50 protein-coding genes (1 of these 50 cut by a window edge) are annotated in these 57671 nt (G+C 66.5%); 25 read left to right on the forward strand and 25 right to left on the reverse strand.

All coding sequences use genetic code 11. The features are described from left to right. Positions 1-477: 477 nt before the first annotated feature. Positions 478-1662 (forward strand): WecB/TagA/CpsF family glycosyltransferase, encoded by a 1185-nt coding sequence (locus ACFQUV_RS04530; RefSeq protein WP_165363860.1) that lies wholly within the window; start codon positions 478-480, stop codon positions 1660-1662. A gap of 81 nt (positions 1663-1743) precedes the next feature. Here ACFQUV_RS04530 and ACFQUV_RS04535 read toward each other — a convergent pair whose 3' ends face one another. Beyond that, a complete protein-coding gene (locus ACFQUV_RS04535) occupies positions 1744-3084 on the reverse strand; it encodes an oligosaccharide flippase family protein (RefSeq protein WP_129608852.1) in 1341 nt (446 codons plus the stop codon). Positions 3085-3397: 313 nt separating this feature from the next. On the opposite strand from ACFQUV_RS04535, the gene ACFQUV_RS04540 reads away from it, so the two are divergent. Both ACFQUV_RS04540 and ACFQUV_RS04545 read left to right on the forward strand, forming a co-directional pair. Further along, a complete protein-coding gene (locus tag ACFQUV_RS04540) occupies positions 3398-4744 on the forward strand; it encodes an O-antigen ligase (protein WP_129608851.1) in 1347 nt (448 codons plus the stop codon). A 43-nt stretch (positions 4745-4787) separates the two neighbouring features. After that, positions 4788-5525: a bifunctional 2-polyprenyl-6-hydroxyphenol methylase/3-demethylubiquinol 3-O-methyltransferase UbiG gene (locus tag ACFQUV_RS04545; RefSeq protein WP_129608850.1), complete on the forward strand. Its 738-nt coding sequence runs from the start codon at positions 4788-4790 to the stop codon at positions 5523-5525. Positions 5526-6507: 982 nt separating this feature from the next. On the opposite strand, the gene ACFQUV_RS04550 is transcribed toward ACFQUV_RS04545, so the two are convergent. After that, the gene (locus ACFQUV_RS04550) at positions 6508-7083 is read right to left on the reverse strand and encodes a hypothetical protein (RefSeq protein ID WP_129608849.1); all 576 of its coding nucleotides are present in this window, start codon (positions 7081-7083) and stop codon (positions 6508-6510) included. Between the two features lie 193 nt (positions 7084-7276). Further along, positions 7277-9841 carry a glycoside hydrolase family 9 protein gene (locus ACFQUV_RS04555; RefSeq protein WP_129608848.1) on the reverse strand — a complete coding sequence of 855 codons (2565 nt, stop codon included), beginning with the start codon at positions 9839-9841 and terminating at the stop codon, positions 7277-7279. Positions 9842-9931: 90 nt separating this feature from the next. Between ACFQUV_RS04555 and ACFQUV_RS04560 the strand changes: the two genes are divergently transcribed. The 8 genes from ACFQUV_RS04560 (at position 9932) to ACFQUV_RS04595 (ending at position 20571) form a co-directional block, all read left to right on the forward strand. Continuing rightward, positions 9932-10963 (forward strand): glycosyltransferase family 2 protein, encoded by a 1032-nt coding sequence (locus ACFQUV_RS04560; RefSeq protein ID WP_244601556.1) that lies wholly within the window; start codon positions 9932-9934, stop codon positions 10961-10963. Then, positions 10960-13278: a Gfo/Idh/MocA family oxidoreductase gene (locus ACFQUV_RS04565; RefSeq protein WP_129608847.1), complete on the forward strand. Its 2319-nt coding sequence runs from the start codon at positions 10960-10962 to the stop codon at positions 13276-13278. The genes ACFQUV_RS04560 and ACFQUV_RS04565 overlap by 4 nt, the downstream gene beginning before the upstream one ends. A 175-nt stretch (positions 13279-13453) precedes the next feature. Continuing rightward, positions 13454-14620, forward strand: a complete 1167-nt coding sequence (locus tag ACFQUV_RS04570) for a glycosyltransferase (protein WP_165363858.1) — start codon at positions 13454-13456, stop codon at positions 14618-14620. 67 nt (positions 14621-14687) lie between these two features. Further along, positions 14688-15971, forward strand: a complete 1284-nt coding sequence (locus tag ACFQUV_RS04575) for a glycosyltransferase (RefSeq protein ID WP_129608845.1) — start codon at positions 14688-14690, stop codon at positions 15969-15971. 171 nt (positions 15972-16142) lie between these two features. Continuing rightward, the gene (locus ACFQUV_RS04580; RefSeq protein WP_129608844.1) at positions 16143-17423 is read left to right on the forward strand and encodes a glycosyltransferase family 2 protein; all 1281 of its coding nucleotides are present in this window, start codon (positions 16143-16145) and stop codon (positions 17421-17423) included. 523 nt (positions 17424-17946) lie between these two features. Continuing rightward, positions 17947-18426, forward strand: coding sequence for a transcriptional activator RfaH (locus tag ACFQUV_RS04585; protein ID WP_378394256.1), 480 nt, complete (start codon positions 17947-17949; stop codon positions 18424-18426). 90 nt (positions 18427-18516) lie between these two features. Beyond that, positions 18517-19983: a hypothetical protein gene (locus ACFQUV_RS04590; protein WP_129608842.1), complete on the forward strand. Its 1467-nt coding sequence runs from the start codon at positions 18517-18519 to the stop codon at positions 19981-19983. Between the two features lie 252 nt (positions 19984-20235). Further along, positions 20236-20571: a hypothetical protein gene (locus tag ACFQUV_RS04595; RefSeq protein WP_129608841.1), complete on the forward strand. Its 336-nt coding sequence runs from the start codon at positions 20236-20238 to the stop codon at positions 20569-20571. Positions 20572-20614: 43 nt separating this feature from the next. Here the strand turns inward: ACFQUV_RS04595 and ACFQUV_RS04600 are convergent, their stop codons facing one another. Both ACFQUV_RS04600 and ACFQUV_RS04605 read right to left on the reverse strand, forming a co-directional pair. Continuing rightward, positions 20615-20881 carry a hypothetical protein gene (locus ACFQUV_RS04600; protein ID WP_165363857.1) on the reverse strand — a complete coding sequence of 89 codons (267 nt, stop codon included), beginning with the start codon at positions 20879-20881 and terminating at the stop codon, positions 20615-20617. Positions 20882-21053: 172 nt separating this feature from the next. Next, complete coding sequence (locus tag ACFQUV_RS04605) at positions 21054-21608, reverse strand: hypothetical protein (RefSeq protein ID WP_165363856.1); 555 nt, start codon at positions 21606-21608, stop codon at positions 21054-21056. A 249-nt stretch (positions 21609-21857) separates the two neighbouring features. Here ACFQUV_RS04605 and dusA point away from each other — a divergent pair, with 249 nt between their 5' ends. Together dusA and ACFQUV_RS04615 are read left to right on the forward strand one after the other, a co-directional pair. Then, positions 21858-22862 (forward strand): tRNA dihydrouridine(20/20a) synthase DusA, encoded by a 1005-nt coding sequence (dusA, locus tag ACFQUV_RS04610; protein WP_129608838.1) that lies wholly within the window; start codon positions 21858-21860, stop codon positions 22860-22862. 462 nt (positions 22863-23324) lie between these two features. Next, complete coding sequence (locus tag ACFQUV_RS04615; RefSeq protein ID WP_129608837.1) at positions 23325-24155, forward strand: sulfite exporter TauE/SafE family protein; 831 nt, start codon at positions 23325-23327, stop codon at positions 24153-24155. Positions 24156-24254: 99 nt separating this feature from the next. On the opposite strand, the gene rnk is transcribed toward ACFQUV_RS04615, so the two are convergent. Both rnk and ACFQUV_RS04625 read right to left on the reverse strand, forming a co-directional pair. After that, positions 24255-24683, reverse strand: coding sequence for a nucleoside diphosphate kinase regulator (rnk, locus tag ACFQUV_RS04620; protein WP_111385410.1), 429 nt, complete (start codon positions 24681-24683; stop codon positions 24255-24257). 28 nt (positions 24684-24711) lie between these two features. Then, the gene (locus ACFQUV_RS04625; RefSeq protein ID WP_129608836.1) at positions 24712-25188 is read right to left on the reverse strand and encodes a GreA/GreB family elongation factor; all 477 of its coding nucleotides are present in this window, start codon (positions 25186-25188) and stop codon (positions 24712-24714) included. Positions 25189-26168: 980 nt separating this feature from the next. Between ACFQUV_RS04625 and ACFQUV_RS04630 the strand changes: the two genes are divergently transcribed. Beyond that, entirely contained in the window at positions 26169-26624 is a 456-nt protein-coding gene (locus tag ACFQUV_RS04630) for a hypothetical protein (protein WP_111385413.1), read from the forward strand. A gap of 626 nt (positions 26625-27250) precedes the next feature. Then, the gene (gene miaA, locus ACFQUV_RS04635) at positions 27251-28180 is read left to right on the forward strand and encodes a tRNA (adenosine(37)-N6)-dimethylallyltransferase MiaA (RefSeq protein WP_129608835.1); all 930 of its coding nucleotides are present in this window, start codon (positions 27251-27253) and stop codon (positions 28178-28180) included. Here miaA and ACFQUV_RS04640 read toward each other — a convergent pair. Further along, the gene (locus tag ACFQUV_RS04640) at positions 28119-28988 is read right to left on the reverse strand and encodes a sulfite oxidase heme-binding subunit YedZ (protein ID WP_129608834.1); all 870 of its coding nucleotides are present in this window, start codon (positions 28986-28988) and stop codon (positions 28119-28121) included. The two genes, miaA and ACFQUV_RS04640, sit on opposite strands and share 62 nt — an antisense overlap. A 415-nt stretch (positions 28989-29403) precedes the next feature. On the opposite strand from ACFQUV_RS04640, the gene ACFQUV_RS04645 reads away from it, so the two are divergent. The 6 genes from ACFQUV_RS04645 (at position 29404) to ACFQUV_RS04670 (ending at position 35496) form a co-directional block, all read left to right on the forward strand. Beyond that, on the forward strand, positions 29404-31164 hold the full coding sequence (locus ACFQUV_RS04645) for an acetolactate synthase 3 large subunit (RefSeq protein WP_129608833.1): 1761 nt from the start codon (positions 29404-29406) through the stop codon (positions 31162-31164). A 93-nt stretch (positions 31165-31257) separates the two neighbouring features. Then, entirely contained in the window at positions 31258-31824 is a 567-nt protein-coding gene (ilvN, locus tag ACFQUV_RS04650; RefSeq protein WP_207211447.1) for an acetolactate synthase small subunit, read from the forward strand. 246 nt (positions 31825-32070) lie between these two features. Then, positions 32071-32406, forward strand: coding sequence for an AbrB/MazE/SpoVT family DNA-binding domain-containing protein (locus ACFQUV_RS04655; RefSeq protein ID WP_129608832.1), 336 nt, complete (start codon positions 32071-32073; stop codon positions 32404-32406). Beyond that, a complete protein-coding gene (locus ACFQUV_RS04660) occupies positions 32387-32749 on the forward strand; it encodes a type II toxin-antitoxin system PemK/MazF family toxin (RefSeq protein WP_129608831.1) in 363 nt (120 codons plus the stop codon). Before ACFQUV_RS04655 ends, ACFQUV_RS04660 begins: the two co-directional genes overlap by 20 nt. A 151-nt stretch (positions 32750-32900) precedes the next feature. Next, complete coding sequence (gene ilvC, locus ACFQUV_RS04665) at positions 32901-33920, forward strand: ketol-acid reductoisomerase (protein ID WP_129608830.1); 1020 nt, start codon at positions 32901-32903, stop codon at positions 33918-33920. A 538-nt stretch (positions 33921-34458) separates the two neighbouring features. Then, a complete protein-coding gene (locus ACFQUV_RS04670) occupies positions 34459-35496 on the forward strand; it encodes an ABC transporter substrate-binding protein (protein WP_129608829.1) in 1038 nt (345 codons plus the stop codon). A 192-nt stretch (positions 35497-35688) separates the two neighbouring features. On the opposite strand, the gene ACFQUV_RS04675 is transcribed toward ACFQUV_RS04670, so the two are convergent. From ACFQUV_RS04675 to ACFQUV_RS04750, 16 genes are all read right to left on the reverse strand, one after another. Further along, a complete protein-coding gene (locus ACFQUV_RS04675; RefSeq protein WP_111385212.1) occupies positions 35689-37254 on the reverse strand; it encodes a 2-isopropylmalate synthase in 1566 nt (521 codons plus the stop codon). A 330-nt stretch (positions 37255-37584) separates the two neighbouring features. Continuing rightward, positions 37585-38334 carry an NUDIX hydrolase gene (locus ACFQUV_RS04680; RefSeq protein WP_129608828.1) on the reverse strand — a complete coding sequence of 250 codons (750 nt, stop codon included), beginning with the start codon at positions 38332-38334 and terminating at the stop codon, positions 37585-37587. Positions 38335-38377: 43 nt separating this feature from the next. After that, positions 38378-40000 (reverse strand): ABC-F family ATP-binding cassette domain-containing protein, encoded by a 1623-nt coding sequence (locus tag ACFQUV_RS04685; protein ID WP_129608827.1) that lies wholly within the window; start codon positions 39998-40000, stop codon positions 38378-38380. Positions 40001-40080: 80 nt separating this feature from the next. Further along, a complete protein-coding gene (gene pdxY, locus ACFQUV_RS04690; RefSeq protein WP_129608826.1) occupies positions 40081-40929 on the reverse strand; it encodes a pyridoxal kinase PdxY in 849 nt (282 codons plus the stop codon). Positions 40930-41065: 136 nt separating this feature from the next. Then, positions 41066-41620, reverse strand: coding sequence for a GNAT family N-acetyltransferase (locus ACFQUV_RS04695; protein WP_129608825.1), 555 nt, complete (start codon positions 41618-41620; stop codon positions 41066-41068). Between the two features lie 180 nt (positions 41621-41800). Further along, positions 41801-42073 carry a cell division topological specificity factor MinE gene (gene minE, locus ACFQUV_RS04700; RefSeq protein WP_111385217.1) on the reverse strand — a complete coding sequence of 91 codons (273 nt, stop codon included), beginning with the start codon at positions 42071-42073 and terminating at the stop codon, positions 41801-41803. After that, complete coding sequence (gene minD, locus ACFQUV_RS04705) at positions 42070-42885, reverse strand: septum site-determining protein MinD (RefSeq protein WP_111385218.1); 816 nt, start codon at positions 42883-42885, stop codon at positions 42070-42072. Before minD ends, minE begins: the two co-directional genes overlap by 4 nt. 22 nt (positions 42886-42907) lie before the next feature. After that, the gene (gene minC, locus ACFQUV_RS04710; protein WP_129608824.1) at positions 42908-43669 is read right to left on the reverse strand and encodes a septum site-determining protein MinC; all 762 of its coding nucleotides are present in this window, start codon (positions 43667-43669) and stop codon (positions 42908-42910) included. Between the two features lie 133 nt (positions 43670-43802). Further along, entirely contained in the window at positions 43803-45170 is a 1368-nt protein-coding gene (locus ACFQUV_RS04715) for a sigma-54-dependent Fis family transcriptional regulator (protein ID WP_111385220.1), read from the reverse strand. 81 nt (positions 45171-45251) lie between these two features. Then, on the reverse strand, positions 45252-45599 hold the full coding sequence (gene fliN, locus ACFQUV_RS04720) for a flagellar motor switch protein FliN (RefSeq protein ID WP_111385221.1): 348 nt from the start codon (positions 45597-45599) through the stop codon (positions 45252-45254). 31 nt (positions 45600-45630) lie between these two features. Continuing rightward, a complete protein-coding gene (locus tag ACFQUV_RS04725; RefSeq protein ID WP_111385222.1) occupies positions 45631-46257 on the reverse strand; it encodes a FliH/SctL family protein in 627 nt (208 codons plus the stop codon). A gap of 7 nt (positions 46258-46264) precedes the next feature. Then, positions 46265-47335, reverse strand: a complete 1071-nt coding sequence (fliG, locus tag ACFQUV_RS04730) for a flagellar motor switch protein FliG (protein ID WP_111385223.1) — start codon at positions 47333-47335, stop codon at positions 46265-46267. 16 nt (positions 47336-47351) lie between these two features. Next, a complete protein-coding gene (gene fliF, locus ACFQUV_RS04735) occupies positions 47352-48986 on the reverse strand; it encodes a flagellar basal-body MS-ring/collar protein FliF (RefSeq protein ID WP_111385224.1) in 1635 nt (544 codons plus the stop codon). 536 nt (positions 48987-49522) lie between these two features. After that, positions 49523-49798, reverse strand: a complete 276-nt coding sequence (locus ACFQUV_RS04740) for a DUF1153 domain-containing protein (RefSeq protein ID WP_008383176.1) — start codon at positions 49796-49798, stop codon at positions 49523-49525. A 320-nt stretch (positions 49799-50118) separates the two neighbouring features. Next, positions 50119-50838 carry a flagellar hook assembly protein FlgD gene (locus ACFQUV_RS04745; protein ID WP_129611379.1) on the reverse strand — a complete coding sequence of 240 codons (720 nt, stop codon included), beginning with the start codon at positions 50836-50838 and terminating at the stop codon, positions 50119-50121. 30 nt (positions 50839-50868) lie between these two features. Further along, complete coding sequence (locus ACFQUV_RS04750; protein ID WP_129611380.1) at positions 50869-52458, reverse strand: flagellar hook-length control protein FliK; 1590 nt, start codon at positions 52456-52458, stop codon at positions 50869-50871. 318 nt (positions 52459-52776) lie between these two features. On the opposite strand from ACFQUV_RS04750, the gene mnmA reads away from it, so the two are divergent. The 4 genes from mnmA to treZ all read left to right on the forward strand — a co-directional run bounded on the left by mnmA (position 52777) and on the right by treZ (position 57353). After that, entirely contained in the window at positions 52777-54009 is a 1233-nt protein-coding gene (gene mnmA / locus ACFQUV_RS04755; protein WP_129611381.1) for a tRNA 2-thiouridine(34) synthase MnmA, read from the forward strand. Between the two features lie 25 nt (positions 54010-54034). Further along, positions 54035-54706, forward strand: coding sequence for a class I SAM-dependent methyltransferase (locus ACFQUV_RS04760; protein ID WP_129611382.1), 672 nt, complete (start codon positions 54035-54037; stop codon positions 54704-54706). A 186-nt stretch (positions 54707-54892) separates the two neighbouring features. Next, positions 54893-55354, forward strand: coding sequence for a DUF6496 domain-containing protein (locus ACFQUV_RS04765; protein WP_244601751.1), 462 nt, complete (start codon positions 54893-54895; stop codon positions 55352-55354). A gap of 163 nt (positions 55355-55517) precedes the next feature. Further along, the gene (treZ, locus tag ACFQUV_RS04770; protein ID WP_129611383.1) at positions 55518-57353 is read left to right on the forward strand and encodes a malto-oligosyltrehalose trehalohydrolase; all 1836 of its coding nucleotides are present in this window, start codon (positions 55518-55520) and stop codon (positions 57351-57353) included. Positions 57354-57422: 69 nt separating this feature from the next. Here the strand turns inward: treZ and ACFQUV_RS04775 are convergent, their stop codons facing one another. Continuing rightward, a protein-coding gene (locus ACFQUV_RS04775; RefSeq protein WP_129611384.1) for a methyl-accepting chemotaxis protein crosses the window boundary here: on the reverse strand, positions 57423-57671 show its end. It continues 1461 nt past the right edge of the window; 249 of the gene's 1710 nt are visible here — the last part of the coding sequence; its start codon lies beyond the right edge, outside the window — the gene reads right to left on this strand; it ends in the stop codon at positions 57423-57425.

Here is a 57671-nt window from a genome sequence, read left to right on the forward strand (position 1 = left end):
CGATGCTACCGATGGTGTTGTGTCGTGCTGACTCCGGATCGTTTCACCCGGAGTGCGGTAGCGTGGCCGAGATGCGTCGAACGACACCGTACTCGCAATGGTATGGGGCAGGGGGACGAGGCCGGCGAAATTCGTGACGGGGCCGGCGCTCCCGCACGATGCCACATCAGCGGCGTCGCCGAATGTCCTTGCAGATGTTTCGGCCCCTTTTCGACTCTCGAACAGGTATTCGGGCGGCTTATCGCTGCCGCGAGGGTTCAGCGCATAAGTGCCGCCATTCCGCTAATCCGGGTTTATAGAAATTGTATATCCCCGTGAGCGCAGGAACTTGAGGTATTTCAGTTAAAGAAATCGTTAGGTGTTAAAATGAACTTTTCCAGCCCTCATAATTCAACAGTCAATCATAGACGTGGGGACGACGTAATCGTCCCGACTGTTGGATGTTCATCAACTGTTGGGGGCGGTTCTGATGGCATCTTGCCTGTCCATTTCTCCGTTCAAGGAAAAAGCCTGTCCCGCGAAGTATATGGTGTCTTAGGGATTCCGATCGATTGTGTCGGTGTCACAACAATTCTAAGCTCATTCGAATCGGCAATACAGCATGGCCGCCCTTTTCTCATTTCCACGCCTAATCTCAATTTTCTGACCACGGCCTGGGTCGACCCCGAATTTCGCGAATCGCTCCTGATGAGCGACTTATGCCCGCCCGATGGAGTCTCGGTTCTGTGGGTTGCCCGCCTGCTTGGTCTTCCAATCCGCAAACGAATTGCCGGGTCCGATTTATTCGAGACGATCAAGGACGCGCGACGGCGAGACCCGCCCATGAAAGTGTATTTGTTCGGTGGGGCGGAGGATGTGGCGGCGTTGGCGGGCCAGAAGCTCAATGCTTCTAAGGGCGGAATCGTGTGCGCTGGCTCGTCCAGTCCACCGTTCTGCTCGGTCGAGGAGATGAGCACCGAATCCTATATCGAGGCGATCAATACATCCGGTGCGGATTTCCTGGTGCTGGCGCTGGGCGCGAAGAAGGGGCAGCTTTGGCTCCGGCGCAATCATCATAAGGTGCGCGTCCCCGTTCGATCGCATCTGGGCGCGGTCATCAATTTTCAGGCTGGGACGGTTAAAAGAGCACCTGCGGTATTCAGAAGATGCGGGCTGGAGTGGCTCTGGAGAATCAAGGAAGAGCCTCAGCTGTGGAAGCGGTATTTCGATGACGGACTGTCGCTGATCGTTCTTGTTTCGACCCACATCGTTCCAACCATGGTCGCGCACTGGCGGCATCGGCTGATGTGGAGGCGACAGAACCTTCAGGTTGCACTCCACCAGCAGAACGAGATCCTGGCGGTGACGTTGCACGGCGATGCGTGTGCCCGCCATGTCAATCAGGCCACCGGCTATTTCCAGCGTGCTTTGGCTTTCGAGAAACCCGTCGTCATCGATCTGAAGGGCGTTCGCTTCATTGATGCGCGATTCTTCGGGCTCCTTCTCATGCTCAGGAAGGAACTCAGGGAGCGCGGTCGCGACGTTCGGTTTCTCCGATGTCCTCCGAAGATCGCGAGGCTCTTCCGGCTCAACGGGTTCGACTACCTCATTGCTCAACCGATAACGGGTCGAACGTCGGTGATCGAAGACAAGATTGGTCAGGGCGCGATCTCTTCCGGTTGATTGCAGGGAAGACGAGGACTTCTGGCTCCGCCGGATTGGGCATCGCCTGTCGGCGCCCGCCCCGAGCCGCATGGGCAACCGTCAAGTCGTCGGTATCGCCCCGACAGACAGGCCATACCCGAGGAGCCAGCGGAGCCACTCCCAGAACGCGACCAACCCGAAGAAGGCGATGGTCGCTGCGAGATCCTGGGTGCCGAACGTGAAGCCGGCGCGGAGCTGGCCGACCAGGATCGGGATGTAGCGAATAGCGTCGCCGGCGGCTACGGCAGCAATCGCGCCCGCTGGCCCATAGGCCGCGAAGCCGAGCGGCAGGCCGATCAGCAGGGAGCCGAACTTGAGGCAGTTGGCGACCGCGCCGTAGGACGGCCTACCCAGTCCCATCAAGGTGGCGTCGTTGAGATCGCAGAGGATCGCGAACCAGGCGGCGACGAGCAGGATCGGGAGCATCCAGGCCGCGTCGTTGTAGCGGGAGTCGAATAGGACGCCCACGATGATGTCGGCGCCGGCGGCGATCAGCGATAGGCCGGCGGCGACGGCGAGCAGCAGCATCAGACGGATCGGGGCGAGGGTCGATCGCAGGCTCGAGGGCGACGCGCGGGATGATGCGACTAGCGGGAACACGATGACGTGGATCAACTGCCCGACCAATTGGCCGACAGGCTCGGCCAGCGACCGGGATACTCCGTAAACTCCGAGCAGGCTGAGTGGAAAGGCTTTAGCCAAATATAAGCGATCGAAATTCATTGCCAGAAAAGACACAATCGAAGAGAAAAAGATCCATTTTCCGAACGAGATGATCTGGCGAAGGTAGCGAATCGAAAGGCGTAGGTGGTGGCGCACGCTCGGAAGCAGCCAATAGCTCGCGATCATTCGAGTGCCGGATGCGAGCACCAGTCCCAAAGCAAGAGCCCAAATCGTTGGTGAAAGGAGGGCGAGCAAGATTGTTCCAGCATAGCCGACGAGATCCATTACAAGGTTAAAGACGTTCAATCGCTTGTACAACATGCGCCGTTGCGCCAACGTCGGTGCAAGAGATGTAAGGCCGACGAGCACGAAGGTCAGCCCGCCGATTGGAAAGATCAACGATAACGCATCAATTCGGTAATAACTTGCGAGTGGCTGCGCGATCGCCACGCAGACGAGCCAGAGAAGCACACACCGGATCAGATTGATCGTCCACGCCGTGTCGTAGAACTCCGGTGTGTCGGCGTTCTTGTTGACGACGAGGCTTTGTCCAATTCCGACATCTGAAATCAGCGTGACGCCAGTCCGGAAGGTGTTCACAACGACCATGATGCCGAACAATTCCGGCGCGAGCAGACGGGTGAGAACGATGTTGGTGCCGAGCCGGAGTGCTTGCCGCATTCCGAAGGCGGCGATGGTCCAACTGCCGGCGCGAACAATCAGTTTGATGAAATCCACGTTCGACCTGTCACGTCTGGTTGGCGAGCGGCGTCAACTCGGTCATAGGGCGGCTTGCCGAGCTAGTCAGTATCAGATGGAGGGGTGAGTTGGTCCATCCGTGAGTTGACGCTCGTTTGACAAACTGCGTCGCCTGCCAACTTAATCGTTTAAAAATGCTCATATCCATGTCGACAGCTATATCGAATATATCGAAGGCAGGCCTTGAGGGTGAATCGAGGGGTGCTGTGCAAATGCGGCCATCGGCGACACGGCGCGCGCCCCGTACTCCAACGAAGGTCGGAGACACGGCGCGACCAGCGAAAAGTACGTCATGAAATGGACCGTTCTCGTCTGCGCCCTGATCTGTCTCGTTCCATTCGCGGACTTCATTCACCGTCATCCGCGGTACGTGCCGGCCGTATGGGTCGTCATGGGGCTGCTACCGTTCGCCCAGTCCGCCGTGCCGTTCTTCGACATCGCATTGATCTCGTGGAATTTGTGGCCGGGCTATGTGAAGGGGCTCGAGATCTCGGCCCTGGATCTCTTCGCGATTGCGGCCTGGTTGACGCTGCCGCGCACGACCCGTCGGCTACCGTTCCGGCTGCCGATGGCCTTGTATCTCGCCGCGGTCCTGCTCTCGGCGTTTCAGGCGCAGGTTCCCGAGGCGGCGCTGTTCTATGCCTGGCAGCTTTTGCGGATGTTCTTTGTCTACCTGGTGGTCGCCAGGGCGTGTGCCGACGAGCGGAATGTCCGCGCGTTGCTGGCCGGCATGGCGGCGGGCATCTGCATCCAGGCGATCGTTGTCGTCTGGCAAAAATTCGGGCTCGGCATCGGCCAGCCGAGCGGCACGTTTGGGCATCAAAACACGCTCGGGATGGTGGCGCATTTCATCACGATCCCGTGCTTTGCGCTGCTGCTCGCGCGTGATCGGAGCTGGCCGTCCTATCTGGCGCCGGTGTCGGGATGGATCGTCGCGGCACTGTCGGGGTCCCGCGCCGCACTCGGGCTCGCCGCATTCGGCGCCGCGCTGCTTCTCGTCGTCTCGATGGCCCGCCGCCTGACGTCGTGGAAAGCGAAGGTGGGGACAGTCTTGGCGATCGTCGCCGTGGCATCGCTGCCGGTTTTCGCATCGCTTCAGACCCGAACCGTTGCCGAGTACGCGTCAAGCAATCTGGATCGCGCTGCTCACGACGCGGCCGCCGCCGCGATCGTTGCGGACCACCCGTTAGGCATCGGCGCGAACAACTACTCCTTCTTCTCCATCTCGCAAGCTTACACGCAACGCGCGGGGGTCTTGAGCGGCGCGATCGAGATTTCCTCTCACGTTCACGATGTCTATCGAGTGACGGCCGCAGAGCTGGGCTGGCAGGGTCTGTTCGCGTTCTCGTTGCTTCTGCTTTGGCCCGTGGCGACGGCTGCCGATTGCGCTTGGCGGGAGCGGGAGCAGCCTCGCGGAGAGATCGCGCTCGGATTAGGCGCCGCATTGTGCACGGTGTATCTGCACGCCTTCTACGAGTGGATTTTTCTGACCGCACAAGTTCAGTATCTTTTTGCCATGTGCATGGGGATGGTTGCTGGCCTTGCGGGACAGCTCGGTCATCCGCAAAAAGTGCGCCCCAATCGATTGTTTAGTAATGAAAAAGGACAGCCGAGTTGGACAACACTGAACTCGGTGTAAGCATAGACCACACACATTTATAAGCGGGGAGGTAGATCCGACTATGGCAGTCCAGGACGATGGCGCTCCAGAAGGGGTTCGATCTCTCCGATGCGTGCATGAGTACATCATCCGTCATGTCGGGAATTCGAAAGCAAGAATATACGAGGCTGGGGGAGGATCTTGCTCGTTCCTTCCTCTTGCGGAACTGAATAGCCCGGACGTGCTGGTCGTCGATATCGATGCTGATCAGTTATCGAGAAATCAGTACGCAAAACGAAAAGTTCTGGGTGACATTCAGAACTTTCCGGTCGAGCCGGCATCGTTCGATATCGTCGTCTGCTACAACGTCATAGAACATCTCGCCGCCCCGGACGCTGCAATACGCTCTTTCTTTGACGCGCTTGCCCCGGGAGGACTGCTGTTTTTGGCAGCGCCGGGTCCGCATTCGCTCACTGGAATGATAACAAAATATACACCACACTTTGTGCATGTGCTCGCTTATAAGTATATTCTCGGGAGGGTGACTGCGGGGCAGCCCGGTCGCCCCCCATTCAGAACAGTCTATCATCCACTGATTTCTCCGGTACGACTGCTTCGGTTCTGCCGGAACCTCGGCTTTGAAACTGTTTATTGGTGCGAATACGAGTCTCCTCATTACGCATGGGTGGTGGCATCACGGCCAATCATCGGGCGAGCGCTGCGGTTGACGGCGGCCGTTCTCAATCTTCTTTGGTTTGGAAAAAGAGACTTTACAAAAGGGGACTACCATCTTCTGGTCAAGAAGCCGGATGGTATATAGGCAATTGTAACTGTTCTATGGGATGTCGTTTTGCGGCGAGCTCCCGAAAATCTTATAGATGGCAAGGCGCGTCTCTGTCAAGAGTTTAATATAATAGCTTATTTTTTATTATGCGAGCAAAGCTAACCGCCGGCCGAATAAACGTCAGTCGATCCCAGAGACGCAAGTCGGCAATGTCGCTGCGGGAACTCTTCTGACGAGCAAGGTTGGGTACAGCCAAGTACACACGAATGTCGGGAGAAATGAGGCGGATGTGATTATAGGCCCCGTCTCGCCCCATCGGTCCGCCATCAGGATGGCCCACGGGCCGCATCTCGCATTGGTCCATGTATTCTCTCATTCGAGAGATAAATGGCCCGTTGACGGCGTAGAAGTGACCTCCGATGGTCAGGGGAGGATCTTTAAACAAAGGGCCTGAAAGGCCGCGGTCGGAAGGCGATAAATATCCAAAATACACAATGTCCCACTCGACTTCTGACAAGGCGGAGAGAATGCGATCGACCTCGCCCTCGGCAGGAGGGCGAAAGAAAACATCGTCCTCGAAGACGAGAACGTTTTTTAGTCGCTGTTTTTCTGCTTCTCGCAGAACTGATCGGTGGGAGCAGAATGAGCCTCTCGCGCCTATTGCATAAACCCCTCTCCTCTCGCTCGGCCTTTCGCCGTAATGGAGTCGAACCCTGTCGCTTGGAAATTCAACACCGATCTTGGCAAACTCGCGCTTTGCGCTCCTCAGTCGATCTGTCCGATCTGGGAGATTTATTAGATAAGCGCGATCAAAATACTCAATTAGCCGTTGCATGGACGAGTTTCTCGATACTGTTAATGCTTGCCACTTGATGGACATTTGCAATCGAACGCTTGAGCGGTGACTAATGAAGCGTGCCGTAAGAGCGTGCGCCAGAGTTCGGATTACTGTACGATAACTGTGGCGCAGTTTCTTTGCTTACGCAATAAAAATTACAGATATCCGCGCGGTTATCAGTCATCGCGGCCTTTTGCGGAAGGCGACCAAATCGTTTGCTCTGTCGATCGGCTCCAAGTACCGCTCAACAACATGGTACTCTGGCCGCGACACGTAATCGTGGATTAAAAGTATCGTGCTTGGTCCGACGCGCGATATGGCGGCCTGGGCGCACTCTACGCGGAATCTCCCGTCGATCAGGATCAGGTCGGGGAGGCAGTTAAACGTCGACCAAACGCCATCGAAATAGCTTGGGTAATAATCTCTTCTTGAGTTGTCGACCGGGATGCCCCAGTTGCCGACCGGCCCAATGTCTATCGTGCGGAACGAAAGGCAGCCTGAGGCAACAGCAACGGAAATGATCGGATCCTTCTGCAAGCGCTTTACCCACTTGGGATCTGACTCAACGGAGATAATGCGAGGAACGCCAAAGCGAATCGCAGAAAGAGTGCTGCCGCCGCAGCCGAACTCAAGAAGAAAACGACATTTTAAGAGGTAGCGACGCAGTAGCCACCGTTCACGTCGGCTCATTGCTGGATTGCCGTGCTCAAAACCACGGCGTCCGAAGAAATAGTTTATAGACGGGACTAGCTGCATTTTTCTTCTCCATGGCAACGATAAGCGTAGCTTGCTAGTAGTGAAACGAATTTGCGAAGTATCGCTTTGCGACAATTTCTTCCAACGGTCTATGTGCAGACGTTCAGTCCGCTGTTCTTCGGGATTGCCTCGCGACAACAATGAGGGAACCTCTTACGAAGTAAGCGTATTTGCAGAACCGTTCTTTGGTAATTTATTGCCGCCATCGCCCGTGCAGATAAGCCCACACCGCTGCTGTAGTCGCGATCGTCTGGTGGACGGTGTATTCCGCCGACATGCTCACGGAGGGATACTCGATCAGAGCCTCGTAAAGCGGGAGTGATGCAAGCGGCGGTTCGATCCGCCGGGTCGGGACCTCCCCCGAGAGCGCCGCCCATTTCGGTCCGAACACCCAGCCGTACTGGGCCGCGGCCTGGCCCGGCGACGCCCAGCCGTAGATGGTAATGCCGGCCGGCGGGGCTACCCCGGCTGCGCGCGAGTCTTCGTGCAGCGGGGCGACGGGCCAGCGCCGGCCGAGTCCGACCGTGAAGCTCATGCCGATCTGGTTGGCGCCCAGAATATGCGCCGATCCGTCCAGCATCGCGCGCACGAACGCGTCGTCGCCGGTAATCCGATGGGCGCGGATCAGGGCGGCGGCTTCCAGATGGGCCGGGGCGAGCCCTTCGCCCCATCCGATCGGGGCGTAGCGATGCTTCATGGTCCGGTAGGAGATCGGTCCCTGCTGCGGGCGGGCGATATCGTCGCGGGCGAGCGCGACGATGTCGCGGCGGGCCTTGTCCTGGACGGACGGATCGGTATCGGGCCATTGCGCTAGCGCGTAGTCCCAGGCGGCGTCCATGGTGCCGAGGCGAGGTCGGCCCTTCAGCGCCTCGCGGGCGACGGCGTTGAAGCGCTCCTCGCCGGTCAGCCGGAACAGGGCGGCGGCGGCCCAGGCGCGGAGGTCGCGGGTGCGGTCGAGGATCGGCGCAAGTTGGCGGTCGTAGGTCACGTCGTCCAGACGGATCAGTTGCCGGATTTCGCCGTAGCCGTGCGCGGGCTCGGCGCTGGCGCGGTCGGCCCAACTCCAAGCGCGGATCGCGCTGTCCCGGAACAGGTCGGCGAGCGCCGCCTCGCCGAGCCCGCCGAGGACGATAGCCGCCTTGGCGGCGCCGGCCGCATAGGTGAAGGTCGAAATCGGATCGGGTGCATAGGCGAACACGGTCTGCGACTCGAGCCAGCTCGGCTCGAGTCGGCGCGGCGTCCGGGCCGATTCGATGCCTCCTCGCACCGCGCCGTCCGGCCGCTGCAGGCGGCGGTAGAAATCGAGATTCCAGATCGCCTCGTCGACCAGATCCGGAAAATCCTTGCCGCGGTAGAGGGGATGGTTCAGCACCTCGCTGCTGGGCGGCAGCCCGAATGCCATCGCGCGGGACGCCGGCGGAAGCTGATCGAAGACGTCGAGCAGAAGAGAAGTCGCGTGGAGGTGAACGATTCTGCGGTCCCAGTCGCCGGCGTCGTGATATCCGCCCCAGGCGTCGGGGACAGTCTCGTCGGTGATCCACGGTGGCTTCACGGCGTCGGAGAACTCGACCAAACCTTGATCGCCGCCCTCCCGGCTGAAGGCGAGCGGCAACCTGCTCTGACGCACGACGATCCCGCTTGACTCGGTGAAACCCTCAGGCCGGCGATAGCCGAAGCGCCCGTCGAGCGCCGTGCCGCTGCGCTGATGATAAAGCCCGGCCATCGAGGTCCGCGCGGCCTGATGCCAGACGTCGTCGCCGATCTCGAACGGATCGGAGACGCCGAGGCCGGGGACGCGTAGACGATAGCGGCCGGGCGACGCGCCGCGCCACGCGCTGTAGTCGAGGCCGAACACGTAAGTGCCGGCGCGGTTCGCCTCGTAGGTGGTTCCGTCGGGCCGCGTATAGGTGAGGATATCGCCCTTCACGCCGCTGCCGGGCTCCTTGTCCCTCGGTCCGACCCGCAGCACGATCGGCCCGCTGAAGACCTCCGTGCCGCGGTCGTCGATCACCTGAAAGCGGTCCAGCCCATAGGCGCGGAAATCGACGGCGCCGTCGTCCGGCCCGCCCGGCAACCACAGCGCCAGATAGGCGGATTTCGCGGGGTCGTCCGCCCGGTGGCCGAGCTGCGTGGCGCGGATCGAGGAGCTGCGGGTGGCTTTCGGGTCGAAATCGAAGTCGGTGGGCGGCAACACATCAGCCGGCCAGCGTATCGTGTGGCGCCCGGGCGGCAGCGGGCCGTCGAGCCGAATATGGACGAAGTGCTTGAAGCTGACGATCGGCGTCCCGCCATGCGCCACGCCGGAACTCCAGGGGACCGATTTGCGATAGACCGCTGAGACTCGCCGCGGCCCGAGCGGACCGTAGCGCGCCGCGTCGTCCACCGTGGGGCGGGACAGCGGTGCAGCGTTGGTGGTGTCCGCCGTGCGAACATGGTCTCGCCGCGGCCCGATCACGATGCCGCGGAGGCCGCCGTCGGCCTCGATCCAAGATCCGTTGGGCGCATTCGATGGGGCCGGCAACGGCACAATGCGTCCGCGGATCACCGGCGCCTCGCGGACTTCGACCCGAACGATGTCCGGCGCCGCCATCGTGATCTCGTGCACGACCGGGCGCTCGGCGGCAATGGCTGCGTCGCTGTGGAGGCACACAATCATTATAATGATAATGAATGACAGCATGACGCTCTCTTTCGCCATGTTCCCGCTTGTCGTTATCGGCAATGATTCGATATGAATGATGCCGAATCGTTGCGTCAAGAATCTCCAGAGTTATAACGTTTGTGTACAGGCGTCTGTAATATCATTCTGTCTTCGATGCGATCAAATTACCGCGGGGAGCGGACGCGCGTGGGCGAAAGCGGCGCAAGTGCGGCAGAACAGCCGTATTTTGAAATCAGGCCACACAATATGAAGAAATATGCTGCCGTCGTGATCGGGCGCAACGAAGGCGAGCGCCTCAAGCGATGTCTCGCGTCGCTTTCGACGGCCGATCGCATCGTCTACGTGGATTCTGGTTCCAGCGATGGATCTGTCCAATGGGCTCGCAACAACGATGTGGACGTTGTAGAATTGGACATGAGCGCGCCCTTCACAGCAGCGCGTGCCCGCAATGCAGGCTATCGGCGCCTCCAGGAAGTAACTAACGGAATTCCTTACGTCCAATTCGTCGACGGTGATTGTGAGATCATAGCCGACTGGCCCAGTCGCGCCATTATGTTTCTATCGTCGAATGCTGAGGTGGGCGTCGTGTGTGGCCACTTACGCGAGCTATTTCCGGAACGCTCGGTCTACAACTGGATGTGCCAGGAGGAGTGGAACGGACCGGTCGGGGCCGTGCGGGCTTGCGGCGGCAACATGATGGTCCGGGCAAGCGCTTTTGAGGCAGTCGGCGGGTATCGGGACAAAGTCATTGCGGCCGAGGACGACGAATTGTGCCTGCGATTGCGCGTGGCCGGGTGGCTGATCTGGCGCCTTGACGCCGAGATGGCGGGGCATGATGCAGCGATGCTGCATTTCGGCCAGTGGTGGCGGCGCGCGCTGAGATGCGGTTATGCGTATGCCCAGGGTGCGCATCTGCATGGAGCGGGTCCGGAGCGGCATTTCGTCTGGGAATCGCGTCGCGCCTTGATCTGGGGACTCTATCTTCCTTTGACCTGCCTTGCTGCCGGTCTCGTGTTCGGACCTCCCGGCTGGCTGGCGTTCTCGATCTATCCCCTGCAGGTGACGCGACAGGTCGTGCGGAATTCCGGCTCGCTGCGGCGTCGAACGACATTGGCGCTGTTCGAACTCATTGGCCGTTTTCCGGAAGCCCTCGGCCAGCTGAAGTTTCAACGTGATCTCAGGCTGGCGCATGCACCGCAGTTGATCGAGTACAAATGAAGTTGCGTCCGGGCCAGCAGCCACCAGCGAACGCTTCGTTGATATCTCTGGATATGGAGCGATCCAACCGCCGGCTGGTCTCCGCGGCGACCGGGTCGCGCCGCAGTCATAAAGAGCTTTCAGGAATGTCCACGAACTCCCCGCCAGGTTTGTTCCGCGCCACCCAGTCGGGTGTGGACCGGCCCCCGGTTCGCGTGGCGCTCGTCGGGACCGGTTATATCGCCGAGTTCCACGCACTCGCCCTTCGCTCCATCCCGGGCGTGGAACTCGTGGCGGTTTGCGACACCAGTGAACGCCGAGCCCAGTCGTTCGCGGCCGAGTGGGGGTCAGCCGCAGTCTTCAGTTCATTGGAAGCGGTCGTCGACCGATCCTGTGTGGACGCGATCCATGTTCTGACGCCGCCCGACTCGCATTTCTCATTGACGAAGCTCGCGCTACGATCGGGCCTGAACGTGCTCCTCGAAAAGCCAATCTGCGCATCGGTCGAAGAAGCCGACGAGATGCTGGAGATCGCGCGCGTAAGAGGCTTGCATGTCGGTGTGAGCCACAACTTCCTGTTTTGCGGCGCCTACCGGACGCTGAGAGACGCGATCAAATCGGGCGGGTTGGGGCCGCTGGACTACATCGGGATCAACTATTTCTTCGAGCTGAAGCAAATCCGTTTCGGCCCATTCGATTCCTGGATGCTGCGGTCGCCCGAAAACACGGTGCTGGAGATCGGACCGCATCTCCTGTCGATCGTGGGTGATCTCGTGGGCCTACCGGAGGAGGTTTCAGTCGAGGTGGACCGCAAGATCGATCTGCCGGGGGGAGGTCGTACGTTCCTTCGCTGGCGGATCAGGGCAACCGTCGGTCGCGTCGCGGTGGACATCAACATCAACCTCGCCCCGGGATTCGACCAGCGCACCATTCACGTGCGCGGCCTTTTCGGGGCGAGTACGGCCGACATCGACGCCAACACTTGCACGCTCGACCGGCGCACGCCTTCCGGTATCGATTTCGACCGCTTCCGACGCAGCCGCTCCCAGGCACGGCAGCTCCGGTCGCAGGCGGTTTCGACGCTCGGCGACTACGTCCTCACCAAGCTGAAGCTGCGGCAGCGCGGCAATCCTTATCAGCTCTCGATCATCGACAGTGTCGCCGCGTTCTATCGCGCTCTGCGGGCAGGTGAGCCACTCGACGCTCGGATTGACGGTGCGTTTGGGCGCGATGTCATCGCCGCCTGTCTTAAAGTAGCGCGCGCCGGCCGAAGCGAGGTGCCGCCCGAACGCGTAGTGTCGCGGCAGATCAGGATTGCTCCGGCGAAGCCACCCACCGTCCTCGTGATCGGGGCGGGAGGGTTCATCGGTCGCGAGCTTGTCGGACAACTCCTGAAGGGCGGCTATTCCGTACGCGCGATGGCACGCCACTCGATCTCGGCTCTCGAACACCTTGAGGCCGAAGGATTGGAAATCGTTCGTGCCGACGTCCGCAGCGCCGACGACATCGCGAGATCGATGAGCGGCATCCGGCACGTGTTTCATCTGGCCACGGCCGAGACGAAGACCTGGCCGATGGCCATCGAGAACGTGGTCGAGCCGGCACGCCTGGTCGGCAATGCCTGCCTTGCGGCAGGCGTCGAGCGGCTCGTCTACACGGGAACGATCGATTCGTACTACGCTGGTTCAAGAGCGGGCATCATCACCGAGCAAACGCCGTTCGAGTGTAACATGGAACGCCGGAATTACTATGCGCGCGCGAAGGCCGCCGCCGAAGCCGTGCTGGTCGAGATGCATCGCAGCAGAGGTCTGCCGCTGGTGATTTTCCGGCCGGGAATCGTGATCGGGCGAGGCGGGAATCCGTTCCATTGGGGGGTGGGCAGGTTCTCCGAAAACGTCTGCGAGGTGTGGGGCGAGGGGACCATCATGCTGCCTTTCGTTCTTGTGGCCGACGTTGCGGCGGGACTCATACGGGGCATTCAGGTGCCTGGAATCGAGGGGCGTTCCTTTAACCTCGTCGACCGTCCGCTGCTCACGGCGCGCGACTACTTGCAGCAGATTGAAAGACTTGCGGGCATTCGGTTGGATGTGATCCACCGCCCGATCTGGCAGTATTTTCTCTCCGATCTAGCGAAGTGGACCATCAAGCTCGGGGTCGGCCATCCAGATCGCATCCGCATTCCGAGCTATCGCGATTGGGAATCGCGCACGCAAAGTGCCACGTTCGACTGTTCGCGCGCCCGAACAGAGCTAGGCTGGACGCCTGCGGCCGATCGGAGCCGGCTGATCAAGGAAGGAATCGGCGACGCTGTGGAGGGGTGGGCGGCGACGATCTGAACATTTCGATGTAAGTGCGGGTCATCGAATCAATCATGCGGCAGGTTTGGTTACGTCCTCTGGTGGTTGAGACAAATCAATGGAAATCTCCGCCAAGACTATGCTGTCAAACGAAATCGTCCCGAGTAGTTTGCTTCTTGTCACGCCCGTGAGTCTCCAACAGCGGGACGGCAGCGTGTGGATCGACGACCAGACCGGTGCGGGCCTCGTTCGTTGGCTCGAATCTTTCGACCAAGTGTCCTATTTTGGTGTGGCTGCCGACGAGAACGACCGATCCGCTTCGTCGGTTACCTGGGTGGATGTTCGGCAGTTGTCCGGTGCTTCGCGGTTGAGGGCAATTCCTCTCCCTCGTGCCTACCGAATAGAATTGGCTGTCCTGCGGACGGCCTCGATGCGAAGGCAGTTGGCCGAAGAGATACGGCGTCACCAGTATCTGTCTTTCGTTGTGGGAGGCTTATTCGGCGATTGGGGTGCTCTCGCAGCTTTGGAAGCGATCCATCAAGGACGGAAGTATGCGTGCTGCTTGGATGCGCCGGCGACAGAGCAGCTCAGGCGAGTGCTTCCAGAGATGCGGTACCGAAGGCGTATCAAGGAGGCAGTTGTTTTGCCCGTTGCGGATAAGCTTACGCGATGGTTGGTGAAGCGCAGCGCTGTTGGCTTGCTTCAAGGATCCGACACCTACAATTACTACAAATCGTTTAGTGCAAATCCGACGCTCATTTATGATACTCATACGAGCAGGGCGGACGCGATTAGTGTTCAGAATATAAAAACTAAGACTGAACAAGTGCTTAATGATGAAGCTGTCAGAATTTGTTACGTTGGTCGAGCCATATCGATCAAAGGTCCACTGGAGTGGATCGAGACCCTCGGCCTCCTGGATCGCAGCGGGGTGGAATTCGAGGCGGTATGGCTTGGAGACGGGCCCATGCTTCCGGCCATGAAAGAGGCAGCGCAGGAGCGTGGATTAGCAGACAGGGTGTCTTTTCGTGGATTTATCGGCGATCGGAAAGCAGTGCTCGAGGAGATGCGGAGAAGCCACATATTCCTGTTTTGTCACAAGGTGCCCGAATCGCCGCGATGCCTCGTCGAGGCGCTTGTCTCAGGCTGCCCGATCGTCGGATTCGAATGCGATTACGCGTCTGAGCTTGTGCGCGAACAGGGGGGCGGGGAGTTCGTGCCGGTGGGTGACAGCAAGGCGCTTGCCAGTTCGATTGCACGGCTCGTCAGGGATCGCAAGCGTCTCGCCGATCTGATCACGAGCGCTGCTCAGACAGGCCGCAAGTTCGACGAGGAAAGCGTTTACCGCCATCGGGCAGATACGATTAAGCGGTTTAGTTAAGAGAATTGTGTCCAGAATAATAATGTCTGCTTGATTTCATGAAAAAAGATTTGCTGCGGGGGGTGGTATGATTTCGGGAGAATTTCGCAACGGGGAGCGTATCGCCTACTTCACCAACAGCTACCCGGCGGTCAGCCATACCTTCATCCGCCGCGAAATCAGGGCGCTGGAGGGGCTCGGGCTCACGGTGGTGCGCTATGCGCTCCGCTCGGAACCGGACGAGCTGATCGACCCCGACGACATTACCGAACTCGACAAGACTCACTATGTGCTCCGCGTCGGTGCGTCCGACCTTATCAGCGCGCTACGTGCGATCGTGGTCGAGCGCGGCTCGGCGCTCGTGCCGATGCTTGCGCTCGCGCTGCGCATCGGCTGGCGGTCGGACCGCGGCCTCATCCGCCATGTCGCCTATGCGGCGGAAGCAATCGTGCTCGCGGCCTGGTGTCGTCGCGACGGTGTCGCGCATCTGCATGCGCATTTCGGCACCAACGCGGCCGCGATCGCCCTGCTGGCGAGCCGCCTCGCCGGCATTCCCTACAGCTTTACGGCGCACGGGCCGGACGAGTTCGAGCGGGCGCCCTACCTGGCGCTCGACCGCAAGTTGCGCCTTGCTGCCTTCGCGGTGTGCGTGAGTTCGTACGGACGAAGCCAGCTCATGCGCTGGTCGACCGCCGACCAGTGGAGCAAAATCGCGCTCGTGCGCTGCGGGCTAGACAATAGCTTCCTGGATGTTCAGCCGTCGAACCCGCCGACGAGGCCCCGGTTCGTGTGCGTGGGACGCCTCGTCGAGGCGAAGGCGCAGCTCCTGCTGGTCGACGCGGTGCGGCGGCTGACGGAGCTTGGTCGCGAAGTCGAGCTCGTTCTCGCCGGCGACGGCCCGATGCGCGCCGAGATCGAGCGGGCAGTCGCCGATGCCGGCTTGGAGCAGCGCGTCACGATCACGGGGTGGGTTCCGGCCGAACGTGTTCGTGCCGAGATTGGCGCCGCCCAAGTCTTGGTGTTGCCGAGCTTCGCCGAGAATCTCCCGGTGGTGATCATGGAAGCCATGGCTCTCGGACGTCCGGTGATCTCGACGTACATCGCCGGAATCCCGGAGCTCGTCGAGCCCGGCAAGAGCGGCTGGCTCATCCCTGCCGGCGACGGCATCGCCCTGTTCGAGGCGATGCAGGAGGCCTTGGCGGCGCCGAGCGAGCGGCTGAATGCGATGGGCGCCGCCGGTCGTGCCCGCGTCGTTGCTCAGCACGATGTGATGACGGAGGCGAAAAAGCTCGAGCGCCTGTTCGCAAACGCAGTAGGGACTGCTGAAGACCGCGATCCGGCACCGTCGTCGATTGGCCAAGCCGCCGATTGAGTCGTGAGATCGAGTCGAGGGGGCGGGTGAGCGGCTTGATGTGCGTCTCCGACCTGCTGCGCCCCATCCTCTGAGCCGGGAGTCGATTGGTCCATGCGACGGGGCCCGGTCCGTTGCGGCGCGGATCCACAGTGCAACACGGTCAACGCGAGCTGATGGGAGAGAGCGAGGTTGGATACCGTCATCTTCGCCCTGCTGTCGTGCCTGGCAGCTGTCGTCGCGATCCCGGTCGTCATCTTTCTGCTCGAGGTCGCAGTCGGTGTCGCCGCGCTGCATTTCGGTGATCATGATTCTCGGGCGGCATCGCGGATCAGGTCGCGCACAATGCCGGACGCCCGAGACATTCGTGTTGCTGTCCTCGTACCTGCTCACGACGAAGGAGCGAACCTGGTTCCGACGATCGAGGACATCAAAAGGCAACTGCGGACGGGCGACCGTCTGCTGGTCGTGGCCGACAACTGCAGCGATGACACCGCGTTGATCGCCTCGAGTGCCGGAGCCGAGGTCATCGAACGTATTGACGTTGCGAGGCGTGGAAAAGGCTGGGCGCTGGACTTTGGCGTCCGGTATTTGAAGCTGGATCCGCCCGACATCGTCATCATGGTCGATGCGGACTGTCGCCTCACAGCCGGCACGATCGACCAGCTGTCTGCAACGTGTGTAGCAACGCGCCGGCCTGTGCAAGCGCTCGATATCATGAACATGCCAGAGCCTGCTACGATAAGTCATCGCGTGGCCGCGTTTGCTTGGATTGTCAAAAACTGGCTTCGTCCGCTCGGCCTTCACTCTCTGGGCTTCCCGTGCCAGCTCATGGGCACCGGAATGGCGTTTCCTTGGAATACGATTCAGTCGGCTGATCTCGCGAACGGGTGGATCGTCGAGGATCTGAAGCTCGGGCTCGACTTGGCTGCGGCGGGCCATCCACCATTATTCTGCCCAGCTGCACGGGTGACGAGCACGTTCCCGTCCACCCCGGCCGCCACGACCAGCCAGCGCACTCGATGGGAGCATGGGCACATTGCGACGATCTTATATGTCGCTCCTAGTCTGGTTGTCCGAGCGGTCCGACGAGGGCACTGGCCGGTACTCGCGCTCACATTGGATCTCGCGGTGCCGCCACTCTCGCTTCTGGCCCTTGCAGTGACGGGATTGTTCGTCTTGGCGTGCATATCGGCGATGGTGGGGCTCTCCATCATACCGGCGGTGGTGAGCGGTGCCCTTCTACTCTCGTTCGTCTTTGCGGTGGCAATCGCCTGGATCTACGCCGGACGCGACATTCTGCCGTTTCGGGATATCTGGTCGATCGCACCGTATGTGGCCGCCAAGCTGGGCCTGTATGTCGGCATTTGCACGGGCAACCGAGTTTCGCATTGGGTGAGGACCGAAAGGGATGCCGGTGCCCACGACGCAAGTGATCGGAAGTCACGGGAGTGGCGGTCGAAGCAAGGGTGATTGGAGGCTTGGAGCCGGTCAAGGCAGCGCTTCAATCCAGCCCGGCGCCATCGACTACAACGCGGAACGGGCGCCGACGGGTACAACGGTCGCCGGAGCACAGGTGGCAGCCACCACCGCGGCAATGTCGATGCGGATCATCATGGGCCCGACCCAAACATGAGAACCGTAGACCCAGAGCGGCTGGAACCCAGCCGCGCACCCGCCGACCATGGCGCAACCTGAAATCCTCTTGAACCAACGCCAGTTGCGCCCCCGCGCACGGATCTCTCGAGCGTCAAGTGAACTAGGAACATAACAAGAACATATGCGTAGTTGGCACTTTTGTATCTGCAGGGCAGGGGCTTGCGGTTAACACAGACGAGAGCCCTTGCCGGAGTACGAGCGACCATCCTTGATCTCATTGAGTAATGTGATATCCGTTATAACGGTTGGTGTGTGGAGCTTCGTTCGGATGGTAGACACAACCTCCAGGATCGATGCGGCGTCGCTATTGTCGAGTGGCGGTCTATCGACTTGGATCGTGGTCAACACGCATCCTCACAAAGAGAGGTTTGCAGTAGAGAATCTCACGAACCAGGCATTCACAAGTTACTGTCCGATCATCAGGGCCCGGGTTCGCCACGCCCGCAAAACGATGGAGGTGAGCCGACCTTTATTCCCGGGCTACCTGTTCGTAGCGTTGGATCCGATCCGGGAGCGATGGCGACCCATTCTGTCGACCTTGGGCATTCGAACGATCATTCGAAACGGTGACCTGCCGAGCCGGGTGGACGGGCGGTTCATCTCCAGCCTCAAGGCCCGCGAGGTTAACGGGGCCATCGTCAAGCCGACGCAGCCCTACATAATCGGACAGGCTGTCAGGATCGCCGGTGGGGCATTTGACGGCTTGGCCGCGAAAGTCATTGCGATGAACGAGAAAGACAGGGTTGTCGTTCTCTTGGATTTATTGAATCGCACCGTGAAGGCGCATCTGACGATCGATCAACTTCGGTCGGTGTGAAGGCCGGGATTGTTCAACCCCTGACGGGGTGATGGTGAAGCGGGAGCTTTTAAGTCAGAGCCCACGACGGGGCAGGACCGCGAACTAGGCTTGATCGGGGGTTTTATTAAAGAAATTTCTTATAAAGGCTTTTTTTGCTGTCGGGCGATCGTCGAGAGTGTTTCGTTGATCCTGCGGGGGGCGATTGAAAATGAACAAGCTGAGCCGGACAGGTACCGCGCGATGAGAAGCCGCCTCGCCCAAGGCGCCACAGTCCATACATCAAAATCGAGAAACATAATTATAGTATCCGCTGCGATTGTCATTGCGGGTGGATGTTTGTATAGTATAAATCTCGGCTTAGCTATAGATTTTTGGGACGAAAAGGAGTACTTGGAGATTGCGCGCTCTCTGGCGGGAGGGTGGCTGTTCAGCAGGGATTCTGTCAATCCGACCGCATTTCGCCCCCCAGCCTATCCTGCGATGATGGCGCTGTTTGTGGAATTCGATTATGAAGTTGTTGTTTTAAGAATATTGAACTATGTGATTCTCGCCTGCACTCTGGTGGTCGCGGCGAAGGTTGCTTCCGAGATTGCGTCATCTCGAATGGCCGGCGGCCTCGCCGCCGGCTTCTTTTTCCTTTATCCTGTTTTATTTTATACAGCCGGGCGACTCTATCCACAAACTCTGGCTGCGTTCTTTCTGTTAGGTGCTTTATATCTTCTGAGAAATATTGACGACAACAATTTGCGTATTGGATTGTCAAGGAGTGTTCTCAGAAGTGTAGCTTGCGGAATTGTGTTTGGTTTGTTGATCCTCACGGTGCCGACATTCATATTCTCACTGCTTGTTTGCGTAATTTGGCTGGTTCTCAAGTTTGATAAAAAATCACTCTTGAGTGGCTGTGTGATTTTGGTGGTTGCGATTGGTGTAGTTCTGGTGTGGTCGGCAAGAAACTATTATGTATTCAATAGTTTTATATTTGTGTCGACAAATTCAGGACTCAATTTATTGCTCGGGAACTCAAAGAATACTTTACCGAATTCGGGTGTGGATGTGGATCTGTCCAGCTATGAGCCGCGTGAACCACTCGGTGAGGTTGAGTTAGATAGATATTATCGACGGGAGGCGATTCAGTTTATAGTCTCGAATCCAGAGCGGGCAGCATTTTTATATTTAAGGAAGCTTGTTAACTATTTTAACTACAAGGTGGGTCAGGTTTCGAAAGTCCGGACGGTCGGGATGCAAGACATTATAATGTTTGCTTCATATAATTTTCTGCTGGCTATTTTGGTTGTGCGGTTGATTTTTTCAAGAAGATATTTGATAGGACGTTATGAGGCGTTGTTGTTGGCCATATATTTCGGCAACGCTTTGTTCTCGGCGATATTTTTTACAAGAGTGCGGTTTCGATTGCCGTTCGACTGGCTCCTCATTGTGGTTGCGGCGTCGTTTTTGGCGAGTGTCTTCGAAAGGAAGTTTGTCGAGAGCAACGGAGGCGCGACTAGGGTCGGGCCACAGGCCAGTGGCGACGACCGCGACGAGAAGGACGGCGGCTCGCCGCTGCGGTCGCGATAATGATCGCGACAAAATTCTCGCTGTTCGCGTGTCGGCCAGACAGGGGCGGCCTGACGCTCCGGTTTCGGACGCGTCCGGGCTGGGACGGCACTGCGGGTCGAGAATGGCACTGTGGTGTGATAGATTCACATGCACCATGGGACGTGCGTTCCGCCGGTACGGTATCGCACCTTAGTCTCCGTGTTGGCCGCGCGTAACAGAATCTGAACCGGCACCTGGCACGTTTCGCGGATACGCCGCGGAGATGCCCCCATGCCACAGATCTGGCTGACCTACGACGAACTCGGTGCTCTCCTCGGCTGCGATGCCGCGGCCGCTCGCGAGGCTTCGGCCGCGCGTCCGTTGGACCGGCGTCGCTGCCACGACGGCCGCACCCGTGCCAAACTCGATCTGGTGTTGACCGAGCAATGGCTCGACAGGCTCGTCCGCCATTGGGCCGAGCGCCAGCTTGCCGCCTGTGTCGACGATCTCGACCGCGTGCGTCGGTTGATGGCGGCGCCGTCCTCCGGCGCCGTGGACGAGGTCGCGACGACGGCCCATAACATCGTCGCAGATCCGGGACCATCCACACGGACGCTCAGCGCCTGACAGGAAATCGTTCGCCGGCTATGATGATCGGTTTCGAAGCGCTTCACTGCTTCGGTCTGATGACTCTCTGCCGCGGGCGATAGGGCCGATAATCCGGAGGCGGGGGCGGGTACACGCTGCCAAGTTCGCCCATCCACGGGCGCGGGCCGGTCGGTACCGCAGTCGGTCGTCTCGGCTCGGGCGACGGCACGACATAGATGGTCGATCCCGGCGGCGGAGCTCCGGTGATCATCCGTTCGTTGACGCCCTGCGCCTGCGTCGTCGCCAGTCCGATCAGCAATCCAATCGACAGTCCGAGCAGCGCCGTCATGGTCCGATATTCCATGCGTCGTCCCTTCTCGGTCCCGGGTTCTCTCAACAGCCGTCAGGAATCAATACGCGACGAACGGGGATGGTTCGACGGTTCGGCGTGTCGCATCACCGGATGCAAGGTCTCGCGCGCCGCCCGTGCACCCGGATGCATGCCTCGCCGGCGGAACGCCTCACAGCCGGCACGTCTCACCGTGGAGCGTGACGCGGATGCCGAGGCCGGAGGTGGTGGTCGTCGCATCGATCGCGAGCAGGGCGGTCGGGGCTTGCGGCGTCAGAACCTTGCGCACGACGATCTCGTCCGTGGGCATGCGGCGCCCGCGCTGACGGACCAGGGCAGCCACCGGCGCCACATCGCTGCGGCCGTCGAGGGAGACGACGCCAACTTTCGGCGTCCCGCGCTCGCGATGACAGCGCGCCGCCTCCCACACGATCGTCTCGGACGTGCCCGTCCGCCGATCGACATCGGTCCATGTCTTGGCGACGATCCCGTAGAAGCGCAAGTCCGGGGCATGGTCGGAGATCTGAATTCGGAGCGTCAGCGACGACAACCGGGTTGCCGTGTCGCCCGGCTCATCCGCTGTGGAGCGGGCCGGATGCACGGATGCCGTGACCCAGTGCCGTACTCCGACCATCGGAGCGCTCGGTCCGGAGCCGCCCGTCGCGCCGGCCGGGGGGCCGATGTGGTGATCCTGTGCGATGGCGGCGAGGCCGGTCAGGAGCAGCAACGCCGGGGCGGCCAAGGGGCGCCCGGCGTCTCGACGGCGGAGAAATGTCTCGTTGACATACGTTCCCTTCCGTCGGACTTGAGCCCGCCAGGAGCTGGACTTCAGCCTCGTGAAGGTCGCCAAGGCGTGTGCGCTCCGTGTGCGCCGGGACTTCGACAACCGGAAAGTCGACACCCGGAAATGCGTCGCGCCGTGGCGTCGAATCGCGTGCACACGGAGCCCTACGCGCTTCAGTGTATATAAATAACGATGAAAAATCAAATACATAGATTCTCTGTCGCGCCGATGATGGATTGGACCGATCGTCACTGTCGGGCCTTTCATCGGGTGCTGACGCGGCGGGCGCGGCTCTATACCGAGATGGTGACCACCGGCGCGGTGCTGCGGGGCGACCGCGCCCGGCTGCTGCGCTTCGACCCGTGCGAGCATCCGGTGGCGGTGCAGCTCGGCGGCAGCGACCCGGCGGCGCTGGCGGCCGCCGCCCGCATCTGCGCCGACCTGGGCTACGACGAGGTGAACCTCAATGTCGGCTGCCCGTCCGACCGGGTGCAGGAGGGCCGCTTCGGCGCCTGCCTGATGGCCGAGCCGGGGCTCGTCGGCGACTGCGTCGCCACCATGAAGGCGGCGGTCGCGGTGCCGGTGACGGTGAAGTGCCGCATCGGCATCGACGACCAGGACCCCGAGGCGGCGCTCGACATCCTCGCCGACACCGTGGTGGCGGCCGGCGCCGATGCATTGATCGTCCATGCCCGCAAGGCGTGGCTGCAAGGCTTGTCGCCGCGGGAGAACCGCGAGGTGCCGCCGCTCGACTACGGTCGCGTCCATCGCCTCAAGGCGCGGCTGCCCGCCGTGCCGGTGGCGATCAATGGCGGCATCGGCACGATCGCGGCGGCGGCCGGCCAGCTCGCCCATGTGGACGGCGTGATGATGGGGCGTGCCGCCTATCAGGAGCCGTGGCGGCTGCTCGCCGTCGATCCTGAGCTGTTCGGCGAGCCGGCGCCGGCCGCCTCGGCCCGCGCGGCGGCCGAGCGGTTCCTGCCCTACATGGCGCGCGAGCTCGCTGCCGGCGAGCGGCTCTACGCCATGGTCCGCCACATGCTCGGCCTGTTCCACGGCGTGCCGGGGGCGCGCGCCTTCCGCCGCCACCTCGCCACCGAGGCGGTCAAGCCGGGGGCGGGGCTCGACGTGTTCACGACGGCGCTCGCCCTGGTGCGGGAGAGGGAGGCGCGGGAGGACGCCATCCTGCCGTCATAGCCGGGAAGAGCGCGGCGACCCGAAGGGTCGCCCGAGAGCCGGGGCGTGGCGGCCTCGGATTGCGCGGCGAGACCCTCCCGGATTTCGCTTCGCTCGATCCGGGCTACGGGGGTCTCCAGCGGCGACGGGCGCGAGGCATGCGCGGCCGCGTCCCTGGTTCCGCGACGCGACGCCTTGGCGGGCCCGCCCGGCGTGCTACTCTCCGGCGTCGCACCGGCCCGCCCGCGGGCCGGTATCGCGCCGCTGTCCGGCCGCGTCGCCGTCCTGCCCGTCGGCCGTCCTGCCTGTCGGCCGAGCGCCGGCCGGGCTCTGCTCCGCCCCGCAGGTCTCCCGCTTTCGCCGCCTGGCTGTCCGGGATACTCCCGGCATCCGGGCTGGCCCCGGTGCGGCGCGGGCCTGGGCGGCGGAGACGACGACGAGCGCCGGCCGCGAGGGGCTGCCGGCCAGACGGAGAGTTGCGGAATGATGGACGTGCCGGTCGGTGAGCTCGTGGTGCTGGCGGTCGCGATCGGGGCCGGCGGCGTGGTGACCGGAATTCTCGCCGGCCTGTTCGGCATCGGCGGCGGCGCCGTGCTGGTGCCGGTGCTGTTCGAGGTGTTCCGCCTGATCGGCGTCGACGACGAGGTGCGCATGCAGCTCTGCGTCGGCACCTCGCTGGCCATCATCGTGCCGACGGCGTTCCGCTCCTACCGCACCCACAAGGCGAAGGGCTTCGCGTTGCAGGAGGTGGTGCGGCTGTGGACCGTGCCGGTGGTGATCGGCGTGGCGATCGGCTCCGGCCTCGCCGTGGTGGCGCCCTCGGCGGTGTTCAAGCTGGTGTTCGCCGGCATCTCGCTCATCATCGCCGCCAAGATGCTGTTCGCCAGCGACCGCTGGTTCATTGCCGAGGAGCTGCCGGGCCCGGCGGTGATGCGGGTCTACGGCCTGATCGTCGGTCTTCTGTCGTCGCTGATGGGGGTGGGCGGCGGCTCGCTCTCCAACATGATCCTGACGCTCTATAAGAAGCCGATCCACAACGCAGTGGCGACGTCGGCGGGGCTCGGCGTGCCGATCGCCGTCACCGGCACGATCGGCTACATGCTGGCCGGCATCGTCCACATGGACGAGCTGCCGCCGCTGTCGATCGGCTTCGTATCGTTCGCCGGCTTCGTGCTGATGGCGCCGATCTCGAGCTACACGGCGCGCTTCGGGGCGCTGATCGCCCATCGGCTGGCGCGCCGCCAGCTGGAGATCGCCTTCGGGGTGTTCCTGATCGTGGTGTCGGCCCGCATCCTGTGGAGCATGCTCGACTGACACCCGGGGGCCTGGAGACTCGGCACCTCCGGAGGCCGGGCGCGCGAAGCCGCGCGCCGTCGGACCCGGCATCGGCGCCCGCTCGGGCGCCGCGCCGATTCAGGCGCCCGAAAGGGCGGCGGCCTGCTGCTGCGGGGCCGCCTCGTCGCCCACCGCCACGACGGTGAGCGAGCGGTCCTCGCCGGACGGCGTCTGCCACACGATCGACTGGCCTTTGGAGAGGCCCACCAGCGCGGCCCCGATCGGGGTCAGCACCGAGATGCGGCCGGCCGACACGTCGGCCTGATCGGGATAGACCAGCATGACGTGGCGGACCCGGCCGGTCGCCTCGTCGCGAAACGCCACCCACGAATCCATGGTGACGAAGCGGCTCGCGTCCTCGTCCGGCGCCAGCACGCGGGCGCGCTCGACCTCGCGGGACAGGTAGTCGGCGGTCTCCGGCACGCGCGTCAGGTTGGCCTGGGCGAGCTGCTCCAGGCGCTCGCGGTCGGCGGGGCGGAGGGTGATGGGCGGCAGCGGTTCGGTCATGTCTCGTCTCCTTCGAGGTCGTTCGGGGTCAGGCGGCGCTCGGTCCGGGGTCGTAGGGGTCGTGTTCGGCGGTCCGGGGTGCCGGGCGTCGCCACTGGGTCAGGCTGGTGACCTTGGGTTCGGGGTCGACACTCAGCGCCGTCACCACGCGCGGAACGCCCTCGATGGTGGCGAACGGCATCGGCTCGCCGACCGGGATGCCGACCAGGGCGGCGCCGACCGGCGACAGCACCGAGAGCTGTCGTCGCGCGTCCACATAGGCCTCGGGATGCACCAGGATGTGGCTCGCGATCGGCCCGTCGTCGATCCGATAGGTGACCCAGCGGTCGAGCACGACGACGTCGCCCTGCTCCGCCGCATCGTCGACCACCCGGGCGCGGTCCACCTCGGCGAGCAGGAACGCCGCCACCGGATGGTCGTCGCGAGACGCCAGCCGGGCGAGCTGAAGAAGACGGCCATGGTCGGCCCGTGGCAGGCGGACCGCCGGAATGACGGACTTGCGCATGGTTCCTCCCCGCCGGCTCGCCGCGCCGGTCGATGTGCCGGACCGCCGCTGCCGGCCTCGCCGGGCAAACGTTCAGCCGTGTCGGCGACCCGACGACGAATCGGGGGATCGGCCGGCGGCGTGCGACGGATGATCGTTCAGTCCAGCGGCTGGACGGTCTCGATTCGGGCGGCCTCGATCAGACGGCCTTCATTCAGACAGTCCTGCTCCGGACGGCTCGACTCTCGAGGTGGATGGTCGGGTCCGGCGCGGCGCCGCTCGCGCCCGTGGACGCCGTCACGCCCGGACGGGCGTACGAACGGCCGTCCGGGTCAGTCGCCCGTTTGGAGGCGACCCGCGCGAAACTGCTGGCGCTGTGCATGCATACCCATTCCACGAAGTTAGTGTCGGGCCGGCCGTTGTCAACCCGCCCGGGCCGCGCCGCGACGCCGCGCCAGGGCCCGTGCCGCCGTCCGGGCGGCATGCCGAACCAATGTTGTTGCATCGATATTGTTGCAATGCAGCAGAGGGGTGCGACCACGGCAGCCTAACCGTTCACGAAAAAATAGGGGCCGGCAATATCGCCGCCAACCACACCCCGGTGTAGTCTCGATTCGCGGGTCCTGGATTTCGAGGCCCGCTGTCGTGGCCGGAGTTTCGATGGCCCGCCTGTATTCTGTGACGAGGGACCCGAATCGCGTCCGGCCGCGCCAGGCGGCCGCGATGGTGATGACGGAGACGATCGGAGCAGGGAGCGGCGCGGGCCGGAGCCGCGTGGACGTCCGACCCTCGGCGTCCGCCGGCCGGAGCATCCGGGCGTCGGCGCAGCAACACGTCGGCGCGGGAGTCGGAGCAGGAATCGGAGCAGCCGGTCATCAGAGCCGCCGGAGCTCGAACCAACCGGAGCTCGAAGCAACCGGAGTCGCAAGGACCTGGACTGACGCAAGCTGACAGCAACATTCGCGGATTAGTTCCGTCGACAAGGTCAAGAGGTTGATCAGATGCCGTATTGGATTCTCGCATTCGCGGTCGCGCTCGTCGTCGTGATCGGCACCGCGGCCGGCCCGTTCGGCGCCGTCGTCGCGCTCATCGCGTTCTCGGTCGCCCTGTTCCTCCTGTGGGCCCAGAAGCTCGGCTACATGGGTGCGTGGACGACCTTCGGCCTCGATCGGTTCGCGGCGCCCTTCCTGGACGACGCCAACCGCGAGCGCTTCTCTGGAATCTTCTCCGACATGGAGAAGGTCGGCAAGGCATGCACCATCGCGGTGGTGCTGATCGCGCTGTCGCTGCTCCTGCCCGGCTATCAGGTCGGCATCCTGGTGATCGCGCTGGCGGCCTGGTGGCTCTACCAGATCCGGCTGGCCAATCGTCCGGCCAGCAAGGTCATCGAGGGGCCGCTCGGCGAGAAAGTGGTGTTCCCGCGGGCCGAGAGCCGCGACGCGGCGCGGGTGAACTGAGCCGTTCGGCGGGCGACCGGGCGCGCTGCGGAGCCGGCCTCCGCCGCGCCCGGCCGACTGCGCCGAGGGCTGGTGACGCTCTGCGACGAGTGACGGCGGGAGGCCGCTCCGCGCGGTGCGGCCTCGCGTGATCAGCCTCGCGTGATCAGTGTCGCGCGATTTGGTTCGCGTGATTTGGTGTTGCGCGGTCTGGTTTACGGGGTGCGATGTTGCCCGGTGCGGCGTCGGGGTCCGGCGTCGCGCACGACGGATGTCGTCGGGCGTTTTGGTATTTCGCCGGACGTTTTGCCGGCGGCTTTTTGCCGGAACGCTTTTGCAGGACATGGATGAAGGGCGCCGGTCGGCGCCTGCACTCGACGCCGCGGGGCTCGCCACGCCGCGGCGGGCCAGTCGCCCGCGATCGAGGGGCTGGTCCTCGCGTGGGGTCCTCGAGGCTGCTCATTCAGGCTGGTCCCTCGAAGCCGGACTCACGGGCGATATCGAGTGCCGATGTCGGGGCTGGTATCAGCGATGGTATCAAACTGGTAGAAGGCGGCGCCGCGCCGCCGCTTCGGCGCGGCCTCGCCCGATCTGCCTGCCTCGTCATGTCTGCCTCGTCATGCCTGCCTCGTCGGTTGTCGCCGTCCATGCCTTCCGTTGACGCCGTCCTGATCGCCGGACCGACCGCCAGCGGCAAGTCGGCGCTGGCGCTTGCGCTGGCCGAGCAGCTCGGCGGCGTGGTGATCAACGCGGATTCGATGCAGGTCTATGGCGACCTGCGGATCATCACGGCGCGGCCGACGCCGGGCGAGGAGGCGCGGGTGCCGCACCGCCTCTACGGCCATGTCGACGCCGCCGTGAACTATTCAGTCGGCCACTATGTGGCCGATGTCCGCGCCGTGCTCGCGGAAGCGACGGCGCGGCGATGGGTGCCGATCGTCTGCGGCGGCACCGGGCTCTACTTCAAGGCGTTGACGCAGGGGCTCTCCCGCGTGCCGCCGGTGCCCGACGCGGTCCGCGCCGCCGTGCGGGCCGATCTCGACCGGCTCGGGCCGGAGGGCCTGCACGCCGTTCTGGCCGAACGCGACCCCGCGGCGGCGGCCCGCCTCGCCCCGCGCGACCGCCTGCGCGTCGCCCGCGCCCTCGAGGTGCTGACCGCGACCGGCCGGCCGCTCGCCGCCTGGCAGGCCGAGAGCGAGCCGGCGGTGCTGGCCGGCGCCCGCGTGGTGCCGGTGTTCCTCGCCCCTGACCGCGCCGATCTCTATGCCCGCATCAATGCCCGCTTCGTCCGCATGATCGAGGCCGGGGCGCTCGACGAGGTGCGGGTGCTCGGCGCCCGCGGGCTCGATCCGCTGCTCCCGGCCATGCGGGCGCACGGGGTGCCGGGCTTGCTGCAATACCTCGCCGGCACGGCATCGCTGGAGCAGGCGATCACCAAAGGACAGGCCGACACCCGCCACTACGCCAAGCGGCAGCACACCTGGTTCCGCCACCAGCTTCCGGACTGGCCATGGGTCACGCCCGCGCGGGCGCTCGACGACGTGCTGGCCCGCGTCGGCGCTCTCGCAGCGTCCTGACCCCGCCCCACAGCGCCGCCGCCAGCGCCACGCCGAGGCCGACGACGAGCACCCAGGCGGCCGGCCGCAGCCCGAACGCCACGTCGAGATTGGCGGCGAGAACCAGCGTGGCGTCGACCCCGGTGGTCACGCCGTACCACGCCGCCTCGCCGAGCGCCGTCGCGGTGGCGGCCACCGCCGCGAGCAGCGCCAGGCGCCATGGCCCGAGATCGCCGGCGAGGGCGTAGGCGAGCCGGTAGAGCAGCAGCCAGGCCAGGAAGCCCGCCACCATGATCGACTCGGAGACGTCGAGCTTGGTCTGCATCAGGAAGTGCAGGACGGCGAGGCCCGCGATCGGATAGGCGAGCCGGTGCAGCGCCTGCCAGCGCGGGCCGCCGAGGCGGCGCACCATGCCGTCCGTCGAGGTGACGGCGAGGGCGGTGAGCCCGAGCAGAGCCACGAAGCCGATCGTCAGGTAGATGCGCTGCGCGATCTCGCTCGCGACCTTGACGAGATCGAGCTTCTGGTCGGCCACATAGAGGCCGAGATGGAGCGCCGCATAGGCGAACGCCGCCACCCCGACGATGCGCCGGGCGAGGATCAGCTTCGGCGCCCCGAACAGCCGCCGCGCCGGCGTGACGGCGAGCGAGGCCACCAGCAGCCGCACCGCCCACGATCCGGCCTGATGGATCGCCTCGTTGAGCGGCCGCGCCCCGAGCCCGCCGGTGACGGCCAGCCAGGCCAGCCACAGCGCCGGTAGCGACACCAGGGCGAAGGCGACGATCTTGGGCGGCGACCAGCGGCCGGAGCGTTCACGCAGAAAAGGCATCGGGACCTCGGTGGCGGGCCAACCTAATAGCGTCGGGTGGCCAGGACGAGCTTCGGCCGGGGCGGCGCGCCTTCACGGACGGTCACGATCGCCGGAGCGGCGCGCCGGCGCGGTACCGCGACACGGCACGGCTTCCCCGCGTCATTCGGGCGCCCGAAATGCCTTGTTACGTTCTTGACCACGAATCTCGGCTCCTCTATATAGCCGGCAACTTTTGACGCGAAACTGTGAGCCCATGCGTAATTTTATTTCGCTGCTCATCGTAGGAGAGCACGCCATCCGGGGATCGTGACGATCTCCCCCGGGGTGGCGTGCTGTGCAAAAGGGCCCAAGGAGGCCCTTTTTTCTTTTCCTGACGATCGTCGACCAGAGTGAGGCGCACCGCGCCGAGACGAGACACGAGGCGGAGAAGACCATGACCAAGGAGATGACCGGCGCCGAGATGATCATCCAGGCGCTGATCGATCAGGGGGTCGAGCACATCTTCGGCTATCCGGGCGGCGCCGTGCTGCCGATCTACGATGCGCTGTTCCACCAGGAGAAGGTCCGCCATGTGCTGGTGCGCCACGAGCAGGGCGCCGTGCATGCCGCCGAAGGCTATGCCCGCTCGACCGGCAAGGTCGGCTGCGTGCTGGTGACCTCCGGTCCCGGCGCCACCAACGCGGTGACCGGCCTCGCCGACGCCCTGATGGACTCGATCCCGATCGTCTGCATCACCGGCCAGGTGCCGACCCATCTGATCGGCAACGACGCCTTCCAGGAGTGCGACACGGTCGGCATCACCCGGCCCTGCACCAAGTACAACTACCTGGTGAAGAACATCGCCGACCTGCCGCGGGTGCTGCACGAGGCGTTCCATGTCGCCTCCTCGGGGCGCCCCGGCCCGGTCGTCATCGACGTGCCGAAGGACATCCAGTTCGCCACCGGCACCTACACGCGGCCGAAGACCTTCGCGCATCGCGGCTACGTGCCGAAGGTGAAGGGCGACCCCGAGCGCATCCAGCAGGCGGTGGCGATGATGCGCAACGCCAAGCGGCCGGTGTTCTACACCGGCGGCGGCGTCATCAACTCGGGCCGCCGGGCGAGCGAGCTGCTGCGCGAGCTGGTGCGCGTCACCGGCTTCCCGATCACCTCGACCCTGATGGGGCTCGGCGCCTATCCGGCCTCCGGGCCGCAGTGGCTCGGCATGCTCGGCATGCACGGCACCTACGAGGCCAACTTCGCCATGCACGAGTGCGACCTGATGATCTGCATCGGGGCGCGCTTCGACGACCGCATCACCGGCCGGCTCGACGCCTTCTCGCCGGGCTCCCGCAAGATCCACGTCGATATCGACCCGTCGTCGATCAACAAGAACGTCAAGGTCGACGTGCCGATCCTCGGCGACTGCACGCTGGTGCTGGAGGAGATGCTGCGGCTGTGGACCGCGCAGCCGGGCGAGGCCGACAAGCCGGCCCACAAGGCGTGGTGGAAGAAGATCGAGCATTGGCGCGCCCGCAAGTGCCTCGCCTACAAGCCGTCCCACGAGGTGATCAAGCCGCAATACGCCATCCAGCGGCTCTACGAGCTGACCAAGGATCGCGACACCTACATCACCACCGAGGTCGGCCAGCATCAGATGTGGGCCGCGCAGTTCTACGGCTTCGAGGAGCCGCACCGCTGGATGACCTCCGGCGGCCTCGGCACCATGGGCTACGGCATCCCGGCCGCGGTGGGCGTGCAGCTCGCGCATCCTGGTTCGCTGGTCATCGATATCGCCGGCGAAGCCTCGGTGCTGATGACCATGCAGGAGCTGTCGACCGCGGTGCAGTACCGGCTGCCGATCAAGATCTTCATCCTCAACAACCACTACATGGGGATGGTGCGGCAGTGGCAGGAGCTGCTGCACGGCGGCCGCTACTCGCAGAGCTACTCCGAGGCGCTGCCCGACTTCGTCAAGCTCGCCGAGGCGTATCACGGCGTCGGCATGCGCTGCGAGAAGCCCGGCGACCTCGACGCCGCCATCAAGGAGATGATCGCGGTCGACAAGCCGGTGATCTTCGATTGCGTGGTCGATCCGACCGAGAACTGCTTCCCGATGATCCCGTCGGGCCGCGCCCACAACGAGATGCTGCTGGGCGACGCGGCCGAGAATCTCGACGAGGCGATCACCGAGGAAGGCAAGATGCTCGTCTAGAGCGTGTCCGCGGCCGGCGCGAGACCGGCGCGACCGGCGGCCCTCCGGTACCGGAGGGCCGCGCCAGATTTCAGGGGCAGGGGCCTTTACGCAATGATGTCCACGAGTCCGTCCACCGCGTCGTCCAGCACGTCGCACTATCCGTCCGCCCATGTGGCGCAGGCGATCGAGACCCACACGCTCGCCGTCATCGTCGACAACGAGCCGGGCGTGCTGGCGCGGGTCATCGGCCTGTTCTCGGGCCGCGGCTACAACATCGAGAGCCTGACGGTGTCGGAGACCGAGCACCAGAAGCATCTCTCGCGCATCACCGTGGTGACGCGCGGCACCCCGATGGTGATCGAGCAGATCAAGAACCAGCTCGACCGCATGGTGCCGGTTCACCGGGTGGTCGACATGACCGTCACGGGCCGCTCCATCGAGCGCGAGCTGGCGATGGTGAAGGTGCGCGGCAAGGGCGACCACCGGGTCGAGGCGTTGCGTCTCGCCGATGCGTTCCGGGCGCGCGTGATCGACGCCACCGTCGAGAGCTTCGTGTTCGAGATCACCGGCGCGGCCGAGAAGATCGACCAGTTCGTCGCCCTGATGCTGCCGCTCGGGCTGGTCGAGGTGTCGCGCACCGGAATCGTGGCGATCGCTCGCGGTCCCGAGGGGATGTGAGGCTCGGCAGCCTCGTTCACGGACCGGCTCACCCTCTCCCCGCCAGGCGGGGAGAGGGTGGCTCGCCGCGCAGCGGCGAGTCGGGTGAGGGGCCTCGCGTGGATACGGAAGCGCCCCCTCACCCGACATCCGCGCTGAACGCGCGAATGTCGACCTCTCCCCGCGCGGCGGGGAGAGGTGAGCGGCGGCGCCAGCCATGGATTTCCAGCGATCTCGGATATACATTGTGTATCCGAAGAGGGCGCCATGAAGGTCAAGGTCTCGAAATGGGGCAACAGCCTCGGGGTGCGGCTTCCGAAGGCTGCCGCCGAGGCTGCGGGCCTGTCCGAGGGCAGCGAGGTCGACGTGGTGGTCGAGGGGCGCGAGCTGCGGCTGAAGCCTTCGGCCGCCGGGCTCGGGTATACGCGCTATCGCCTCGCCGATCTCGTCGCCGAGGCGAAGCGGCTCGGGCCAGAGAACGAGCCGCCGACCGTCGACTGGGGGCCGGACCGCGCGGAGGAGATCCTGCCCGAGGACGCGTATTCGCGCGGCGAGATCACGTTCGAGGATCTGACGAGAAACAATGCTGCCCGAAAGCGGTGACATCGCCTGGGTCGAGTTCGACCCTGCGCTCGGGACCGAGCAGGCCGGCCGCCGGCCTGCTCTGGTGGTGAGCGATCGCGCCTATCACGAGGTCTCGCGACGCAGCATCGTCTGCCCGATCACGTCGAAAGCGAAGCCGTGGAGCTTCAACGTCCCGCTCCCCGAAGGGCTGCAAACCCGAGGCGTGGTTCTGGTCGATCAGATCCGGAGCGTCTCCCGCGAGCACCGTATGTTCGGCGTCATCGAGCATGTTCCCGACCACGTCCTGCTCGATGTGCGCGGCGTGCTGGTCGCGCTGCTCGGGCTCGACAGCGTCCCGATCGCGCCAGGCTCGTCGCCGTGAGAATTCAGGACGGAACGGCATAGGACTTCCGCGGGTGCCGGGCTTGTTCCGGTCCGCCGATACTTCTACAAACCCACCCACGGCAGCCGTCCGCGGCCTGCCGGACCCACCACAACGAGGGCGGCCCACCGCCGAGCAGGGGAACCCACCGATGCGTGTCTATTACGATCGCGACGCCGATCTCAACCTGATCAAGACCAAGAAGGTCGCGATCGTCGGCTTCGGCAGCCAGGGCCACGCCCACGCCCTCAATCTGCGCGACTCCGGCGTCAAGAATGTCGCCGTCGCGCTGCGGCCGGGCTCCGCCAGCGCCAAGAAGGCGGAGGCCATGGGCCTGCCGGTGATGACCGTCGCCGAGGCCGCCAAGTGGGCCGACGTGATGATGATGCTCACCCCCGACGAGCTCCAGTCCGACATCTACGCGGCCGAGATCGCCCCCAACATCCGCGAGGGCGCCGCGCTGATGTTCGCGCACGGCCTCAACGTCCACTTCAACCTGATCGATCCCAAGAAGGACATCGACGTCCTGATGATCGCCCCCAAGGGCCCCGGCCACACGGTGCGCGCCGAATACGAGCGCGGCGCCGGCGTGCCGTGCCTGCTCGCCATCCATCAGGACGCCTCCGGCAACGCCCACGACATCGGCCTCTCCTACGGCTCGGCGATCGGCGGCGGCCGCGCCGGCATCATCGAGACGACCTTCCAGGAGGAGTGCGAGACCGACCTGTTCGGCGAGCAGGCGGTGCTGTGCGGCGGCATGGTCGAGCTGATGAAGGCCGGCTTCGAGACGCTGGTCGAGGCCGGCTACGCGCCCGAGATGGCCTATTTCGAATGCGTCCACGAGATGAAGCTGATCGTCGACCTCATCTACGAGGGCGGCATCGCCACCATGAACTACTCGATCTCCAACACGGCCGAGTACGGCGAGTACAAGTCCGGCCCGCGCCTGATCACGCCGGACACCAAGGCCGAGATGAAGAAGGTGCTGCACGACATCCAGTCGGGCGCCTTCGTCAAGGACTGGATGCTGGAGAACAAGGTCAACCAGGCGTCGTTCAAGGCGATCCGCGCCAACATGGCGAAGCATCCGATCGAGGAGGTCGGCGCCAAGCTGCGCGAGATGATGCCGTGGATCAAGCAGCGCGCCATGGTGGACAAGAGCAAGAACTGAGCGGACTCGTCCGCAGGCCGGCCTGGACCAGGCTTGCCTGGACCTGAGTTGTCGAAAGGGCCGCCGCGAGGCGGCCCTTTTTCGTGCCTGACGCTGCGAGGCGGCCCGTGTGCGAGGCCACGGGTCACCTCTCCCCGCGTGCGGGGAGAGGTAACCGGCGTGTGCCGCTGCCTGCAACGACATTGCAGCCTCGTAGCCCGGCTGGAGCGCGGCGACAGCCGGGAACTGCGGGTTCCACGCGGCCATGCCTCGTGTCGCGCACGCCGCGCAGGGCGAAGCGGTGCGACGCAGATGCGGGACCCAAGTCTCCAGTTGACCAATGGTCTCTCCAGTTGACCAATGGTCATGTAGCCCTGGGGCCCGGGTCGGGCGCATCACACCGCGATGCGGCGCGCTGCACCGCCCGGGACACGGTGCCGAGGAGCTGCAATTCCGATTGAATCGTCGGCCTCCGCCCGATATCGACGGAGATCAACAAGGGCTCGCCGAGGGTCCCCCAGACCCACGCGCCCGCCGAGCGTTCACGGGAGGACTTTGTATGAAGCTCACCACCCTGGCCGTCGCCGTCGCAACGGCAGTTGCCACCGTCACCGGCGCCATCGCGCCGGCCGCCGCCCAGACTGCGCCGGCGCCCGAGAAGCCGAAGCTGGTGCTCGGCGTCGGTGGCAAGAACCTCTTCTACTACCTGCCGCTGACGCTGGCCGAACGACTCGGCTACTTCAAGGAGCAGGGGCTCGACGTCACCGTGACGGACTTCGGCGGCGGCGCCAAGTCGCTCCAGTCGCTCATCGGCGGCTCCGCCGACGTGGTCACCGGCGCCTACGAGCACACCATAAGGATGCAGGCCAAGGGCCAGGAGATCCGCGCCGTCACCGAGCTCGGCCGCTTCCCCGGCATCGTGCTGGCGGTGCGCAAGGACAAGGCCGCGCAGGTCAAGTCGTTCAAGGACCTGAAGGGCATGAAGGTCGGCGTCACGGCGCCGGGATCGTCCACCAACTTCTTCGTCAACGCGCTGATCGCCAAGGACGGGCTGAAGCCGACCGACGTGTCGATCATCGGCATCGGGGCCGGCATGTCGGCGGTCGCCGCCATGAAGAAGGGCGAGATCGAGGCGATCTCCAATCTCGATCCGGTCATCACCAAGCTGGTGCAGGACGGCGACGTGGTGGTGATGGCCGACAGCCGCACCGAGGCCGACAACGAGCGGCTGCTCGGTGGCAACAACCCGGCCGCGGTGGTCTATCTCAAGGCCGACTTCATCGAGAAGAATCCCGAGACCACGCAGCGCATCGTCAACGCCTTCTACAAGACGCTGAAGTGGCTCCAGACCGCGACGCCCGAGCAGGTCGCCGATGTGGTCCCGCCCGAATACCATCTCGGCGACCGCAATCTCTACATGGCGGCCTTCGTGGCGTCGAAGCCGATGTACTCGGCCACCGGCGTGATCCCCGAGGCCGGCATGAAGAACGCGCTCGACATGCTGGTGCGCTTCGACGAGGAGATGAAGGACGCCAAGATCGATCTCGGTCGCACCTTCGACGGCCGCTTCGTCAAGAAGGCCGCCGGCGCGAACTGACCGGAGCGCGGCGCCGGGGCGGGCGGCCCCGCGCCGTCTTCGCCGGCGCGACCCGGCGACGCAGCCCATTCGGTGTCATTCCGGAAGCCGCGAAGCGGCTGTCCGGAATCCAGCCGAGAGTTCCGGGTTTGCCGCTGGATTCCGGGTTCGCGGCTTCGCCGCGCCCCGGAATGACAGCTAGAGCGGAATCCTCTACGGCCCGACCACCATGGCCTCGGGCTTGCTGCGCTGGCGCTTGATCATCAGCTTGTTCAGCGCCCCGAGATACGCCTTCGCGGACGCCACCAGGGTGTCGGGATCGGCGCCCTTGGCGGTGACGGTCTTCTCGTTCTCGGAGAGCCGCACCGACACCTCGGCCTGGGCGTCGGTGCCCTCGGTGACGGCGTGCACCTGATACAGCTCGAGGTTCGCGTCGTGCGGCACGAGCGCCTTGACGCAGTTGAACACCGCGTCCACCGGGCCGTTGCCCTCGCACTCCTCGATGACGGTGCGGCCGTCGATGACCAGCTTCATGGTGGCGCGCTGCGGTCCGCGGGTGCCGGCGATCACCGACAGCGACAGCAGCTTGATGCGGTCCTGGGCGGTGGCGATCTCCTCGTCCACCAGCGCCTCGATGTCCTCGTCGTAGACGTGCTTCTTGCGGTCGGCCAGCGCCTTGAAGCGGATGAAGGCGTCTTCCAGCTGGTTGGCGGCCAGCTCGTAGCCGAGCTCCTGGAGCTTGTGCATGAAGGCGTGGCGGCCGGAGTGCTTGCCCATGACGAGCGAGGTCTGCTTCACGCCGACGCTCTCCGGCGTCATGATCTCGTAGGTCTGGGTGTGCTTGAGCATCCCGTCCTGGTGGATGCCGGACTCGTGCGCGAAGGCGTTCCGGCCGACGATCGCCTTGTTGTACTGCACCGGGAACGAGGTGGCGGCCGACACCAGCTTGGAGGCGCGGGTGAGGCGGGTGGCGTCGATGCCGGTCCAGAACGGCAGCACGTCGCTGCGCACCTTCATGGCCATCACCACCTCCTCCAGGGCGGCGTTGCCGGCGCGCTCGCCGATGCCGTTGATGGTGCATTCGATCTGGCGCGCGCCGCCGCGCACGCCGGCCAGCGAGTTGGCCACCGCCATGCCGAGATCGTCGTGGCAGTGCACCGAGAAGCGCGCCTGGTCGGCGTTCGGCACCCGCTCGCGCACCATCTGGAACAGCGCGAAATACTCGTCCGGCGTGGTGTAGCCGACGGTGTCCGGAATGTTGATGGTGGTGGCGCCGGCCTTGATGGCGGCCTCGACGCAGCGGCACAGGAAGTCGTGCTCGGTGCGGGTGCCGTCCTCGCACGACCACTCGACGTCGTCGGTGTAGTTGCGGGCGCGCGTCACCTGGGCGACCACCGCCTCGTAGACCTTGTCGGGCTCCATCTGGAGCTTCCACTTCATGTGCACCGGCGAGGTGGAGATGAAGGTGTGGATGCGGCCGCGCTTGGCCGGCTTGATCGCCTCGGCGCAGCGGTCGATGTCCTTGAAGGCGGCGCGGGCGAGCCCGCACACCACGGCGTTCTTGGTGCGCTGGGCGATCTCGTGGACGGCGGCGAAATCACCCTCGGAGGCGATCGGAAAGCCGGCCTCGATGATGTCGACACCCATCTGGTCGAGCGTCTCGGCGACCTCCAGCTTCTCCTCGTGCGTCATGGTGGCGCCGGGCGATTGCTCGCCGTCGCGCAAGGTGGTGTCGAAGATGACGACGCGGTCCTTCTCGGAGTGCGAGGACGTGGTCATGGCGATGATCCTTCTCGAAATGCGTGCGCCGCGTCACGGGCGCGTCCAGGGTTCCGTCTCGCGACCCCCTGAGCGCCCAGGCGCGATGCGCCCTGCCGGCCCTCAGGGGCAGCTAAGGAGGAGGATCAGGCCGGACAGCAGGGCAGCCGCGGACGGAGCCGTGGCGGCCCCTCCGACAAACGCGCGATGATCACGGCGCGGCGACATGCCCAAATCCCTGGTTGCCCGTCACGGTAGCCGACGAATCGTTGACACGGCATTGACCGGAGACGCAACGGGGCTCGTTTTAGCGTAGCGGGCCCGCGAGGGCAAGGCGGCGGGCGGTGCCGGTTACGATAATCGCAGCGGCGCCGCCCCCGTCGACGGTTCGGCCGCCAGGACGTGGCGGAGGTAGGCGCGAACGAAGTCCGGCACCGCGCCGCCGAAATCGGCCTCGTCGAGATCCGCCAGGGCGCGAACCACGCGGATGCCGGCCAGCTCCGGCCGGGCCTGGCCGGTGAGATGCGCCGCGATACGCTCGGCCAGCACGGCGGCCGGCACCGCCGCTTGCAGCACCCGGATCAGCGCCAGCCGCGGCCCCGCCGGCACCATCGCCCACGGGCCGGGCGTGGTGTCCTCCGGCGTCAGCCCGGTCTCCTCGGCCACCTCGCGGGCGACGCTGCCGGCGAAATCGACGACGCCGTCGCGCACGTCGCTCGGGTCGGGCGTCCCGCACGGGAAGTAGACTCTGCCGGCATTGGCGGTGCCGGCCGCCATCTCGCCGAGCAGGAAGGCGCCGTCGCTGCCGCGCAGCGCCCCCATGGCGAAGGCGTTGACCACCGAGCGATCGGGACAGCCCCAGTCGCGCCACGCCAGGAAGCTGGCGAAATCGGTCTCGAACAGCGCCGCCCGCAGCACGCCGCCGGCGAGGGCGTGGCGATGCATCAGCAGCACGCGGCCGTTCCACAGCTGCGGCAGGCGCCGCCGCTCGGTCTCGAAATACGCCGCGATATCGCGCCGGCGCACCGCCGCGAAGGTCCAGGCATGCGGCTCCAGCACGAGATCGAGCCGATCGACCGCAAGCACCGGAAGCCCGTCCATCCGCGTTCCTCGTCCCGTCGCCGCGTCGGCTCGGTGGCGCCGCTCAGCTCCGTAGGCCCGGCGCCTCGTGGCCGGTGCGCGCCACATATTCGGTATAGCCGCCGCCGTAGCGGTGGACGCCCTCCGGCGTCAGCTCCAGCACCCGGTTGGACAGCGCCGCGAGGAAGCGCCGGTCGTGTGACACGAACAGCATGCTGCCCTCGTACTGCGCCAGCGCCGCCACCAGCATCTCCTTGGTGGTCATGTCGAGATGGTTGGTCGGCTCGTCCAGCACCAGGAAGTTCGGCGGATCGTACAGCATCAACGCCATCACCAGGCGCGCCTTCTCGCCGCCGGAGAGCACGCGGGCCCGCTTCTCCACGTCGTCGCCCGAGAAGCCGAAGCAGCCGGCGAGCGTGCGCAGCGAGCCCTGACCGGCCTCGGGGAACGCCTCCTCCAGCGTCTCGAACACGGTGCGCTCGCCGTCGAGCAGATCCATGGCGTGCTGGGCGAAGTAGCCCATCTTGACGCTACCGCCCACCGCCACGCTGCCGTCGTCCGGCTCGGTCGCGCCGGCCACCAGCTTGAGCAGCGTCGACTTGCCGGCGCCGTTGACGCCGAGCACGCACCAGCGCTCGCGCCGCCGCACCTGGAAGTCGAGCCCCTCGTAGATGCGGCGGCTGCCGTAGCTCTTGTGGACGCCCTTGAGGCTGACCACGTCCTCGCCCGATCGCGGCGCCGGCGGAAACTCGAACAGCACGCTCTGGCGCCGGCGCGGCGGCTCCACCCGGTCGATCTTCTCCAGCTTCTTCACCCGGCTCTGCACCTGCGCGGCATGCGAGGCGCGCGCCTTGAACCGCTCGATGAACTTGATCTCCTTGGCCAGCATGGCCTGCTGGCGCTCGAACTGCGCCTGCTGCTGCTTCTCGTTCTGGGCGCGCTGCTGCTCGTAGAACTCGTAATCGCCCGTGTAGGTGGTCAGCGTGCCGCCGTCGATCTCGATCACCTTGCGGACGATGCGGTTCATGAACTCGCGATCGTGCGACGTCATCATCAGGGCGCCGTCGTAACCCTGAAGGAACTGCTCCAGCCAGATCAGGCTTTCGAGATCGAGGTGGTTGGACGGCTCGTCGAGCAGCATGGCGTCGGGCCGCATCAGCAGGATGCGGGCGAGCGCCACGCGCATCTTCCAGCCGCCCGACAGCTTGCCGACATCGCCGTCCATCATCGCGTCGGAGAAGCCGAGCCCGGCCAGCACCTCGCGGGCGCGGCCATCGAGGGCGTAGCCGTCCAGCTCCTCGAAGCGGTGCTGCACCTCGCCGTAGCGGACGATGATGTCGTCCATCTCGTCGGCACGGTCGGGGTCCGCCATGGCGGCTTCCAGGGCACGCAGCTCGGCCGCCACCTCGCTCACCGGACCGGCGCCGTCCATCACCTCGGCGACCGCGCTGCGGCCCGCCATCTCGCCGACGTCCTGGCTGAAGTAGCCGATGGTGACGCCGCGATCGACCACAATCTGGCCCTCGTCGGGCGGCTCCTCGCCGGTGATCATGCGGAACAGCGTCGACTTGCCGGCCCCGTTGGGACCGACCAGGCCGACCTTCTCGCCGCGCTGGAGCGCCGCCGACGCCTCGATGAAGAGGATCTGATGGCCGTTCTGCTTGCTGATGCCGTCGAGGCGGATCATGTGTCACCGAGATGTGTGGCGCACGACGGCGCCACCCGGCGCGGGCGGCGCCGGCAGCGGCGCGGATGAGTGAGGTCGGTCTACACGGCCTCCGCCGCGAAGACGCGGGACGGCGAGACGAACTCGTCCTGGGCCGCGACGGTCAGGATCTCGCGCGAGCCGGCCGCGACGGTGCGCTGGAGGACGCCGAAGATCGACGACGCCGAGCGCGACAGCGCGGTCGCGGTCGAGCCGGTCGACAGGAAATGGAAGAAGAACAGCGCCGCGATGGCGTCTCCCGCCCCGTTGATCGAGAGATCGAGCTTGGGGGTGCGCAGCCGGAAGCAGCCGTCCGGACCGGAGGCGAGGAGATCGATGGCGTCGGCCGGCGTCTCGTCGGTGTGCAGCGAGGTGACGAGGATCACCTTCGGCCCGAGCAGATGCACGATCTCGACGGCGCGGCGCGCATCGGCGAGCGTGCCGGTGGTGCGCTCGGCGAGGTATTCGAGCTCGAACTGGTTGGGGGTGATGACGTCGGCGGCCGGCACGGCGCGCGCACGCATGAACTCCGGAATGCCCGGCCGCACGAAGACGCCGCGGCCGACATCGCCGATCACCGGGTCGCAGCAGTAGCGCGCCGCCGGGTTGGCGGCCCGCACCTTGCCGACCGCGTCGAGGATCGCCTCGCCGATGTCGGCGCCGCCCATGTAGCCGGACAAGACGCCGTCGCAGCGGCCGAGCGCGCCGCGCTCGGCGACGCCGTCCAGGACCTCGCCGATCATGCCGCCGTCGAAGACGCGGCCCTTCCAGGCGCCGTAGCCGGTGTGGTTGGAGAACTGCACCGTGTGGATCGGCCACACCTCGCAGCCGAGCCGTTGGAGCGGGAACACGGCCGAGGCGTTGCCGACATGGCCGTAGACGACGTGGGATTGTATCGAGAGGATGTTCATCGGGAGGTCGTGCGTTGCGAACGAGCCCGGAACACCTACAGCGTGCCGCGCCGCGGCGCAAAGAGATTCACGAGCGGTTCGCGCCGCACGTCACGCGGCGACGGCCATCGCCTGCATCGTATCGGGAACGGCGCCCTCACAGCTCCCGGACCATGACCAGGGCGTCGACGAAGCCGAGCGTCGGATGCCGGAAAGCGCCGGGCAGGCGGCCGACGATCTCGAAGCCCATGTGCTGCCACAGCCGCACAGCGCGGACGTTCGAGCTGATCACGAAGTTGAACTGCATGGCGCGGAAGCCGCGCGCCCTGGCGCGGGCGAGCGAGTCCGCGCACATCGCCTGGGCGACGCCGCGGCCGGCCGCGGCAGGCGCGACCATGTAGCCGCAGTTCGCCACGTGGTCGCCGCCGCCCGCATTGTTGGGGCGCAGATAATAGGTGCCGACCACCGCCTCGCGGCTCTCGGTCCTGGGGCCGTCGGACTTGCGCCCATCGGACTTGCGCCCGGCGGTCTTGCGCTCGTCGTCCCGATAGACTGCGACATGCACCTCGTGGGCCGGCGACAGCCAGTAGGCGAGGGCGTCCTCGCGCGTCATATCGCGCGGCAGCGGGTAGGTCTCGCCGGCACGGATCACGGGTTCGAGAATGCCCCACAGGGCGTCGTGATCGTCGGGCGTGGCGGGACGGATGTGCATGGTGAAGCCGAATCCGGGAGCTCGAAATCTGCCGCTGGGTTCCGGGTTCGCGGCGTTGCGGCGCCCCGGAACGTGGACCTCGGGTGACGGAGACGAGCACGGCCGGGACGAGCCCGGCCATGCCGATGGGTGCCGGCCGCAGCCGCCGCGCCTCGGCGGATCGGCACGTCCGGTGTCGCCTCAGTAGGTCATCGCCAGCGGCGGGCCGCCGACCATGTTGGGGATCTCGATCTCGATCTCCAGGGTCGACATGGTGGCGCCGCGGTCCATCTTCACCTGCACGCTGTCGGGATCGACGAAGACGTGCCGGGAGATCACCGCCAGGATCTCGTCCTGGAGCACCGCGATCAGATTGGTGCGGCCGAGCGTGGAGCGCTCGTGGGCCAGGAGGATCTGCAACCGCTCCCGCGCGACCGGCGCGGAATTGCGGCGCTTGAACCACGACCAGATCATGCTGCTCTCCGTCCGAACAGCTTGGTGAACAGGCTGCGCTTGTCGGTCGGCACCGTGATGTCGAGGTCCTCGCCCTCCAGCCGCCGGGCCGCCTCCATGTAGGCGCGCGCCGGGGCGCTGGTCGGGTTGCTGAGCACCACCGGGGTGCCGAGATTGGAGGCGCGCAGCACCTCCTGGCTCTCCGGGATGATGCCGAGCAGCGGCAGCGACAGGATCTCGACGATGTCGGCGATGCCGAGCATCTCGCCCTTGGCGGCGCGCGACGGATCGAAGCGCGTCACCAGGATGTGCTTGGCGATGCGCTCGCCGCGCTCGGCGCGCTCGGTGCGGGCATCGAGCAGGCCGATGATGCGGTCGGAGTCGCGCACCGACGACACCTCCGGATTGGTGACGATGACGGCGGCGTCGGCGTGCCGCATGGCGAGCTGGGCGCCGCGCTCGATGCCGGCCGGGCTGTCGCACAGCACCCAGTCGAAGCGCTGGCGCAGCTCGTCGATGACGCGGGCGACGCCCTCGTCGGTCAGTGCCTCCTTGTCGCGGGTCTGCGAGGCCGGCAGCAGCCACAGCGTCTCGATCCGCTTGTCGCGGATCAGTGCCTGCTGGAGCTTGGCGGCGCCTTGCACCACGTTGATCAGATCGAACACCACCCGCCGCTCGGCGCCCATGACGAGATCGAGATTGCGCAGGCCGACGTCGAAGTCGACCACCGCCACCGTCTGTCCGGACTGGGCGAGCGCCGTCCCCAACGCGGCGGTGGTGGTGGTCTTGCCGACCCCGCCTTTTCCTGATGTCACCACGACCACGTTGGCCATTGTCTGGTTCCTCCTCCCTGCCTCAGTCGAGTGCAGCAATCAGCATGGTGTCGCCGTCGAGCCACGCCTGGATCGGCCGGTGGCGCAGCGCGACGTCGAGATCGTCGACGGTCCGGTAGTAGCCGCTGATGGCGAGGAGCTCGGCCTCGATGCGGCGGCAGAAGATGCGGGCGCGGCGGTCGCCGCCGGCGCCCGCGAGGGCGCGGCCGCGCAGGGCGCCGTACACATGGATGGAGCCGCCCGCCACCACCTCGGCGCCCGACGACACCGCGCCGAGCACGATGATGTCGCCGTGCGGATGGTAGACGGTCTGGCCGGAGCGGATCGGCGTGTCGATCATCAGCGAGCCGGCCGAGGGAGCCGCCGCTGGCTGCGGGGCCGCGCGGGCTGCCGGCGTGGCGCTCGGCGGCGTGGCGTCCGGCGGTGCAGTGGCGGGCTCCGGCGCGGTGTCGACGGCGGTCAGCACCCGGCCGCTGGTCAGTACCGGCGGCAGGTCCGGCCCGTAGGCGGCCGCCTCCGCACCCTCCAGCCCCATGATGCGGATGCCGCGACCCTCCAGCTCGCGGATCAGCGCCGCGACCTCGGCGGGCGCCAGCGTCAGCCCGGCGAGATCGAGCACCGCCGGCCGGCCGGCGAAGAACCCGGCCGAGCGGCCGATGGTGCCGTCAATGTCGGCGAGCCAGTCGGACACCGGCAGCTCGGGGGCGAGCGCGAACGCCATGTAGGACCGGCCGCGGAAACGGACGGGGCGCGGGCGCAGCCTGCTCTGCACGGCGGTCCTCATCGGGTCCGGCTCCTGTCACGACATGAGGGCGGAAGGGCGGGGGACGCCGGACGAATCGCCCCAGCCTGGAGCGGAGCCGAGCAGTGAGGCAGGATTGAGTCGCAGCGAGATCGGGGGTGCACGGAGATCGCCTCTAGCCGGCCATGCGGGCATCGCCGCCGTGCGGCGCGGGCACCGGCACGCCCTCGGCCGCGTACTCGTTGAGCTTGTTGCGCAGCGTCCGGATCGAGATGCCGAGAATGTTGGCCGCGTGGGTGCGGTTGCCCAGGCAGTGCTTCAGGGTCTCCAGGATCAGGTCGCGCTCCACGTCCGCGACGGTGCGGCCGACCAGCGCTCGCGTCACCGCTTCGGCGGCGAGCGCCGCATGGGCGACGGCGGGCGGACGCGAGCGGTCGAGCCGCTCGCCGTCCGGCGACAGGATCGCCTCGGGGCCGATCTCGTCGCCGGTCGCCAACAGCACGGCGCGGTGCAGGGTGTTCTCCAGCTCGCGCACATTGCCGGGCCAGCGGTTGACGGTGAGCTGATGCTTGGCCTCCGCCGACAGGGGCCGCACCGGCACGCCGTTGGCCTGGGCGTATTTGCGCACGAAGTGTTGGGCCAGCTCGATGATGTCGCCGGGCCGCTCGCGCAGCGGCGGGATCTTCAGGTTGACGACGTTGAGGCGAAACAGCAGGTCCTCGCGGAACGTGCCGTCGCGCACCGCCTCGGCGAGGTTGCGGTTGGAGGTGGCGAGGACGCGGATGTCGACCGGCACCGGCCGCGTACCGCCGACCCGATCGATCACCCGCTCCTGCAAGGCGCGCAGCAGCTTGGCCTGGAGCCGCACCTCCATCTCGGAGATCTCGTCGAGCAGCAGGGTGCCGCCGTTCGCCTCCTCGAACTTGCCGATGCGGCGCGCCACCGCCCCGGTGAAGGCGCCCTTCTCGTGGCCGAACAATTCGGATTCGAGAAGCTGGTCCGGAATCGCGGCGCAGTTGACCGAGATGAACGGCCCGCGCGACCGGCTGGAGCGGGCGTGGACGTAGCGGGCCAGCACCTCCTTGCCGGTCCCCGATTCGCCGGTGATCAGCACCGAGGCGTCGGAGGGCGCGATCTGCTGGGCGAGCTTGACCACGTTGGCGGTCGCCTGGTCGCGATAGACCAGCTCGCGCGAGTCGTCGGCGACCGCCGCCAGCACCGCGGCGATCATCTCCGGATCGGGCGGTAGCGGGATGTACTCCTTGGCGCCGGCGTGGATCGCCGCCACCGCGGCGCGCGCATCGTTGCCGGTGCCGCAGGCGACGATCGGGACGTGGATGTGCTCGGCCTCCAGCCGCAGCACCAGCTCGCGGATGTCGAGAGCGACGTCGACCATCATCAGGTCGGCGCCGCGGCCGGAGCGCAGCACCGCCATCGCCTGATCGGTGCTCTCCGCGTGGGTGACGCTGGCGCCCTTGTCCATGGCGATCTTGGTCGCCACCGTGAGCTGACCCTTCAGGGTTCCGACGATCAGGAGGCGCATGGTGTCACTCCGAGGCTGCGGGGCGCGCGCAGGCGGGCGCCGAAACGGAAGAGAGCGGGCAGCGGTGGCGGGCGGGTATCATCAGCTTCGGTCCGCCTTGATGATCTCGGTCATGGTCACCCCGAGCTTGTCCTCGACCAGCACGACCTCGCCGCGCGCCACCAGCCGGTTGTTGACGTAGATGTCGATCGCCTCGCCGACCCGGCGGTCGAGCTCCAGCACGGCGCCGGGGCCGAGCTTGAGCAGCTCGCCGACCTCCATGCGGGCGCGCCCCAGCACGGCCGACACCTGCACCGGCACATCGAACACCGCTTCGAGATCGGCGGCCGAGTGGGTCGCGGTCTCCGGCTCGGCGATCGCCACGTCCTGCTCGACGACGCTCTGGTCGCTGTCGAGATTGGGGAACGGGACCTTCGATTCGTCTGCCATAGCTCCGTCCTCGCCGCTCCGTCCTCGCCGCTCAGGCCGCGCCGCGCCGGGCCGCGATGTAGCGCCCCACCGCCTCGTCGATCGCCGCCTCGATGGCGGCGCGATCCCGTATCAGGCCGCCGTCGGCCCATTCGATCCGGCAGTCGCCGGGCGCGATCTCGGCCTCGCCGAGCACCACCAGGCGCCCGTCGAAGCCGCGCCCGCGCGCCATCTCGCCGAGCTTCTCGCGCGCCACGTCGTACAGCGCCTCGTGCACCCGCACGACGACGTGGGGGGCACCGAGCAGCTCGCGCAGGCACGACGACACCAGGCCGCCGACCTCGCCGAACGGCTCGGCCGCGATCAGCGCCGGAGCGAGCTTGCGCGCGACCGCGGCGCCGAGCTCGGCCGCGTCGGCCTCGATCCTCGCGGTGAGAGCCGGAATCTGCGCCGCCACGATGCCGAGCGCGGCGGCGATGCGGTCGAAGGCGGCCGCGGTCTGCCGCTCGGCCTGGGTGCGCGCCTGCGCCTCGGCGGCGACGAGCCCCTTCTGGTAGCCGCGCTGCTCGGCCGCCGCGATCGCCGCCTCGTGCTCGGCCGGCGAGATGGTCGGCTCCGTCTTCGGCTTCACCGGGGCGGCGAAGTCGAGATCGAAGAGGAATTTTGCCGGTGCGCTCATGCCCGCCTCAGTACACCAGCTCTTCGTCGGTCCGGTTCTTGGTGATCATGATCTCGCCCTTGCCGGCGAGATCCTTGGCCAGGTTGACGAGCAGCGCCTGCGCCTCGTCGACCTCGCGCAGCCGCACCGGGCCGAGCGCCTGCATGTCGTCTTGCAGCATCTTGGCGGCGCGTGACGACATGTTCTGCATGAAGAACAGCCGCACCGGCTCGGAGGCGCCCTTGAGGGCGATCGCCAGCTTGTCCTTGTCGATGTGGCGCATCAGCGTCTGGGCCGAGGCGTTGTCGAGCTTGACCAGGTCGTCGAAGGTGAACATCAGGCTCTTGATGCGCTCGGCGCTCTCGCGGTTCGACTCCTCCAGCGCCGTCATGAAGCGCGTCTCGGTCTGCCGGTCGAAGTTGTTGAACACCTCGGCCATCAGCTCGTGGGCGTCGCGGCGGCGGGTCTGCGACAGGCTCGACATGAACTCGGTGCGCAGCGTCTGCTCGATCCGCTCGATGACCTCCTTCTGCACCGCCTCCATCCGCAGCATGCGGTTGACGACGTCCATCCCGACCTCCTCGGGCAGGATGCCGAGCACCTTGGCGGACTGCTCGGGGCGCAGCTTGGACAGCACCACCGCGACGGTCTGCGGGTACTCGTTCTTGAGATAGTTGGCGAGCATCTCCTCCTGGACGTTGGAGAGCTTCTCCCACATGTTGCGGCCGGCCGGTCCGCGGATCTCGTCCATGATGCCGCTGACACGCTCGGGCGGCAGATACTGCTGCAACAGCCGTTCGGTCGCGTCGTAGGTACCCATCAGGGCGCCCGACGCCGACAGCCGCGACACGAACTCCAGCATCAGCCCCTCGACCTCCTCGGCCGGCACGGTGCCGAGGGTCGACATCACGATGGAGAGCTGGCGCAGCTCGTCGTCGTCGAGGAGCTGCCAGATCTTGGAACCGTACTGGTCGCCGAGCGCGAGCAGCAGCACGGCGGCGCGCTGCGGGCCGCTGATCTTCCGGCTCGGTGCGCCGCTCTGGCGCGCCGCCAGGGTGGCCACCACGTTCTCGATGTCGTTGTTGGGTCTGCTGCTCATGATCTCGGGCCCGCGATCAGGTCTCGTTGAGCCACTGCCGCAGGATCGACACCGTCTCCTGCGGGTTGCGCTCGACGAGCTCGCCGACCTTCTGGATCGACTGGGCGTGGACGGTGCCCTGCACCTGGGCGAACTCGATCATCCGGGCGGTCTGGCTCGGGGCGGCGGTGGCTTCCTCCTCGCTGGTCGGGATGCCGGGCGGGATGGCGCCGGCCGGCAGAGCCGCCCCGGCCACCGCGGGCGTGGCGCCGGTGAGGGCGGCGAGATGCTCCGGCGTGATGATGCGGCGAACCAGCGGGCGGACCACGAACAGGAGCACCACCAGGGTGAGCACCAGCATCACGGCCAGCTCGATGCCGCGCATGAGGTCGTCCTTGGTGAATTGCAGCATGCCCATCAGGCCGGCCGGCTCCGAGACGGTGATGCCCGGGGTCTCGGCGAAGCGCAGGTTGATCACCTCGACCTGGTCGCCGCGCCGCTGGTCGAAGCCGATCGCCGAGCGCACCAGGGCGGCGATGCGGTCGAGCTCCTCCTTGGTGCGCTCCTGATAGGTCAGCTCGCCCTTCTCGTTACGGCCGTAGAGGCCGTCGACCAGCACGGCGACCGAGATCCGGTTCACCCGGCCGCCCTCGATCACCTTGGTCTCGGTGATGCGGGTGATCTCGTAGTTGTTGATCTCCTCGGTCTTCTTGCTCTGGTCGCGGGGGCCTTGTCCCTGCTGGGCCTGGGCGCCGGGCAGCTCGGTGGCGACGCTCACCTGGCCCTGCGGGTCGGCGGTGGTCGACATCTCCTCGCGGGTCTGGCTCGACCGCAGCACGCGGCCTTCGGGGTCAAAGCGGTCCTGCGTCTGGGTCACCCGGTTGAAGTCGAAGTCGGCGGTGAGCTGCACCCGGGCGCGGCCGGGGCCGACCACCGAGGAGATGATCGACTCGACCTGGTCGCGCAGGTTGCGCTCGTAGGCGAGCTTGCGCTCGTCGCCGGCCGCGCCGGTGCCGTAGGGGTCGGCATTGGCGCCGTCGGCGAGCAGGCGGCCGCTCTCGTCGACGATCGAGACGCGCTCCGGCTTGAGGCCGTTGACCGCGGAGGCGACCAAGTGGCGGATCGCCCGCACCTGCTGGGCTTCGAGCTGGCCGCGCACCTTGAGGGCGATGGAGGCGGAGGGCTCCAGCTTGTCGCGCGAGAACAGCGGCCGCTCGGGCAGCACCAGGTGGACGCGCGCCGCCTGCACCCGGTCGATCGACCGGATGGTGCGCGACAGCTCGCCCTCCAGGGCGCGCAGATGGTTGATGTTCTGGACGAAGCTCGTGGTGCCGAGGGCGTCGGACTTGTCGAACAGCTCGTAGCCCATGCCGCCGCCCTTGGGCAGGCCGCCCTCGGCGAGCTTCATGCGCAAGCGGCCGACCCGCTCGCGCGGCACCAGGATGACGGCGCCGTCGTTCTTCAGCTCGTAGGGGATGCTCTGGCGCTCGAGGTCCTTGATGATGGCGGCCGAGTCTTCGAGCGAGAGGTCGGTGAACAGCGGCGTCATCACCGGGGCGGTCACCCGCAGGATCAGGAACGCGAAGAAGCCGATCATCGCAGCCGTCACCGCGCCCATCGCGGCGAGGCGGGCGGGTCCGAGCGTCTTTACGAATGTGACCAGACCTTGCACGGGTCGACCCTGGACCGGGGGGACTTCCAAGCTGTTATTCCGCCGCGCGAAACTCGCCCGACCCGGCAAGTTTTGCCGGGTTCATGGTTTCGAAATGGTTAACGATCGGGTTAACCGGCCCGGGCTTCTGCAATTTTCCCGGTGGCGTGGCCGCCGCGCCTCGCCCTGTACGGGAGCCGGCCGGCCTCGACGGCCGGCGCGGGTGGGCGGCACGGGAGGGAAGGAGAGGGGGGCGGGGCGAGAGGGAACGAGAGCCGGCGTCGGCGGCGCGGTGTTGGCGCGCTCGGTGTCGGCGCGTTCCGTGCTCGCCGGGACGGCGCCGCGGGACCCCCGAAAAGAGGCGTAGCCCCCGAAAAGAAAAAGGCCGCCAGGGGAGGCGGCCTCTTGCCGGCCCGATGGGTGACACATCCGGGCGGCGCTCGTCGGGCTGATGGGGGGGCTGGGGGATATCGGCCCGACATCCATTCAACGTGACCAGCACGGTTCGGTTCCACGTCCCGGAAAAAAATTCGCGGGAAGGTGGTGCCGGGCCGGCTTCACTGCCGATACTGCTGCAACCTCGTGGTGCGCAGGCCGGCCAGGCCGTGGCGATCGATGGAATACTGCCAGGCCAGGAACTCTTCGACGGTCAGGGTGTACCGGCTGCACGCTTCTTCGAGGGAGAGCAACCCGCCACGGACGGCGGCGACGACCTCGGCCTTGCGGCGGATCACCCAGCGCTTGGTGCCCGGTGCAGGGAGGTCGGCGATCGTCAAAGGGCTGCCGTCCGGCCCGATGACGTATTTCACCCTCGGGCGGTGGGGTTCGGTCATGGACGAACTCACGCTACAGGAACTGAACAACACCTCGCCACCATAGAGGCGGCGACTTAAAATTTGGCTAAGCACCCGTAAAAAAAGGGGAAACATCGCTGTCGAGCGAACCCCGCGGAAAACTCTCGTCGGGGTGCCCGGACAACGGCGGCAAACTGTTTGTCGTCAATATGATGCGGGGTGTGCCGGGGAACCGCGGCGGGGGGCGGGCAGGCATCCCATCGAGATAGTGCGCGCGGGCTATGACGACGCGATGCGCTCCTCGATGGGCGACGGCCGGGGCGGGCCGGAGGCGCCCCCGGCGGATGCGGGTCGCCGGCTCACGACGACTTCGCCTTGGAGACGCGCTTGATCATGTCCATGGTGAAGTCGAGATTGCCCATCGACAGCACGGGCGGCTGCTTGGTGAGATCGACGGTGTCGACCACGCCCTCGACCTCGGTCGAGACCGCCACGGTCTGGCCCGAGGCGTCGGTGGCGGTGACCGACATCTTGTACTGGCCGGGCGGCCAGACGGTGCCGTCCTTGCCCTTGCCGTCCCAGGTGAACTGCTGCTCGCCCGCCTGCATGGTGAAGGTGCCGGAATAGACCGTCTGGCCCGCCGTGTTGGTGATGGTGACGGTGGCGCTCGCCGGCTTGCTGACACCGAAGCGCCACTTCGCCCCGCTCGCGTCGAGGGTCGCGGTCGAGCCGTCGACCGTCACGGTGGCGCCCACATAGTTCAGCGCCTGGGAGCCCTGGACGGTCTTCTGAAGGTTCACCAGCGTCTCGAGCTGCTGGTTCGACTTGAGCATCTGCTCGACCTGGGTGAACTGGACCAGCTGGGCGGTGAACTGGTTGGTGTCCAGGGGGTCGAGCGGGCTCTGGTTCTGCAACTGCGTCGTCAGCATTTGCAGGAAGGTCTGGAAGTTCTCGGCGATGGTCTTGCCGCTGGCCGAGTAGGCCCCGTTGGAGGCGGCGGTCGCTGACGTCCCCAGCGTCCCCGACGTGTTGGCGGCCCGCACGTTGGACTGGGTTCCGGACAGGATCGGGGTCGACATGGCTGAGCGCCTTCTGGTTCGGTTATGCCGTTACACCCGGATGTCGACGCCGCGGTTGCGGCCCATCATCCGTCCGTAGGTTGCGGTCACCTCGACCACGCCCTGGTCGGCCGTGTCGCCGAGGGCCGTGCGCGGGGATCGCGGTCCGCCGCTCTCGTCCCGGTACTGGCCGGCCCCGCTGCCCTGGTCGCGCAGCGAGAACTGCATGGCGCTCTGGTCGGCGTTGAGGCCGGCGTCCTGAAGGGCGCGCTGGAGCTGGCCGGCGTCGCGGCGCAGCAGGTCGAGGGTGTCCTGGCGGTCGGCGGTGAGGTGCGACACCACATTGCCGCTGGGATCGACGTCGAGCTGGACATGGATGCGGCCGAGCTCCGGCGGATCGAGCCGGATCTCGAAGCGCTGCTTGCCGGCCCGCGCCTGGGCGGCGATCTCGACCGGAACACCGGACAGCGGCACGGCGGTGCTCGCCTCGCCGCGGCCGGCGGCCCCGGCGGTGGCGGCCGCCGGTCCGGCACCCGTCAGGGTCAGGCCCTCGGCGCGGCCGATCCCGGGCGCCAGTCCGGCCGCCGGGACGCTGGGGCCGGCCGTCCCGGCCGCCTGGCCGGTGGGGAGCGTCGGCGTGCTGGTCGCGGTGGCGGCGTCGCTGCCGCTGCGCCGCTCGGCCCCGCCGCTCGTGGCGGTCTCCTTGGCGAAGGCGGGAGCGGCCGCATGGGGCGCCGTCGCCGGGCGGCCGGCCGCCCCGTCGGAGCCGGTGGCCGGGGTCGGGGCCGCGGCATCGTCGGAAGGGCCGGTGGTCGATGCGGGGGTGTCGGTCGAGTCGGTGAGGCCGGTGCCCGGGGCGGACGACTTGGCGGCGCCGCCGGGGGCATGAGCCGGTGCGCCGGCCTTGGCGGTGTCGCTCGCCGAGCCGTCGGGGTCGCCGGCCGCGGCCGGCGTGCCGGCGGCCGCGGGGCTGTTCGCGGCGCCGCTTGCGCCGGTCTCCGCCGGGGTGGAACTGCCGGCGTCCGCTGCCGGCGTCCCCACCGGCGCGGCCGGGCCCACCGGCGCGGTCGGGCCGGCGGTGGCATCGCCGGTGGGAATGGCCGGCGCGGGGGCGGCGGCAATGGGGTCGACAACCGGGACCGCGGTGGCGACGGCCACCGGGACGGGAGCGGCTCCGCCGTCGGCTCCGGCGGGCGGCGGCGCCTGGTCGGCGGTGGCGTCGTCGGCCGGGCTCGGCGTGGCCGGGTCGGTCTGGGCGGTCGCGTCGCCGGCCGGGGCGGCCTCCTTGCGGTCGGTCGTCGAAGTCGGCTCGGCGCAGGTGCGGTCGACCGGACCGAAATCCTTCTGGTCGTCGCCGGAGCGGGGGGCGCGGCCGGCGGTGTGCGGGCGAGTTCGGCGCTCGGCGCCGTTCTGGTCGGCGGCGGGGCGCGGCGTGCGCTCGGCCCGCGGCTCGGCTGCGGTGTCGGCGGCGCGCTGGCGCGTCCGCGCGTCCTGGCTCGCCGCCATGGTGCCGTGGGCGTCGTCGACCAGGCGGGCGAAGTCGGTGCCGGTGTCGGACGGCCCGCGCACCGCCCGGGCGGCGGCGTGGGCGGCCTGGGTGGCGGCGGCGAAAGCGGTCGGCTCGATGCTGACGGTCGGCACGGCGGCGGCCCCTCGATGTGGTCCCGCCTTGCCGTGCAAGCGCCGGGCCACTCGCGGGGCAAAATTTGTATAATTATATCAGAGGAGTAGGTCGGCCCAGGCGAGCCTGGTCCGGCCGACGACCGCCCGCCTTTGCCGCTCCGGGGCAAGATTTGCCGGGACGCGGCGGTGGTTCCCTTCGGGCTCGTGTGGCAAACGGGCCGCCGCGCCGCTGGCGGGCGCCCCCCCGGCTCCTTATAGTAAGGACGACGGTCGCGACGCGGGGAGCCAGCCCACCGCCGGCCGATGGGTGAGGAGCGCGGCGCCACCGCGACCACGATGCGGAACAGTCTCGATCTCGACACGCGGCCGGCCGACACCCGCGTGGTGGTCGCCATGTCGGGCGGGGTCGATTCCTCGGTCACGGCCGCGTTGCTGAAGGCCGAGGGCTACGACGTCGTCGGCATCACCTTGCAGCTCTACGATCACGGTGCCGCCACCCACCGGCTCGGCGCCTGCTGCGCCGGCCAGGACATCCACGATGCCCGCCGGGTCGCCGACCGCATCGGCATCCCGCATTACGTGCTCGACTACGAGAGCCGCTTCAAGGAAGCCGTGATCGACCGCTTCGCCGAGAGCTACGTCTCGGGCGAGACGCCGGTGCCCTGCGTCGACTGCAACCAGTCGATCAAGTTCCGCGATCTCCTGGAGACCGCTCGCGAGCTGGGCGCCGCCGTGCTGGCGACCGGCCACTACGTCGCCTCCCGGGTGGGGGCGGACGGCCGCCGCGCCCTCCACCGCGCCCGTGACGAGGAACGCGACCAGAGCTATTTCCTGTTCGCGACGACACGCGACCAGCTCGACCTGCTGCGCTTTCCGCTCGGCGAGCGGACCAAGGCCGAGACCCGCGATCTCGCCCGCCGGTTCGGGCTGGAGGTCGCCGACAAGCACGACAGCCAGGACATCTGCTTCGTTCCCACCGGCCGCTACACCGAGGTGATCGAGCGGCTGATGCCGGGGGCGGCCGAGCCGGGCGACATCGTCGATCTCGGCGGCCGGGTGCTGGGGCATCACCAGGGCATCATCCGCTTCACGGTGGGCCAGCGGCGTGGGCTCGGCATCGCGGCCGGCGAGCCGCTGTACGTGGTGCGGCTCGATGCGGCGACCCGCCGTGTCGTGGTCGGGCCGCGCGAGGCGCTGCGCACCGCGCGGATGCGGCTGCGCGACGTGAACTGGATCGGCGACGGCACCCTCGATGAGGCCATCGCGGCCGCCCAGGTGCCCGGCCGGCTGGAGGTGTTCGTCAAGGTGCGCTCGACCCGGCGGCCGCAGCCGGCCTGGATCGGCCGCGCCGGGGACGAGATCGAGGTGGAACTGGTCGACGGCGAGGAAGGGGTCGCCCCCGGGCAGGCTTGCGTGTTCTACGACGCGCTGGCCGGTCAGGCCCGTGTCCTCGGCGGCGGCTTCATCCGCACGGCGGCGTCGGCGGCCGAGACCGTCGCCACCGCCGGGACGGGACGGCGCGGAGCCGCGGCGGCCGGAGGGGCCGCGGCGGCCGGCGCGCGAGGATAGGGTTTCGAGTTTCGGGGGCGAAGGAATGGCGGACGATCTCGACCGCGACAAGGTCGCGAAGGCATATGCCCGGTGGGCGCCGGTCTACGACATGGTGTTCGGAACGGTGTTCGAGCGCGGCCGCAAGGCGGCGATCGCCGCCGTGGAGGCGGCGGGTGGCGGCCGGGTGCTGGAGGTGGGCGTCGGCACCGGCATCTCGCTGCCCGATTATCGGCGGACCAACCGGCTGTTCGGGGTCGACATCTCCGAGCCCATGCTGCGCAAGGCGCAGGAGCGCGTCGCCGCCGAGAAGCTCGACAATGTCGAGGTGCTGTCGGTGATGGACGCCACCAAGCTCGCCTTCCCGGACGGCTGGTTCGACGTCGTAGTGGCGCAGTACGTCATCACCGCGGTGCCGGACCCGGAAGGCACGCTCGACGAGTTCGCCCGCGTCGTGAAGCCCGGCGGCGAGATCATCCTGGTCAACCACATCGGTGCCGAGAGCGGCCCGCGCCAATGGTTCGAGGCGGCGTTCGCGCCGATCGCCCGCAAGCTCGGCTGGCGGCCGGAGTTCCCGTGGGAGCGGCTCGCCCGCTGGGTCGAAGGGGCGCCGGGCGTTCACGTCATCGACCGTCGTCCGATGCCGCCGCTCGGCCATTTCTCGCTGATCCGTTTCGGCAAGGCGGCCGTGGCCCCGACCGCCCAGGCGGCCGAGTAGGCGCTCCAGAGGACGAAGCGAGCTTCGGTGATCCGACCTCTCTCCCGCAGGTGGATAGGTGCGGGAGCCGAGCCGGCGATCAGACTTGGAGCATTATCCGCTCGCTCACCCGTGGGGCGCCTCCCGGCGCCCCGCGGAACTCCGTCGCACCCCGTCGGTTACCGAACGGATTCGCGGAGGAGCGCCATGGTCGCCAGGACAACCAACAAGACGGCAGCGAAGAAGCGGACGTCGGCCGGCAGGTCGGCACCGCGGAAGACGACCACCCGCCGGTCGGCCAAGCCGTCGAAGCCCCAGAAGGACACGATCGCCCGCGTCATGCACGAGTTCAAGCATGGCGAGCTGACCACGCAGGGCGGCCGCAAAGTGAGGAACCCCAGGCAGGCGATCGCCATCGGACTCTCCGAGGCCGGCGCGTCGAACCGCCGGAGCCCGGCCGAGAACCGGCGCAAGCTGACGCGCACCAAGCGCAAGGAGCGCCGCGGCGAGACCGGGCGGGCGGCGGCCGAAGGCCGGCGCAACGATCCGACCACCGGCAGCCGCCGCGACACCCGTGCGGCCCTCTATGCCGAGGCGAAGCGGCGCGACATTCCGGGCCGCTCGCGCATGACTCGCGACCAGCTCGCGCGGGCGCTGCGCCGCCGCTGAGGCGCGCTCGCGACGGCGCCGCAGTCCGCGGCGCCGCGGATCGTCTCGAACCGTCTCTCTTGCTCGGGGGCCGACCTTGGCCACATCCTCTCCGTCGTCCGCGGTGGTCTCTCCGGAGGCATCCTCCTGGGCGCCCTCGGCCCCTGCCGCGCCGGTGCGGGCCATGCCGATCGGGGCCGAGCCGCAGCCCGCCGGCGGTGTCCATTTTCGCGTCTGGGCGCCGCTGCCGGAGTCGGTCGTGCTGATGGTCGATGGGGTCGAGCACGAGCTGGCGGTCGAGGACGGCGGCTATCGCTCGGCCTTCGTGCCGGAGGCGCGCCCCGGCTCGCGTTACGGCTTCCGTCTCGGCGGCGGGCCGACGCCGCTGCCCGATCCCGCTTCGCGCCATCAGCCCGACGGTCCGCACGGGCTGAGCGCCGTGGTCGATCCGGCCGCGTATCGCTGGAGCGACGACGCTTGGCCGGGCGTGCGGGGCGAGGACGGCCACGTCGTCTACGAGATGCATGTCGGCACCTTCACGCCCGAAGGCACCTACGCGGCGGCGGCCGCCAAGCTGCCGCTGTTGAAGGACGTCGGCATCACGGTCGTCGAGCTGATGCCGGTGGCCGAGTTCTGCGGCCGCTTCGGCTGGGGCTATGACGGCGTCGACCTGTTCGCGCCGACCCGGCTGTACGGCACCCCCGACGACCTGCGCGCCTTCGTCGACACCGCCCACCGTCTCGGCCTCGGCGTCATCCTCGATGTCGTCTACAATCACTTCGGCCCGGACGGGAACTACCTCCCGTGCTTCTCTGACACCTATCTGACCGATCGCTATCCCAACGAATGGGGCGACGCGATCAACTTCGACGGGCCCGGCTCGGCGCCGGTGCGCGAGTTCGTCCGTGAGAACGCCGCCTATTGGGTGCGCGAGTTCCACCTGGACGGCCTGCGGCTCGACGCGACGCAACAGATCTTCGACGCCTCGCCGACCCATATCGTGGCCGAGCTGACCGCCGCGGCGCGTGTCGCCGCAGGGCGGCGCCATGTCTTCGTCGTCGCCGAGAACGAGCCCCAGGAGGCCCGGCTGGTGCGGCCCGTGGAGGAGGGCGGCTACGGCCTCGACGGCGTCTGGCACGAGGACCTGCACCACACTGCCCATGTGGCGCTCACCGGCCGGGCCGAAGCCTATTATTCCGACTATACGGGGTCGGCGCGCGAGCTGCTCGCCTGCGTCAAGCACGGCTTCCTGTATCAGGGCCAGCGCTCCGCCTGGCAGAAGAAGCCGCGTGGCATGCCGGCGCTCGACCTCGCGCCGCACCGGCGCATCACTTTCCTGGAGAATCACGACCAGGTCGCCAACTCGGCCTTCGGCCTGCGGCTGGTGGATCTCGGCGACCGCGCCCGGCTGCGCGTCCTGACGGCGCTGCTGCTGCTCGGGCCCGGCACGCCGATGCTGTTCCAGGGCCAGGAGTTCGCCGCGACGACGCCGTTCCTCTACTTCGCCGACCACAAGCCCGATCTGGCGACGGCGGTGGAGACGGGGCGGCGGGAGTTTATCTCGCAGTTCCCGAGCGTCGCGGCGGTTGAGACCGACCGGCCCGGGCTCGAGGCGACGTTCCGCAAATGCGCGCTCGACTGGTCGGAGCGCGACCGGCACGCCTGGGCGGTGGCGCTCCACCGCGACCTGCTGACGCTGCGGCGCACCGATCCGGTGCTCGCCGGCCCGCACCGGCTCGATGGCGCGGTGCTGTCCGACGAGGCGTTTCTGGTGCGCTTCTTCGGGGCCGGCGACGAGCGGCTGCTGATCGTCAACACCGGCCGCGAGGTCGCGTGGCGGATCTGGCCGGAGCCGCTGCTGGCGCCGCCGGCGGATCGCACCTGGCGTCTCGTCTGGTCGAGCGAGGACCCGGCCTATGGCGGCGAGGGCGCGGTGTCGCCGCTCGCTGCCGACGGGAGCTGGCGCTTTCCGGGGCGAACCGCGGCGCTGCTGGCGGCCGTGCCTGACAGCGCCGCATAGGTCGTCCGATCGAGCCGAGCCGGGCGTGGCATCGGGTCGGCCGTGCTCACCGGACGACCCGTTCGGCAGTCAGGCCGCTCGGACGGTAGCGAGGAACTTGCTCAGTTCGAGCTTGAGGCGGCCGCTCTCGGTCGACAATGCGCGAGCCGAGGAGAGCACCTGAGTCGAGGCCGAGCCGGTCTGCGCGGCCCCGCGGTCGACCTCGCCGATATTGGTGGCGACCTCCGTCGTGCCGCGGGCGGCCTGCTGGACATTGCGCGAAATCTCGCTCGTCGCGGCGCCTTGCTGCTCGACCGCGGCCGCGATGGCCGACGCGAT

It is taken from the genome of Rhodoplanes sp. P11, from assembly GCF_964266735.1.
Lineage (GTDB): Bacteria > Pseudomonadota > Alphaproteobacteria > Rhizobiales > Xanthobacteraceae > Rhodoplanes > Rhodoplanes serenus.

Bases quoted from the DNA above. Each gene is read 5' to 3' on its own strand.
- ACFQUV_RS04675 (WP_111385212.1), bottom strand. From the start codon at position 37,254: ATGACCACGTCCTCGCACTCCGAGAAGGACCGCGTCGTCATCTTCGAC.
- pdxY (WP_129608826.1), bottom strand. From the start codon at position 40,929: ATGAACATCCTCTCGATACAATCCCACGTCGTCTACGGCCATGTCGGC.
- ACFQUV_RS04600 (WP_165363857.1), bottom strand. From the start codon at position 20,881: ATGACGGCGCTGCTCGGACTGTCGATTGGATTGCTGATCGGACTGGCG.
- ACFQUV_RS04725 (WP_111385222.1), bottom strand. From the start codon at position 46,257: ATGAGCGCACCGGCAAAATTCCTCTTCGATCTCGACTTCGCCGCCCCG.
- minD (WP_111385218.1), bottom strand. From the start codon at position 42,885: ATGGCCAACGTGGTCGTGGTGACATCAGGAAAAGGCGGGGTCGGCAAG.
- ACFQUV_RS04565 (WP_129608847.1), top strand. From the start codon at position 10,960: ATGAAGTTGCGTCCGGGCCAGCAGCCACCAGCGAACGCTTCGTTGATA.
- fliG (WP_111385223.1), bottom strand. From the start codon at position 47,335: ATGAGCAGCAGACCCAACAACGACATCGAGAACGTGGTGGCCACCCTG.
- treZ (WP_129611383.1), top strand. From the start codon at position 55,518: ATGCCGATCGGGGCCGAGCCGCAGCCCGCCGGCGGTGTCCATTTTCGC.
- ACFQUV_RS04540 (WP_129608851.1), top strand. From the start codon at position 3,398: ATGAAATGGACCGTTCTCGTCTGCGCCCTGATCTGTCTCGTTCCATTC.
- fliN (WP_111385221.1), bottom strand. From the start codon at position 45,599: ATGGCAGACGAATCGAAGGTCCCGTTCCCCAATCTCGACAGCGACCAG.
- ACFQUV_RS04670 (WP_129608829.1), top strand. From the start codon at position 34,459: ATGAAGCTCACCACCCTGGCCGTCGCCGTCGCAACGGCAGTTGCCACC.
- ACFQUV_RS04625 (WP_129608836.1), bottom strand. From the start codon at position 25,188: ATGCGCAAGTCCGTCATTCCGGCGGTCCGCCTGCCACGGGCCGACCAT.
- minE (WP_111385217.1), bottom strand. From the start codon at position 42,073: ATGATCTGGTCGTGGTTCAAGCGCCGCAATTCCGCGCCGGTCGCGCGG.
- ACFQUV_RS04595 (WP_129608841.1), top strand. From the start codon at position 20,236: ATGCCACAGATCTGGCTGACCTACGACGAACTCGGTGCTCTCCTCGGC.
- ACFQUV_RS04765 (WP_244601751.1), top strand. From the start codon at position 54,893: ATGGTCGCCAGGACAACCAACAAGACGGCAGCGAAGAAGCGGACGTCG.
- ACFQUV_RS04575 (WP_129608845.1), top strand. From the start codon at position 14,688: ATGATTTCGGGAGAATTTCGCAACGGGGAGCGTATCGCCTACTTCACC.
- ACFQUV_RS04545 (WP_129608850.1), top strand. From the start codon at position 4,788: ATGGCAGTCCAGGACGATGGCGCTCCAGAAGGGGTTCGATCTCTCCGA.
- mnmA (WP_129611381.1), top strand. From the start codon at position 52,777: ATGCGGAACAGTCTCGATCTCGACACGCGGCCGGCCGACACCCGCGTG.
- ACFQUV_RS04655 (WP_129608832.1), top strand. From the start codon at position 32,071: ATGAAGGTCAAGGTCTCGAAATGGGGCAACAGCCTCGGGGTGCGGCTT.
- ACFQUV_RS04630 (WP_111385413.1), top strand. From the start codon at position 26,169: ATGCCGTATTGGATTCTCGCATTCGCGGTCGCGCTCGTCGTCGTGATC.
- minC (WP_129608824.1), bottom strand. From the start codon at position 43,669: ATGAGGACCGCCGTGCAGAGCAGGCTGCGCCCGCGCCCCGTCCGTTTC.
- ACFQUV_RS04740 (WP_008383176.1), bottom strand. From the start codon at position 49,798: ATGACCGAACCCCACCGCCCGAGGGTGAAATACGTCATCGGGCCGGAC.
- ilvC (WP_129608830.1), top strand. From the start codon at position 32,901: ATGCGTGTCTATTACGATCGCGACGCCGATCTCAACCTGATCAAGACC.
- ACFQUV_RS04550 (WP_129608849.1), bottom strand. From the start codon at position 7,083: ATGCAGCTAGTCCCGTCTATAAACTATTTCTTCGGACGCCGTGGTTTT.
- dusA (WP_129608838.1), top strand. From the start codon at position 21,858: ATGAAAAATCAAATACATAGATTCTCTGTCGCGCCGATGATGGATTGG.
- ACFQUV_RS04660 (WP_129608831.1), top strand. From the start codon at position 32,387: ATGCTGCCCGAAAGCGGTGACATCGCCTGGGTCGAGTTCGACCCTGCG.
- ACFQUV_RS04615 (WP_129608837.1), top strand. From the start codon at position 23,325: ATGATGGACGTGCCGGTCGGTGAGCTCGTGGTGCTGGCGGTCGCGATC.
- ACFQUV_RS04715 (WP_111385220.1), bottom strand. From the start codon at position 45,170: ATGCGCCTCCTGATCGTCGGAACCCTGAAGGGTCAGCTCACGGTGGCG.
- ilvN (WP_207211447.1), top strand. From the start codon at position 31,258: ATGATGTCCACGAGTCCGTCCACCGCGTCGTCCAGCACGTCGCACTAT.
- ACFQUV_RS04685 (WP_129608827.1), bottom strand. From the start codon at position 40,000: ATGATCCGCCTCGACGGCATCAGCAAGCAGAACGGCCATCAGATCCTC.
- miaA (WP_129608835.1), top strand. From the start codon at position 27,251: ATGCCTTCCGTTGACGCCGTCCTGATCGCCGGACCGACCGCCAGCGGC.
- ACFQUV_RS04760 (WP_129611382.1), top strand. From the start codon at position 54,035: ATGGCGGACGATCTCGACCGCGACAAGGTCGCGAAGGCATATGCCCGG.
- ACFQUV_RS04680 (WP_129608828.1), bottom strand. From the start codon at position 38,334: ATGGACGGGCTTCCGGTGCTTGCGGTCGATCGGCTCGATCTCGTGCTG.
- rnk (WP_111385410.1), bottom strand. From the start codon at position 24,683: ATGACCGAACCGCTGCCGCCCATCACCCTCCGCCCCGCCGACCGCGAG.
- ACFQUV_RS04695 (WP_129608825.1), bottom strand. From the start codon at position 41,620: ATGCACATCCGTCCCGCCACGCCCGACGATCACGACGCCCTGTGGGGC.
- ACFQUV_RS04645 (WP_129608833.1), top strand. From the start codon at position 29,404: ATGACCAAGGAGATGACCGGCGCCGAGATGATCATCCAGGCGCTGATC.
- ACFQUV_RS04745 (WP_129611379.1), bottom strand. From the start codon at position 50,838: ATGTCGACCCCGATCCTGTCCGGAACCCAGTCCAACGTGCGGGCCGCC.
- ACFQUV_RS04640 (WP_129608834.1), bottom strand. From the start codon at position 28,988: ATGCCTTTTCTGCGTGAACGCTCCGGCCGCTGGTCGCCGCCCAAGATC.